The organism is Bradyrhizobium sp. HKCCYLS3077 (assembly GCF_051167555.1).
In the GTDB taxonomy this organism is placed as follows: Bacteria; Pseudomonadota; Alphaproteobacteria; order Rhizobiales; family Xanthobacteraceae; genus Bradyrhizobium.
On sequence record NZ_JBNPTH010000001.1, the window covers coordinates 1,019,457 to 1,075,760 of the forward strand.

Below are 56,304 nucleotides of genomic sequence, written 5' to 3' on the forward strand. Positions count from 1 at the left end.
CAACCGGAGGGCGCAGGGAAGACCGGGAGCTCGCCGCCCCCATGGCCCCCGTGCGGACAAGAATGCACGGGGCAGGAACCACAGGTTTGGCTGGGACATCCCGGCCTTCCCTGCACGATGGTCTTACGGCTTATACGTGATCTCCCCGGGGACCGGCTGTCTTGCCCCCGTTTCCGCCACAATGCATTCACGCACTGGACACGACATCAGCATCGGGATGCCAGGACCACACGATTTCGCCGTACGCGCCGCGTTGTTCGTCTGCGTGTCTACTTCTGAGCATGATCTCGTCAGAAAGCTGTGGCGCAATGAGCGTCAACAGTCTCCCGGTTCCGAATCATGCTCCACGCTGCAACATCGTCGCGTCCACCGCATCCCGCTCCCCACGTTCGTGACGACCGCGAAACGTCCCTCTCGATCGGGAACAGGACGGGCATAAAAGAGCATGAATTCTGGAAAAAAGAAAGAAGAGTTTTTTAACGGGAAGGACTGGACAAGGGTGATCGACTTGAAAGTCTTCACGAAAAAAGATCCTCCGCGCGATGGTTCGGTGCGTGCGTCGAAGCGGTCAAGGGTGGCTTCCACGCCGCGCGCGAGCCGTTCCCCGGTGGCTGATTCGCCCGTCGGGCCGCGTGGTCGTGTCCCGTCTTGGACGACTCCTGTCCTGGTAGCGTAAAGTCTCAGAGCCTCGGTAGAATCGATATGCGCGGTCACGTCATCAGCCAGCGAATCACATCCTTCTCGTTGAACACGGCGCTGCCGCGCGGCGTGCTGCGCGCGCGCCGCGCGTTGCTTCTGTCCTGCGTCGTTCTCGGGCTCGCAACGAATGCTTGTGTGCTGGCCGCCGAGGGTCCGGAGACGAAGTCGCCCGCGGTGGAACCGGTCGCGCGCGACGTCGCGCCGCCTTCACCATCGCCGCAGGCGCAAAAGCCAGAGGTGCCGAAGACGGAGGTTCAAAAGGCGGAGCCGCAGAAGGTCGAGCCGCAGAAGGCCGAAACCGGGACGGTCGGACGTCCGGCGGAGCCGCAGGCGCCCGCTCCGAAGGTCGTGGTCGCCCCGGCCGAGCCTCAGAAGCAGGGCGGCAAGGGCGATGCGCGAACGGCCAAGGACGCGAAGAATCTCTCCGTGCCGCAACGCGTGTTGCCGGCCGATGTCGCGCAGATGATCGGGCGCAAGATCTGGCTCAACGAGGCCGGCGGTCGGCGCGATGCGATCACGTCGTGGAATGCCGGCGAGGAATTTGCCTCATTGGGCATCGGGCACTTCATTTGGTACCCGACCACCGCGAAGCCGCCCTATGAAGAAGGCTTCCCCGGGCTGGTCGCGTTCCTGCGCAAGGGCAAGACGCCGCTGCCGGCATGGCTGGACAAGACTCCGATCCCGGCCTGTCCGTGGACCAGCCGTGCGGACTTCAAGCGCAATTTCAATTCGCCGCAAATGAAGCAGTTGCGTCAGTTCCTGCTCGACACGATGGCGGAGCAGACCCAGTTCCTGGTGGCGCGCGCGCAGGGCGCGATGGACAAGATCCTGGCCAATACGCCCGACAGCGCCGAGCGCGAGCACATCGTCGCGCAATATGCGCGCGTCGTGCGCGCCTCGGAGGATCTCTATCCGCTGATCGACTACATCAACTTCAAGGGCGAGGGCACCAATCCCTCCGAGACCGCCGTCGACAAGGAGACGGGCCAGCGCCAGGGCTGGGGCCTGAAACAGGTGCTGCTGAAGATGAACGGCTCCACCACCGAGCCGAAGGCCGTACTCGCCGAATATTCCGAAGCCGTGCAGGTCGTGCTGCAGCAGCGCGTGCGCAACCTGCCGTCCAACCGCATCTGGGAGGCGGGCTGGCTGCGCCGCGCGGAAACCTACCGCCGGCCGATCGCACAGCTGGAGCCGATGCCCGAACGTGCGCCGCGCAAGTCGTCTCGCTACAGAGCGGACAATTCGGCCTATTGACGGTTGTGGCGCGCGCGTCCGGGCGACGCTGTTTCAACAACTGCCGGGAGCTGAGCTGCAGCTTCCGCGCCGTCATTCCGGGGCAATCGTCGATGCGCAGGCGCGGAGCGCCGAGCAGCGGCGATTGAACCCGGAATCTCGAGATTGCTGAAATGAACGCCAGACCAGATCGAGATTCCGGGTTCAAGGCCTGCGGCCTTGCCCCGGAATGACTGTGTCTGTGGCGCCAGCAAGGACACACGGAGATCGACGAGCAGGGATCACTTGCCCGCTACAGCTTTCCTCTCGGCAACCACCTTCTGATAAGCCGCCTGCAATCGCTCGCCGACGCTTGGGCCCGGCTTCTTGCGCTTCTTCACGCCGAGATGGATCTCGCGGAGCTCGTCCATGAACTCGGCCCACATCTTCGGGCCGCCCTCCATCAGAAGCTTGGCGCGGATGCCGAGCTCGTCTGACACCGGCAGATATTTGTAACCCCAGCTGGCCATCTGCGCGAGGATCGGCAACAGCTCGATACCCTGCTCAGTCAGCGAATAGATTCCCTTCTGCTTGTGGCTGGGATCGTCCTCGCGGCTGATGATGCCCGCGGCGAGCAATGTCTTGAGCCGGTCGGCCAGAATGTTCGACGAGATTCCTTCCTGCGATCCGCCGAGCAGCTCGCGATAGTGGCGGCGGTTGCCGAACATCATGTCGCGGATGACGAGGAGGCTCCATTTGTCGCCGACGACCTCGAGCGTGAGGTTGATCGGGCAGCCGGAGCGTTGCAGGTCGGACATCAGGAGCTCATGGACAGTCGTCGCGAATAACTGCTTGCAATATTGCACCGGTCCCGGCATCCTCCAACTGCTTGCAAAATAAAAGCAGTCGGGAGGCGCGTGCATGGCACGGCTGGTATTGTGGAACATGATGACGCTCGACGGCATGGTCGCGGGCGCGAACGGCGACCTGTCCTGGCATGAGGAGGTCTGGGGGCCTGAGCTCGAGCAGTTCTCGGAAGCTCAACTGAAGGAGGCCGGAGGGCTGCTGTTCGGGCGGGTGACCTACGACCTGATGGCCGGCTATTGGCCGGCGCAGCAGGGCGTGATCGCCGAATTCATGAACGCGATCCCGAAGCATGTCGCCTCGCGCAAACTGTCGGAACTGGCCTGGTCGAATGCGCATCTGATGGGTCAGCAGATTGCGACCGAGGTCGAGACGCTCAAGAAGGACAGCGCCAAGGATCTGTTCCTGTTCGGCAGCGCGGACTTCGCCGCGACGCTGATGGCGCATGATCTGATCGACGAATACCGGATCGCGATCAATCCGCGCGTGCTCGGCAACGGCGCGCCGCTGTTCAAGCCGGGGCATACGATGAAGCTGCGGCTGATCGACAGCCGCGCCCTGTCGACCGGTGTTGTGATCGTGCGTTATGTGCCGGTGCGGGATGCGTGAGCGGACGGCCGCGTGCTCCGCCTTTGGCTTGTGAGGAGGCGCACGATTGTACAGCGTGCTCGGTGTACCTCGCCCCGCTTGCGGGGAGAGGTCGGATTGCATCGCCAGATGCAATCCGGGTGAGGGGGTACAGGTTCATCCACGAACACTCCCCGTGCGGCCGCCCCTCACCCCAACCCTCTCCCGTGAAGAACGGGGAGAGGGAGCGCACCGGCGTCGCCGCGCGAGCATCGACTCGAACTAACTCTCTTCACGTCAGCCCTGAGGAGCGACCCATGTCCCTCACCCTCTACTATCATCCGCTGTCGTCGTTCTGCTGGAAGGTGCTGATCGCACTCTACGAGAACGACATTCCGTTCACGCCGAAGCTGATCAATCTGGGTGACGTCGACGATCGTGCCGCATTTCTGAAGCTGTGGCCGGTCGGCAAGTTTCCGGTGCTGCGCGACGAGCAGCGGCAGCGCACGATCCCGGAGTCGAGCATCATCATCGAGTATCTCGATGAGCACTTTCCAGGTGCGACGCGCTTCATTCCGGGCGAGCCCGATCTCGGCTTACGGACACGCCTGCGTGATCGGTTTCTCGATCTCTATCTGCACATGCCGACGCAGACCGTGGTGTTCGACCGGCTGCGGCCGAGCGATGCGCGCGATCCGTTCGGTGTCACCGAGGCGAGGGCGCGGCTGCAGACGTCCTACGCGATGCTCGAGGCGGAGCTGCCGTCCGCGGGCTGGGCGATGGGCGAGCCATTCACGCTGGCGGATTGCGCCGCGCTACCGGCGCTGTTCTATGCGCAAAAAGTGGAGCCGTTCGGTGCCGAATTGAAAACGGTTCCAGCCTATCTCGAGCGTCTCAAGGCGCGACCGTCCGTCGCGCGCGTTCTCGCCGAGGCCGAGCCCTATTTCCACATGTTCCCGGGCGAGCCTGGCTGAGCGGGCCTTTCCGCGAAAATAATCGCACAGCCGTGTCGGATTGCATGGTTGCCGATCGTCTTTCTGAAGAGAGCAGGGAGACCTGCCGCAGGATCAGGGAGAGGGACCATGCGGTTCATGGTGATCGTGAAGGCAACGCAGGACTCGGAAGCGGGCGTGCTGCCGACCTCCGAGGAATTCGCCAAGATGGGCCGGTTCAACGAGGGACTGATCAAAGCCGGCATGATGGAGACGGGGGAGGGCCTGCATCCGACCGCCCGGGGCGCGCGGATCGATTTCTCGGACGGCGAGCCTCGCGTGGCGCGCGGCCCGTTCGAGAACAGCGGCGATCTCGTCGGAGGCTTCTGGATCGTCAAGGCGGATTCGCTCGATCAGGTGATCGAGGCCATGAAACGCGCGCCGTTTCCGAGCGGCCAGGTGGAGATCCGGCGCATCTATGCCGCGGAGGATTTCGGCGAGGCCCTCGCGCCTGAACTGCGCGCGCAGGAAGATCGCCTGCATGCGCTGGCGGCGAAGAGCTGACATCTCAGCCCATCAGACCGGGAGCAGACACGATGCGATTCATGATGCTGATGATTCCGCTCGGCTATGAGAGCGCCCCGCCGGACGTGAAGCTCGATCCCGAACGGGTCGCGGCGATGATGCGCTACAACGAAGCGCTCAAGGAGGCCGGCGTGTTGATCACCTTGGAAGGGCTGCATCCGCCGTCGATGGGTGCACGGGTGTCGTTCCCTGGCGGCAAACCCGTCGTCACCGATGGTCCCTTCGCCGAGGCCAAGGAGGTGCTCGGCGGCTTCTGGATGATCGAGGTCGGATCGCGCGACGAGGCGGTCGCCTGGGCCAAGCAATGCCCGGCCTCCGAGAATGAGATCATCGAGATCCGCCAGGTGCAGGAGATGGCGGATTTTTCCGACGATGTGCAGCAGGCGCTGGCCGGCTTCGCCGATCTACCGCATGCCGGCCGTGCCTGATCGGTTCAATTCAACAGGGAGGGAAGTGCAATGAGCGACAACAGCAACACCTATCTCGCCGTGTTCCTCGGCAGCAGGACCAGCCCCGCCTGGAAGGAATGGGAGGCGCTGCCGGAGGCCGACCGCAACGCCAGGGGACGGCAGGGCATGGAGGCTTGGCAAGGCTGGGTCGAGACGCACAAGGACGCGATCGTCGCGCTGGGCGGGCCGCTCGGCAAGACCAAGCGGGTCGACAAGGCCGGCATCAACGACATTGCCAACGAGATGGGCGCGTTCACGGTGGTCCGCGCGGCCTCGCACGAGGACGCGGCGAAGATGTTCGAGGGGCACCCGCATTTTGCGATCTTCCCCGGCGAGCGGGTCGAGATCATGCCGGTGCTGCCGATCCCGGGTGGTTAGCGCCCGTACCTAGCGGCGAGCCGCGGTGCCACCCTCCCCTGAAGCGGGAGGGTCGGCTCGAATCCGCGCAGCGGATGCGAGCCGGGGTGGGGTGACAGACTGTCGGCGTGTGCGATGCCGACGTTCGGCTGGGCACCTTGTGCACTCGTCCGTTGACCCCGCGCTGACCTCGCCCGGGGCTCACCCCACCCCGCTCGCCCGCTGCGCGGGCGATCGACCCTCCCCCTCAAGGGGAGGGTGGCAGCCGTGGCTGCCGGTCGAGCGCTCAAAAGTCTCTGGTGTGTTTCACCCCCGCTCATGTAAAAGCCCTTCACATGAGCTGGCGCAAGGAGCAGCGCCGCGCTGAGCGCGGCTATCATCACGGCAACCTCAAGGAGGCGCTGCTGCAGGCGGCGCTCGACCTGATCGCGCAGAAGGGAGCTGCCGGGTTCACCTTCGCCGATGCCGCGCGCATGGCCGGCGTCAGCCCGGCTGCCCCCTACCGCCACTTCCGCGATCGTGATGAGCTTCTGTCCAGCATCGCGCAGCGCGGCTTCGAGCAGTTCGAGGCGCGGCTTTCGGCCGCGTGGGACGACGGCCGGCCGGAGACCGTCACGGCATTCGAACGTGTCGGCAAGGCCTATCTCGCCTTCGCCCGCGAGGAGCCCGCGTTCTACTCGGCAATGTTCGAATCCGGCGTGCCGGCCGACTCGACCCCAGGTCTGCTCGCCGCTGGCGAGCGTGCGTTCGGCGTGATCCGCGCCGCCGCGGAGCGGCTCGCCGCGCTGGCTCCTCCTGGTGTGCCGCGGCCGCCGGCGATGATGATGGCGCTGCACATCTGGTCGATGGCGCATGGCATTGCGTCCTTGTTCGCGCGCGGCGACGCCGCCCGGCGCAAGCTGCCGATGTCGCCGGAGGAGCTGCTGGAAGCCGAGGTGCTGATCTATCTGCGCGGTCTCGGGTTCAGCACCGATCGTGCACCGACCGCCAAGCCCGGCGGCGAGCCGCCGCCACTGCCCGACGACGACAAGCCGGCTGGGACGCCAGCGGGGCCCTGGGGCCGGCCCAAGTAAAGGTTCAACGCCGGACGAAAAATATTCCGGGCGGCGCGTCAGGCGGCAGCCTTGACAAAATCACGGGTTGAGCTAGCTATGTAAATGTTATTTACATTCACACGGCATGGCGCCGCGAATGGAGAGGGAGATGGCCTACACCGCAGATGTCAATCGATGGCGCGGTTCGGAGGAGGAGCAGAGGTACCGGCCCCACATGATGGAGTCGCCCTGGCATCCCGGCTGGATCGCGGTGACCGTGCTCGGCTTCATCATCTGGTGGCCGATCGGACTTGCCCTTCTCTTTTTCACACTCGGGAGCAGAAAGATGGCGTGCTGGAACGGTAGCGATCGCTGGTCGAACAAGATGGAACGGATGCAGTGGAAGATGGACCGCATGCGCGACAGGATGGAGCGCCGCGGCTTTGGTTTCGGCTTCTCGCAGCCGTCGTCGAGCGGCAATCGCGCCTTCGATGAGTACCGCATGGAAACGCTGCGCCGGCTCGAGGAGGAGCAGCAGGAGTTCCGCGACTTCCTGACCCGCCTGCGTCACGCCAAGGACAAGGAAGAGTTCGACGCCTTCATGGCGCAGCACAAGCAGCGGCCGCCGACGCCGCCGAACGACCAGCCCCAGAGCTGATCGACCGATCCTGACGCCGCAGGGCTTTCAGCCCCCGCCCTGACGGCACAAGACGCCCGCCCGCGGTTCCCCGCCGGCGGGCGTTTTGCGTTCCTAATTACCTTTCCCTGCGGCGCCTCGCCGCTGGCTGCAGGCGGCCAGAACGGCCGCGACGTCACAATGGCCTGATTACAAAGGCTCTATCTGGCTGTCCCGGCAGGGCCTTTGACCTCCGCAAAACTCCGCGGTAACCCCGCCTTAACTCCGGAGGGGGTTTGGTTAAGGGGCGCTTACGGGCGCCGAGCCCTTGTTTTGACACGTTGGCGGAGGAAGCAGGCCACTTATGGCTTCGGCGGGCCTCTTAAAGCGATCAGTTCAGGGCTTTCTTGCGTAGGCGCTTTGCGCCGCGATGGCATCCGGCGTGGAACGGCGGATGCATGGACCCGGGTGTCCCGGGCTGTTGGTTGAGAGGATACTTCGGATGGAAGGCGACTTCTCCCTGATCGCGCTGTTCTGGCAGGCGCATTGGGTCGTGAAGGGCGTGATGCTCGGCCTCATCACCTGCTCGGTCTGGGTGTGGGCGATCGCGATCGACAAGCTGTTCCTGTATTCCCGGACGCGCCGCTCGATGGACCGGTTCGAGCAGGCGTTCTGGTCCGGCGAGTCGATCGAGGAGCTCTATCGGGTGCTGTCGGCCAAGCCGACGCAGTCGATGGCGGCGTGCTTCGTGGCGGCGATGCGCGAATGGAAACGCTCCTTCGAGGGCCATGCGCGGTCGTTCGCCGGCCTGCAGATGCGGATCGAGAAGGTGATGAACGTCTCGATCGCGCGCGAGGTCGAGCGGCTGGAACGCCGGCTGCTCGTGCTGGCCACGGTCGGTTCCGCCGGCCCCTTCGTCGGCCTGTTCGGCACCGTCTGGGGCATCATGACGAGCTTCCAGGCGATTGCAGGCTCCAAGAACACCTCGCTCGCGGTGGTCGCGCCCGGCATCGCGGAGGCGCTGTTCGCCACCGCGATCGGCCTGATCGCGGCCATTCCGGCGACGATTTTCTACAACAAGTTCTCCTCGGAGGTGAACCGGCAGGCCCAGCGCCTGGAGGGCTTCGCAGATGAATTTTCGGCCATCCTGTCCCGTCAGATCGACGAGCGGGGATGAGGACGGGTATAATGGCGACCGGATCGTGAGTATCGCAGCATGGGCATGAGCATGGGTAGCGCGTCCGGCGGCGGTGGTCGCCGCGGTCGGCGCAAGGCACCGGTGATGTCGGAGATCAACGTCACGCCGATGGTCGACGTCATGCTGGTGCTGCTGATCATCTTCATGGTCGCAGCGCCACTGCTCACTGTGAACATCCAGGTCGATCTGCCGCAGGCGCAGGGTGGTGCGGCCTCAACGGCCGATGCCAAGCCGCCGCTCGAGGTGACCGTGAAGAAGACCGGCGGCGGCTGCGCGTCGAAGGTCGATGTCTACATCGGGGACTCCCCGATCGGGATCAACGAACTCGGGCCGAAGATCAAGGCGATGAAGGAGGCGGGTGCCGGCGGCGGCGACAACGTCGTCAAGATCCGCGGCGATCGTGACGCCTGCTACTCCGACATGATGAAGGTGCTGGGCATGGCGCGCGACGCCGGCTATCGCGCCAGCATCGTCGTGCTGCCGGAACAGGGCTCATGACGGCAAAGGACCTCATCCAGTTCGCACGTCAGCGCAAAGGCACGGTGCTCTCCGTGGCTCTGCACGTGCTCGTGCTGGGATGGGGTCTGTTCAGCTTCTCCGCCCGCTCGATGGTGGCGCCGCCGGAGGATCTGGTGCCGGTCGACGTGATCTCGGAGGACAACACGTCGAAGGCCAAGGCCGGCGCGCTCGCCGGCAAGAAGGAGTCGCAGAAGCTGCTCGCCGACAGGATCGGCGAGAAGAAGCCGACCGAGGACATCGTCGGCAAGGTCGACACCAAGCAGGTGACCGAGACCGACGCCGCGCCGGAGCCGAAGCCCAAGCCGGAGAAGCCGCTCGAGAAGAAGCCCGACCCGCCCAAGCCGGTCGAGAAGCAGCCGGATACGCCCAAGCCCGTGGCCGAGAAGAAGCCGGATCCGCCGAAGCCTCTGCCTGCTGAAAAGCCGAAGCCGGAGGAGAAGAAGCCCGATCCGTTCAATCCGGACCAGATCGCGAGCGTGCTCAACAAGGACAAGCCGAAGCAGCCGCCGAAGCCGCAGCAGACGGCGGTCGCCACGCCCGAGCCGCCGAAGCACAAGAGCGAGCGCAAGTTCGACGCCGAAAAGATGGCGAGCCTGATCAATCAGAAGGATCCGACGCGGCAGGCCGTGACGGGAGCGGAGCTGAACGCGAATGCGGCGCTCGGCACGGTCCAGGGAACAGCCGAGGCCAACGTGGCGAGTTGGCAGGGCGCGTTCCAGGAGGCTGTGACGCGCTGCTTCAACGCGCCCTACAGTGGTGTCGACGAAGACAAGATCTCGGTCGACCTCGACATTCAGTTGCGTTCCGACGGCTCCCTGCTCGCAACGCCCGTCGTCTCCGGCGTGACGGGCCCGAATCGGGCGGTCAGCCTCGCCGTGGCGGAGAACGCGAAGCGGGCGGTCGAGAACTGTGCGCCTTATGCGTTTCTACCGAAGAATCGTTACAACGAGTGGAAGCTCATCCTGACGCGATTCAATCTCAAAACGATGAATTCGATGCGAGGCCGAACTTGACGAATCCTCCCGACCGCACGACCGGATCTTTCACGCGGCGCCAGCTGTTGGCGACGGGAGGCGCTGCCGTCGCGGCGCTGGGCGCCGGTCCCGCGTTGGCCCAGCAGAAAGACCGCCTGGAGATCGTGCCGACGAGCTTCAAGCCGCTCCCGATCGCGATTCCGCCGTTCGTTCCGGGGGGCGCCGGCGATGCCGATGTCGGCAACGGCATCTCGCAGGTGATCACCAACAATCTGAAGCGGAGCGGCTTGTTCGCGCCCGTCGACCCCGCTGCATTTCCCGAGCGCATCAGCAATTTCGAGGCGCCGCCGCAATTCGCAAGCTGGAAGCCGTTCGATCTGCGCGGCATCGTCACCGGCCGCGCCACGCGCCAGCCCGACGGCCGCCTGAAGGCCGAGTTCCGGCTGTGGGAGCCGAATACGGGCCAGCAGCTCGCCGGCCAGCAATATGTGACGGCGCCGGAATATTGGCGGCGCATCGCCCACATCATCTCGGACCAGATCTATACGAAGCTCACGGGCGAGAAGGGCTATTTCGACAGCCGCGTCGTGTTCGTCGACGAGAGCGGGCCATCGGAGCGCCGCGTCAAGCGGCTCGCGCTGATGGACCAGGACGGCGCCAATGTCCGCTATCTCACCCGCGGCGCCGACCTCGTGCTGACGCCGCGGTTCTCGCCGTCGAGCCAGGAAATCACCTACATGGAGTTCGGGCAGGGCGACCCGAAGGTCTATCTGTTCAATATCGAGACCGGCCAGCGCGAGATCGTCGGCAACTTTCCGGGCATGTCGTTCTCGCCGCGCTTCTCGCCCGACGGCCAGCGTATCATCCTGAGCCTGCAGCAGGGCGGCAACTCCAATCTGTTCGTGATGGATCTGCGCTCGCGCGCGACCACGCGGCTGACCGACACGCCGGCGATCGATACCTCGCCGTGCTACTCGCCGGACGGCAGCCAGATCTGCTTCGAGAGCGATCGCGGCGGCAAGCCGCAGATCTACGTGATGTCGGCGAGCGGCGGCGCCGCGCAGCGCATCTCGTTCGGCGAGGGCAGCTACTCGACGCCGGTGTGGTCGCCGCGCGGCGACTACATCGCCTTCACCAAGCAGGGCGGCGGCCAGTTCGCGATCGGCATCATGAAGACCGACGGCTCCGGCGAGCGCATCCTCACCTCCGGCTTCCACAACGAAGGCCCGACCTTCGCTCCGAACGGCCGCGTGCTGATGTTCTTCCGCGATCCCGGCGGCAATGCCGGTCCTTCGCTCTATACGATCGACGTCTCCGGCCGCTTCGAGCAGAAGGTGCAAACGCCGGGCTTCGCCTCGGACCCGGCCTGGTCGCCGCTGCTGTCGTGAGGAGTAGATGGCCCGTCGATGCTCGCTCACACTTGAGTGGACGCGTCGCCGGCGGGTCGCGCAATGCGTGTCTTCGGTCGAAATGGAACCATTCGTTGCAAGGTCGGAGTAGTGTTTCCCTAGTTTGCTGAAATCTCGGGGAAATCCGCCCGTTTCGCGGCTGCGGCAACGCTCCGCTAACGATGTTCGCTCAGAAAGACTTCACTTGCGAACGGTATTGTTGCGCACAGAACAGGACGCGTGCGCACGAATGCAGCTTGCCAGCCAAAGCGGAGAAGACGATCGAAAGCTGTCGCCCGGTATCCAGGCGGCGCTCGTCGACTCCCTCTTCCAGGATCCCGGCCCGATGTTTGCCGGCGCACTCTGCGCCGCCGTCGCGGCCGTCATGACCGCGATCAAGAGCGGCGACACCAGTCTCTGGCCCTGCGCGATCCTGCTGATCGTGGCCGGCGCGTTTCGCTCGCTCGACATGCGCTACTACCGGCATCTCCGTGACGGCGGGCGCTTGACCCCCGAGGCGGTGGCGCGCTGGGAGATCCGCTACCAGGTCGGCGCGATGATCTACGCGCTGGTGCTCGGCATCTGGTGCGTCGTCGCCGTGTCCGGCAACAGCGATCCGGTCGTGCACCTGATCGCGATCACGGTGACGCTCTGCTACATGTCGGCGGGCGCCGGGCGCACCTATGGACGCCCCTGGATCTTCCACGTCCAGATCCTGCTCGCCTGCGGGCCGCTCGCACTCTCGCTCGCGCTGAATGGCAGTCCCTATTACATGGGGATGGCGGCGTTCTGCGTGCTGTTCTTCATGTCGTTGAAGCACATCTCGACGAACCTGCAGCGGATCTTCGTCCAGGCCTTCGTGGCGCGCGAAGGCGAGTCGGCGCTGGCCAAGCAGTTCGATACGGCGCTCAACAACATGCCGCACGGCCTGTGCATGTTCCGCGCCGACGGGCACCTGGCGGTGATGAACCACCGCTTCGGCGAGATGATGAGCCTGCCGGAGGATATCCTGCAGCGCGGCGGCAAGGCCGCCGACATCATCAATGCCTGTGTGGTCGCCGGGTCGATCTCGGCGGCGAGCGGCCGGCTGATCCTGGCGGAGATCGAGCACACCAAGACCCACAACGTGATCACCAGCGATCCCGACGTGGTGCGCGACCGCTCGCTATCCTGGACGTTCCAGCCGATGGCCGATGGCGGTGCCGTGGTCCTGCTCGAGGACATCACCGAGCGGCGCCATGCGGAGGCGCGCATCTCGCATCTGGCGCGTTACGACGAACTCACGACCTTGCCGAACCGCGTCAGCTTCCGGGACGAGATCGAGCGGCTGCTCAGGATCCCGCAACGAAACGGCGAATTGTCCGCGCTGCTGTTCGTCGATCTCGACCGCTTCAAGCAGGTCAACGACACCCTCGGCCACCCCTGCGGCGACCAGTTGCTCTGCGCCGTGTCCGAGCGGCTGCGCGACATGCTGCGGCCGGAGGATTTCGTCGCCCGCTTCGGCGGCGACGAGTTCGTCGTGTTCCAGCGCAACATTCGCTCCAACGACGACGCTGCCGTGCTCGCGCGCCGGATCGTCGATCAGCTGAGCGAACGCTACAAGATCGACAATCATCTGGTCGAGATCGGCGCCAGCGTCGGAATCGCGATGACCGCGCCGGGCATCAGCGCCGACACGCTGCTGAAGAATGCCGACATGGCATTGTATCGCGCCAAGGCCGAGGGCAGGGGCACCTTCTGCTTCTTCCGCGACGAGCTTGCCCAGACCGTAGAGGCGCGGCGCATCCTCGAGCTCGATCTGCGCAAGGCACTCGCCAACGAGGAGTTCGAGCTGTTCTACCAGCCGCTGGTCAATCTGAAGTCCGGCAAGATCTCGACCTGCGAGGCCTTGCTGCGCTGGAACCATCCGGTGCGCGGCACCGTCTCTCCGGTGGACATCATTCCCGTCGCCGAGGACATGGGCCTGATCGTCGATCTCGGCCGCTGGATCCTGCGCAAGGCCTGCCTCGAATGCATGAAGTGGCCTGAGGCGGTGAGCGTCGCCGTCAATTTCTCGCCGCAGCAGTTCCACCAGCGCGACGTGCTGAGCGAGGTGCGCTACGCCCTCGAAGTCTCCGGCCTGCCGCCGCACCGGCTCGAGATCGAAATCACCGAATCCTCGCTGTTGCGCAACACGCAGCTGACGCACGACGTTCTTTCGCAACTCCATATGCTCGGGGTGCGCATCTCGCTGGACGATTTCGGCACCGGCTATTCGAGCCTCAGCTACCTGCACAATTTCCCGCTCGAGAAGGTCAAGATCGACCGCTCCTTCCTGGAGGGCATCGACAGCGACCGGCCGCTGACATTGCTGCGCGGCGTCGCGCGGCTGTCGGCCGATCTCGGCATGTCGGTGGTCGTCGAGGGCATCGAGACCAACGAGCAGCTGGAGCTGGTCAGTGCCGATGGCACGGTCACCGAAGCCCAGGGCTATCTGTTCAGCCGACCGGTCCCCGCCGTGCGCATCCGTCAGCTTCTGAATGCCTCGCACGGCCGACGGCCGGCGGAAGAGGCGATTGCGGTCGCCGGAGGCAATCGGTCGATCGCCTGATCGCCGTCTCGCCCGCGTCTCCGACGGTCCGGCAGCATCGCTGGGGCTCGTGCGGACACGCACGCCCATGTGAACGCTAAAGTGACAACCCCACGTCGCATCATCCGGGCTGAGAACACGCGTATGCCACGCGCACAGGTTTCGGATAGGCACGGAAGTGATCCGTAGCGATACCTGAGTCACTCCGTTTCATTTCTGTAAGTCGCAGTCATGACGCCCGATTTCCCGCACCGTTAACTCTGTACCGCCGAAAGCTTTGCGTCTGAATTAACGCACTGTTAAGCTCATTAGGTACTCGTAAGGGTTGTGTGTGAAAAGGGGTTGCGAATGAAGTCGGCGGCTCGAGTTACTGCCGTTGCTGACCAGAAGTCGGATGCGCTCGAAAATGTCGATTATCGGCTGGCGCTGACTGCGGAAGACAAGGACGAGATTTACCGGCTGCGCTACCGCGCCTATCTGCGCGAAGGAGCCATCCTCCCCTCGGCGAGCGAACGCGTCACCGACGAGTATGACGATCTTCCCAACAGTTTCATCTTCGGCGTCTATGTGCATGGCGAACTGTACAGCTCGATCCGCATCAGCGTGCTGAACTCGCAATGGCGGCGGTCGCTGTCGGCGGACATGTTTTCCGATCTGCTGCATCCCGAGCTCGACCGCGGCCAGGTGATCGTCGATCCGACGCGTTTCGTGGCCGATTACGAGAAAGCCCGGCTGTTTCCAGCGCTTCCCTACGTCACCGTCCGGCTCGGCTATGTTGCCTGCGCGCATTTCAACGCCAATATTGGCCTTGCCAACGTCCGGCCGGAACACCGCGCTTTCTACAAGAAGGTCTTCCTCCAGGAGCCGTGGGGCGAGCCGCGGCTCTACTCCGGCCTGACCAAGCCGGTCGGCCTCGTCGCCGCGCATTACCCCAAGATCCGCGAGCGGGTGTTCCAGCGCTTCCCCTTCATGCGCTCGAGCGCCTTCGAGCGGCGGATGCTGTTCGACCGTCGCGCGCCCGACGCCTTCTCTGATTCGTTTCGGCTTCAGCCTGTCGCGAAGGCCGGCTGAGCAAAGTCGGTCTTGTTCCCGGATTCAAGCCGGCGCAGCCCCCTGCGCCGGCTCAATTTCGTAGCCTTGGCGCAAATATCGGCGAAAAGCGCCGTGCTCCCGGCGGGCCGCTGCTTGCCTTCACCCTGGCGCCACATTTACAACCCATTAACCATCGCGGTCGCTTTTTCGGGTTTCGTTAGCATTTGACGGGGTTCGGCAAGACCCCATCAAGGTTGACGGAACGTTCGCTTAACCATCGACCTGTAGACCGGATGGCAGTCTAAGAACGTGAGCGTGGAGGCTCCGGGAATGAAATATTACGTGCGTATCCTCCAGGGATTGAAGTTGGCTGCCGTGCTCTCGGTCGCGCTGTCGATGGGCGCCTGCGCCAACAAGAATCTCACCGGGGCCGACGGAGCGATGGCGAGCGCTGCAACTCCAGGCAGCCAGCAGGACTTCGTGGTCAATGTCGGCGATCGCGTCTTCTTCGAGAGCGACCAGACCGATCTGACGCCGCAGGCGATCGCGACGTTGGAAAAGCAGGCGCAGTGGCTGCAGACCTATCCGCGCTATCAGTTCACCATCGAGGGCCACGCCGACGAGCGCGGCACCCGCGAGTACAACATCGCGCTCGGCGCCCGCCGCGCCCAGTCGGTCCGAAACTTCCTGGCCTCGCGCGGCATCGACCAGAGCCGCATGCGCACCATCTCCTACGGCAAGGAGCGCCCCGTCGCGGTGTGTAACGACATCTCGTGCTGGTCGCAGAACCGCCGCGCGGTCACCGTGCTGAACGCCAGTTCATGAAGCTGAACGACGTCGTCTCATGACGGGTCGTTGATGAAGCCGGCGTCGCCATCGACGCCGGCTTCATCATTTCGTCTTCGCTTGAACGTCATTTGTCTCCATCTCAATTCTACTTTACAGCCTCGCTCATCAGGCTTTTTCAACCTCTCGCCGATCCGGTCGTCAGGGCAGCATGTCGTTCATGTCTCTTCCTCGGAGCGCCGCAGCGATGCTCGCAGCGCTCGTCGTTTTGTCGTGCCAGTCATTGTCGTCGCGGGCGTTCGCCCAGGTCGATGAGGATCCCGAGATCAGGATCGAGCGGCTGGAGAATCAGCTGCGTCAACTGACCGGGCAGAACGAGGAGCTGCAGTACCGCAATCGCCAGCTCCAGGAGCAGCTGAGGCAGTTGCAGAGCGGGGCGCAGACGGCCGCGCCGGCTGCCCAGCCGGGCGTTTCGCCGGCACCGGCGCAGGTCAATCCGGGTTACGCCCAGCCCGCACAGCCCGCCTATGGCCAGCAGCCTTATGGACAGCCGCAGCAGCAGGCCTATCCCACGCCGCAGCAGCCTCCCGTCTACGCCCAGCCGCAGGCCGGCGCGCCCGCGCCGATCGCGCTGGATCCGCCGGCGCCGGGCGGGCGGACCCGTCGCGGCGACGCCTTCGATCCGAGCCAGAACCCGACCGCGCCCGGCGCGCCGCAGGCGCTCGGCGGAGGGCCGCTGCCGATCCAGCCCGGTGGCGGCCAGCCGGTTGCCCGCGCGCCGGATCCCGTCAATCCCGCGAGCCCGCCGCCCGGCCGCTATCCCCAGGCGGCGGCCCCTGCCGCCGCCGGCGGGCTGGATACGGCGCCGCCGCGGCAGACGCCGCGCGATGAATACGACCTCGGCATCGGCTACATGCAGCGGCGCGACTATGCGCTGGCCGAGCAGACGATGCGCAACTTCACCCAGAAATATCCCAACGATCCGATGATCGGCGATGCGCAATACTGGCTCGGCGAAAGCCTGTACCAGCGCCAGCAATACCGCGATGCCGCCGAAATTTTCCTGGCGGTGACCACCAAGCACGAGAAATCGTCGAAGGCGGCCGACGCGCTGCTGCGGCTCGGCCAGTCGCTGGCGGCCTTGAAGGAGAAGGAGGCGGCCTGCGCCGCGTTCGGCGAGGTGACGCGGAAGTATCCGCGCGCCTCCGCGGGTGTGAAGGCGACGGTCGACAAAGAGCAGAAGCGGGTGAAGTGCTGAGCCGCGCGGCGTGAGATCGTAGGGCTCTCGCCCCCGGGCAGCGAGGCGGGTAGGCTGCCGCGCCATGGCGAACGCACGCTCCGAAGCCGATCTCCCGGTGTCCGCCGCCGAGGCCGAGCGCCTGTTCGCGCCGCTTGCGGCGGCGCCGGCGCTCGTGCTCGCGGTCTCCGGCGGTCCCGACTCTATGGCGCTGATGTGGCTGGTGGCCCAGTGGCGGGCGTCTCTCGTGACGGGCCCGCGGCTGCTTGCCGTGACCGTCGATCACGGTCTGAGGCGTGCCTCGGCGGGCGAAGCCCGGTTGGTCAAGCAGATCGCGCGCAGCCTGGGTGTTCAGCACCGCACCTTGCGCTGGACCGACGACAAACCGGGCGCCGGAATTCCCGAAGCGGCGCGGCTGGCGCGCTACCGGCTGCTGGCGCGCGCGGCGCGGCAACTGCATGCCGGCCATATCCTCACCGCTCATACGCGGGATGACCAGGCCGAGACGGTGCTGATGCGGCTGTTGCGCGGCAGCGGTATCGCCGGGCTTGCGGCCATGACGCTGGTCAGTTCGCGAGATGGGCTGCTGCTGGCGCGGCCGCTGCTCGACATCCCCAAGGCCAGGCTGCTGGCGACGCTTCGCGCCGCGGGGCTTCCTCACGCCGATGATCCGACCAATCGCGATCCGTCCTTCACCCGGCCGCGCCTGCGCGCGCTGATGCCGGCGCTGGCGGAGGAGGGCGGCGATGCGCGCACGCTGGCGACGTTGGCGCGCCGGCTTGGACGGGCCAATGCCGCGATCGAGCGCATGGTGGACGGCGCCGAGCGCTATCTCGCCCTCCAGGCCGATGGCGGCAGTGGCGAACAGCCGGCCCAGGGCCACAGCTTCGACCCGCGCGCGTTTGTCGCACTTCCAGCAGAAATCAGGCTGCGGCTGTTGATGCGCGCCATCGATCGCGTGGGAACCGAAGGACCCGTGGAACTTGGCAAGGCCGAAGCGCTGCTCGACCGGCTGGACCGGACTCTTGCGGGGATCGTAGATAGTGGTAGGTCTGCTCCAGGCAGGCTAAAACAAACCCTGGCTGGTGCGCTGGTAAGCATGACGAAAGAGTCGATCCGCATCACGCCCGCGCCGCCACGGCGATCGCGCGGGACTTGAGCGGGCGGCAGCTTCGCGGACGCTTAACCACCTGCATGGTCGGCGCTTTCCCGCGCCATTTTTTAAGCGGGAATCGGGCTAGGATGCGTTAAATAGTCCTGTCTGGTTCCCTTGGCATTGCGGCGAGTGGTACCTAGATTACGAGACGGTCGACCGGGGGATTCCCTCGTGGCTACCCAGGGATAAGTCTGAGGACAGACGGCCGCGATCCGCGCGACCACGAAGGAAAATCGATGAACGCCAATCTGCGCAATTTCGCCCTTTGGGTCATTATTGTCCTATTGCTGTTGGCACTGTTCACCCTCTTCCAAAATCCCGGGCAACGCGCGTCGTCGCAAGACATCACCTTCTCGCAGCTGCTGACGGAGGTCGATCAGGGCAATGTGCGCGACGTCGTGATCCAGGGCCCCGAGATTCACGGCACCTTCAAGAACGGCTCCTCGTTCCAGACCTACGCGCCGAGCGATCCGACGCTCGTGACTCGTCTGTACAACGGCAAGGTCTCGATCACCGCGAAGCCGCCGGGCGACAACGTGCCGTGGTTCGTGTCGCTGCTCGTCTCCTGGTTGCCGTTCATCGCGCTGATCGGCGTCTGGATCTTCCTGTCGCGACAGATGCAGGGCGGCGCCGGCAAGGCGATGGGCTTCGGCAAGTCGCGTGCGAAGATGCTGACGGAAGCGCATGGCCGCGTCACCTTCGAAGACGTCGCCGGCGTCGACGAGGCCAAGCAGGACCTGCAGGAGATCGTCGAATTCCTCCGCGACCCCGGCAAATTCCAGCGCCTCGGCGGCCGCATTCCGCGCGGCGTGCTGTTGGTCGGCCCTCCCGGCACCGGCAAGACGCTGATCGCCCGCGCCGTGGCCGGCGAAGCCAACGTGCCGTTCTTCACCATCTCCGGTTCTGACTTCGTCGAGATGTTCGTCGGCGTCGGCGCCAGCCGCGTCCGCGACATGTTCGAGCAGGCCAAGAAGAACGCGCCCTGCATCATCTTCATCGACGAAATCGACGCTGTCGGCCGTCATCGTGGCGCCGGCCTCGGCGGCGGCAATGACGAGCGCGAGCAGACCCTCAACCAGCTGCTGGTCGAGATGGACGGCTTCGAGGCCAATGAGGGCGTGATCCTGATCGCCGCCACCAACCGCCCCGACGTGCTCGATCCCGCCTTGATGCGTCCGGGCCGCTTCGACCGCCAGGTCGTCGTCTCCAACCCCGACATCATCGGCCGCGAGCAGATCCTCAAGGTTCACGTCCGCAAGGTGCCGCTGGCGCCGGACGTCAACCTCAAGACCATCGCCCGCGGCACGCCCGGCTTCTCCGGCGCCGACCTGATGAACCTCGTCAACGAGGCCGCGCTGACCGCCGCCCGCCGCAACAAGCGGATGGTCACGCAGTCCGAGTTCGAAGAGGCCAAGGACAAGGTGCTGATGGGCGCCGAGCGCCGCTCGATGGTGATGACCGAGGAAGAAAAGATGCTGACCGCCTATCACGAGGCGGGCCACGCGATCGTCGGCCTCAATGTCCCGAGCCACGATCCCATCCACAAGGCGACCATCATTCCGCGCGGCCGTGCGCTGGGCATGGTGCAGTCGCTGCCCGAGGCCGACCGTCACTCGCATACCCGCGAATGGTGCGTCTCCAAGCTCGCGATGATGTTCGGCGGCCGCGAGGCCGAGGTGCAGAAGTTCGGTCCGGAGAAGGTGACCAACGGCGCCACCGGCGACATCCAGCAGGCGACCAACCTCGCCCGTGCGATGGTGATGGAGTGGGGCATGTCCGACAAGCTCGGCCGCGTCCGCTACCAGAGCAATGAGCAGGAGGTGTTCCTGGGTCATTCGGTGGCGCGCTCGACCAACATCTCGGACGACACCGCACGCCTGATCGACTCGGAAATTCGCGGACTGATCGAGGCCGGTGAGCAGGAAGCCCGTCGCATCATCACCGAGAAGCGCGAGGACTGGGAGACGATCGCCCAGGCGCTGCTCGAATACGAGACGCTGACCGGCGAGGAGATCCTCGACCTGCTCAAGGGCAAGAAGCCGAACCGCGAATCCGCGATCGAGCCGTCGACGCCGCGCGCCTCGGCGGTGCCGCCTGCCGGCAAGCCGCGTCCGCGGCCCGATCCGGGCCTGGAGCCGCAGCCGCAGGCCTGACCGGGAGTCTTAAGCGCAGACGAAAGATGGTTGCGGCGTCTGATGCAACGAACCGAATAAAGCAAAGGCCCGGCTGTCAGCCGGGCCTTTTGTTTGTTTGGATGGCCGGGTCGCCCTGGGGCACGACGTGTTTCTATGGGATCGATCATCGCGACCCAGCGCAGGTTCCCGATCGCGCAACGTACGGCTTAAAGATCAGCCCCGCTAACTACCCTCGCCTGGAGGGGGAGGGTCGGCTCACATGGAGCGCAGCGCAATGTGAGCCGGGGTGGGGTGATCTCTCCGCGCACGCCGGCGTCAGCTGAGATCACCCCACCCCGCTCGCCCGCTTCGCGCGCGATCGACCCAGGCTATCGCATATGACGACGCAGCTTTGTGCACGTCTCTCTCCACGTCGTCATGGCCGGGCTTGTCCCGGCCATCCACGTCGTCCGGCATGCTGAGAACCACGTGGATGCCCGGGACAAGCCCGGGCATGACGGAGTAACTCATGTACCGGATTGCTCGCCGCGACAGCCCTGCATGTCCATATGCGTTAGCCCTGACCGTCCAGGGGAGGGTGAAACCGGGATTGCGGCGCCTGTTGTCGTCCTCCTCGGGAGGTTGGCGATGACGGCGGCATGCGTTTCTACGCGATCGCATCATTCTCAAGACGCTCGTCGGCGTCATCGCACCGAAGCGCCGTGTAGTCGTCTCGGATCAGGGCCTGTCGAACCAGGTCTTCCACTGCGGTACGGCAGTGGCGAAGGTGCCGCGATGGCTGGTCGGACCGGTCGAGACGGCTTCCACCTTGGGGTTGCCGGCGCCGATCGCCTGCTGATAGGTCATCGCCAGCCGGCCGAGGCCCGTCGAGATCGCCTCGTCGGTCTCGCCGTAATAGTTGCGCACCGGGCTCTTGATGATCCAGCGATAGGCCTGCGCCTGCGCCACCAGCCGGCCGTAGGCCGATGCCGCGAAATACTGCGCGTCGAAATAGTCCGGCTTCAGCAGCTTGTGCAGATCGGTCGGGACGTCGGCGACGTTGAACGGCTCGCGCAGATAGGCCTTGCGCGCGACATCGTAATAGCTGTCGCTGATCACCGAACGCGCCAGTCCGGGCACGCCATAATAGTTCTCGAACGCGAAGGCGGAGAGGATGAACAGCGAGTTGACCCAGGCCGCGTCGTTCTTGCGCGGGAAGCTGAGGAAGCCGTTCAGAGCCACGAAGACGTCGACCGGCGCACTGGCGGTCGCCGCGGCGGCCACCGTCTCGCCAGCGCTTTCGAGCTTTTCCAGAAACGCCATCGTGACGAAGCCGCCCTGCGACCAGCCGGCGATCGACAGCCTGGTCGCGGTGAGATGCAGGTCGTTGAGCACGGCGCGGCTGGCGAGCAGCATGTCATAGGTTGCCTGCTGGTGGCTCGCCTTCACCATATAGCCCTCCGGCTCGGTCGAAGTCCCCATGCCGAAATAGTCGGCGCCGATCAGCAGATGGCCTTGCCCGGCAAACTGCGCGATCATCAGCTGCGTCTCCGGCGACTGCTCGGGGAACGACGGCACCTCCTGTTTTCCGTAGACGGTGCCGTGCTGATAGGACACCAGCGGCAGGCTGGTCTCGCTGATGTCAGGCACCGCCAGCAGTCCCGTGGCGCGGATCGGTTTGTTGCCGCGCTCGGGGACCACGGACGAATAGGTCACGCGGTACAGCCGCACGGCGTTCACGGCCGGCGTATAGGTGACCTGGACGCCGGCGAATTTCGGCGTGTCGACGGTCAGGATCTTGTTGAGCCGCTCCACGTCCCAGCGCGCCAGAAATTCATAGGAGACGTCCGACGTGACGCGCACGACGCCCTTGTCCTGAGCGCGGCTCGCTGCGGGCACGATCAGGAGGAGAGCAAGAAGGATGAGACGAATGGCCATGAGGACTCCCGTGGATCGGCCGCCAGTTGCATCGGAGTCCTGTGCTACAGATTGCGTGTAAACATTCGGTGCGATCCGCCGCATCTCGGGGCTGGCGGGGCGCTTAAGCCTTCTTCAAGCCTCCCGGCCTATCTCTCGACCAGGAGTGCGCCCCGCGTGGCGCCGGGCGAGGTCCTGATGGCCGACAATTCCGCTGCCGCGATTCCCTTACAGCGCCGTGGCGTACCGTTCGGCCTGTTCGCCGTCTGCTTCGCGCTCGCCTGCATCAATGCCGCGTTCTTCCCCGCCGGCCTGTTTTCCGGGATCTGGATCTGGGGCGCGGATGGGCTGGGCATCCCGACCGACTTCGTCAACGTCTGGGCCGCCGGCAAGCTCGCGCTGCAGGGCCATCCTGCGCTCGCCTGGGACTGGGACGTGCAGCGGAGGATCGAGCTCGACCTGCTCGGGCAGGATTTTCCCGGCTACTTCGCCTGGCACTATCCGCCGCCATTCCTGTTCGTCGCGGCGTTCCTGGCGCAGTTTCCCTACGTCACGGCCTTCGCCGGCTGGGCCTATGCAAGCTTCATCCCCTATGCGCTCGCGATGCGCGCCATCGTCGGCCGCGGCTTCGGCCTGCTGCTGGCGGCCGGCTTTCCGGCGCTGTTTTCCAACATGCTGGTCGGGCAGAACGGATGCCTGACTGCCGCGCTCGTCGGCGGCACGCTTTATCTGCTGCCGGTGCGGCCGGTGCTGGCCGGAATCTGCCTCGGCCTGCTGACCTACAAGCCGCAATATGGTCTGCTTTTCCCGATCGTGCTGATCGCCACGCAGCGCTGGACGGCATTCATCTCTGCGAGCGTCACCGCGATCCTGCTCGCGCTCGTCTCCCTGCTGGCGTTCGGCATCGACAGCTGGCAGGCTTTCGTCCACTGGCTGCCGATGTTCTCACAGGCGTTCCTGACCGAGGGCAAGGCGACCTGGTGGAAACTGCAGAGCCTGTTCTCGATGGTGCGCTATTTCGGCGGCTCCGAATCGCTCGGCTGGGCCTTCCAATGGGTGCTGACCGCCGGCGTCGCCGTCGTGCTGGTGACGCTGTGGCGCAGCCCGGTGCGCTATTCGCTCAAGGCGGCCGCGCTCGCCGTCGGTCTCCTGCTGACGACGCCTTATCTGTTCATGTACGACATGATGGTTCAGGCCATCGCGGTGGCCTGGCTGGTGCGGATCGGGCTCGCCGAGGGTTTCCGCCGCTACGAACTGCCGGCGCTCGGGGTCATCGCAGCCCTTCAGATCACCTTCATGATGACCGGCATCCCGCTCGGTCTTGCCGCCAATCTGATCATGGCCGCGCTGGTGCTGGCGCGGGCCGGATCGTGGTGGCGGCGGCAGCCGGCCACCGCCGAAATTGCTCTCGCGCCCGCCTGATCAGGTCCGCAGCCGAAGCCGCGGAACCACTTCCCGCTTGCGTTCTTATCTGAACAAGTGTTCAGTTCTTCCGAGCGTTTGCGAGGACTTTCCTCCAAAAACACTGAACCAGCGTTCGCCGGGAGACCTGGACGAGCGCGTCCAGGGACTGGAAACGTCATGGTCTATCGGCGAACCCATCAAGTCGTGAAACGGCTGGCGGCCCGCCGCAGCGCGATTCTGGCCGCCGCGCGCGAAGCCGCAGCCGAAGGCGGCATGTCGGCCGTGCAGATCGCCCCGGTCGCCGTCCGCGCCAACGTCGCGGCCGGCACGGTCTATCGCTACTTCCCGTCCAAGGCCGACCTGATCTCCGAATTGATTGCGGAAGTGTCGCGCGACGAACTGGCCGCCGTCCGGCGCGCGGCCGATGCCGCGCCGGGACCGTCCTCTGCGCTCGCCGCTGCCGTCTCGACGGTGGCCGTTCACGTCCTGTCGCAGCGCAAGCTCGCCTGGGGCATCCTGGCCGAGCCGGTCGACGTCGATGTCAGCGCCTCGCGGATCGCGAGCCGCCGCGAGATCGTCGGCGAGATCGCCTCCCGGATCGATGCCGCGGTTCGCGCCGGTCATCTCCCGGCGCAAGACACGCAGCTCGCCGCCACGGCTCTGCTCGGCGCGCTGCACGAGGCGCTGGTGGGGCCGCTGGCGCCCGACACTCTCGACGATGCCGCCAAGCTCCGCGACACTGTCCAGGCGGTGACCCTGCTGGCGCTGCGCGCGGTCGGCGTCATGGACGCGCGCGCCCGCGGCCTCGTCGTCCAGGCCGTGCTGCCGGTCCGGAGCTTGGTCGGGGCCTGACCCAACGCTTGGGCTTAAGCAAGGATTCACCCGCTGCGGCGATGGTAAGGACGGCGCGCGCAGCAGCGCGCCTTGCCTCAATCCGGGTGCTTCCTCAGCCGATGCCGATCGCACGCAAGCCTCTGGCGACGCCGCTGGTCATCGCCGGATCGGTAGTGGCCGGCGCCCTCTATGCCTATTTCATTGGCGAAGATATCAACTGGGACTGGCAGAACTACCACGACTATGCTGGCTTCGCGCTGGTCAACGACCGCTTCGATGTCGACGTCGCGCCCGGTGGTTTCCAGAGCTTCCTCAATCCGCTGATCTATCTGTTGCCCTACGTCGTCAGGCATTCATTGCCTGCGCCGTGGTGGGGCATCGCGCTCGGCGCGCTGCATGGGCTTAATCTCGCTGCGGTGTATTGGGTCACACGGGTCCTGCTGCAGCGGAGCGCCGATGCGGTCACGCTCGGCGCGGCACTGCTCATCGCTGCGCTCAGTCCGATGGCGCTGTCCGAAGTCGGCACGAGCTTTGCGGACATCGTCACGACGATCCCGATCCTGGCCGCGCTCGCGCTGATGTTCGAGCGCGACGACAACGAGGTGCGCGCACGCCATCTTCTCCTCGCGGGCCTTCTCATCGGCGCGGCCACCGGATTGAAGCTCACCAATGCGACGTTCCTGATCGGCGCCGGCGTCTCGCTGCTGCTCGTGGCACAGCCGCTGCGCGCACTCGTCACGTTCGGCGCTGCCAGCGCGGCCGGCGTGATCGTGACCGCGGGGCCTTGGGCATGGAAGATGGCGCGCGATTTCGGCAGTCCGCTGTTTCCGTTCTACAATACGATCTTCCGCTCGCCGGAAGCGCCGCTGGTCTCGATCGTCGACACGCGCTTCATGCCGCAGGGGCTGCTCGATGCGCTGGCCTACCCGTTCTACTGGGTGGTCGGCATCCATCCGTCGTCGGAATGGTCGTTCCGCGATCCGCGCTTCGCGATCGTCATCGTGCTGCTGATCGCGCTGGTGGCGACAGGCGTCGTTCAGAGGCGCGAGGTGCTGGCGCTGCGCGAGCGGCGCCTGATCATCTTCTTCTGGGTCAGCTATGTCCTGTGGATGCTGGCCTTCTCGATCCAGCGCTATCTGATGCCGCTTGAACTGCTGTCGGCGCCGCTGATCGTGCTGCTGCTCATTCGGCTCGTCGAGGCGTGGCGCGGGCGAACGGGTGCATTCCCATCGCCGCGAATGATGCGGGCCGTGACGGTCGCGACCGCGCTCGCGATCGCATTGGCCTCGCAGCCGACCGACTGGATGCGGCGGCCGTGGTCGGATCCCTATCGGCCGCAACTGGCCGAGCCGCTGCAACAGCCGGCGACATTCCTGCTGCTGCAGAAGCCGCTCGGCTACGTCACCTCGTTCGTGCCCCGAGGCTCGCGCGTCTATCAGTTGTCCGAACTGGTGGTGCCGATTGTCCCGGGGGGAATCCTCGACCGCCGTGTCCGCGATGGCCTCGCCGCGCCGCTCCCGGGCGGCATATGGGCGCTGTATTATGCGGACAGCCCAGCCGACAATCCGCCGCGGCTCGACCTGCTCGGCGACTACGGCCTCAAGCTCGACGGTTCAAGAACCTGCGAACGCATTCAAGCTGCAGACGGTACCGACATCATGGCCTGTCCGGTGATCTCGGCCGCGGGACCCGCGGCATCCACCGCGGGCCTCAAGCCGGATCACGGCGCCAACTGATCGTCAGATCTGGGCGTCGCTCGACGGCCCGACATAGGCGATGCGCACCATGTTGGTGGTGCCGGGCGTGCCGAGCGGAACGCCGGCGACGACGATGACGCGCTGGCCGGCGCGCACGAAGCCGTCGCGGAAGGCGATCGAGCCGGCGCGCTCGACCATGTCGTCCTGGTCGCGTGCATCCTCGGCCACCACGCAATGTACGCCCCACACCACCGAGAGCCTGCGTCCCGTGGCGAGGTTCGGCGTGATCGCGACCACCGGCGGCTTGGCCCGTTCGCGGGCGACGCGCACGGCGGTCGATCCGGACGAGGTCCAGCAGATGATCGCGGGAAGGTCGAGATTCTCGGCGATCCGACGGGCTGCTTCGGCAATCGCATCGCCGGCGGTCGATTCCGGCTCGGGACGCTGGGCCGCGATCACCGAGCGATAGACGGCATCGCGTTCGACCTCCTCGCCGATGCGGTTCATGGTCGATACCGCCTCGACCGGAAATTTTCCGGCCGCGGATTCGGCCGACAGCATGATCGCGTCGGCGCCTTCATACACCGCGGTGGCGACGTCGGAGACCTCGGCGCGGGTCGGCACCGGCGATTGGATCATCGACTCCAGCATCTGCGTGGCGACCACCACGGGCTTGCCGGCCCGGCGCGCCAGCCGCGTCATCTGCTTCTGCAGGCCGGGCACGCGCTCGAGCGGCAGCTCGACGCCGAGGTCGCCGCGCGCCACCATCAGCGCGTCCGAGACGTCGACGATGTCGTTGAGCCGCTCGATCGCCTGCGGCTTCTCGATCTTGGACATCACGGCGGCGCGGCCGCGGATGATCTTCTTGGCCTCCAGCACGTCGTCGGCGCGCTGCACGAAGGACAGCGCGATCCAGTCGACGCCGGTGTTCAGGGCGGCATCGAGGTCGGCGCGGTCCTTCGGCGTCATCGCCGAGACCGGCAGGTCGGTGTCCGGCAGGCTGACGCCCTTGCGGTCCGACATCTTGCCGCCGATGACGACGCGTGTGACGGCCCGGGTGGGGGTGGTCTCCTCGGCGATCAGGCGGACCTTGCCGTCATCCAGCAGCAGCGCGTGGCCGGGTTGCAGCGCGGCGAGAATCTCCGGGTGCGGCAGATACACCCGCGTCGCATCGCCCGGCGTCTTGTCGGAATCGAGCACGAAGCTCTGGCCGTTGTTCAACTGAACCGGGCCTGCGGCGAAGGTGCCGAGCCTGAGCTTCGGTCCCTGCAGGTCGACCAGGATGCCGATCGGACGGCCGTAGCTGGACTCGACGGCGCGGATCGTCGCCACCATCTCCCGCAGCTTGTCGTGCGGGGTGTGGCTCATGTTGATGCGGAAAATGTCGGCCCCGGCCTCGAACAGCTTGCGGATCATCGCGCTGTCCGAAGAGGCCGGGCCGAGCGTGGCGAGGATCTTGATGCGGCGCAGTCGCCTCATGGCTTCGGCGCTTGCCCCGGCGGCAGCGCCGGTACCGCCGCGGGCGGCGCTCCTTGTGGTCCGTTGGGCAGGCCCGGCATGTTGCCGCCAGGCCCTAATGTTCCGGGAATGCCGGGCACGCGCTGCTGCGCCGGCTGCTCATTGGCCTCGGTCAGCTGCACCGTCCAGGCGCGCTGGTCGCCGGTGTCGACCTCGAAGAAGCCGGTGCGGTCGAAGCCGCGGGCGAGGCAGTTGTCGGTGCCCTTGATGGTGAATTCCTTGTCGCGCGAGCACATGAAGGCCTGACCGGACCATTCGCCGCCACGGTCATAATCGAGCGCGTAGATGTAATAATAGCGCGCCACCAGGGTGCCCTTGAGCAGGGTCTCGCAGCTGCGTGACGACACGTTCCACCAGCCCTCGGTGGTCCAGCCTTCCGCGTCCTTGTAGCCGAGCGCGATCCCGACCCGGCTCGAGGTGTTGTTGCACAGCCGGAAGTCGGCCGCCGCCGGGCTGGATGACAGACAGAGCGCGGCCAAACCAAGCAGCGAAAGCAGTCCGAGACCGGGACGGCGGGGAATGCGATGCAGGAGAGGGAAGGTTTTGGGGATCATTGCGCGAGGCTATATCCAACATTGATTGATGTCGCGTGACTTGGCTGCGACCGTCCGCGGCGATGGATGGTGAAGACACGCTGCGATCGCGCGCCTCGTCCTCCCGACGGTGCTGCGATATGGCCAAACCCGCGACGAAGCCGCATTATATAGCAGACATCCGTCACAGCGCGGAACAGGGAACAGAGGATGACCATGGACAGCACCACCCGGACCGAGCTCGAAGCCGCCGCCTTCCGCCGGCTGGTCGAGCATTTGAGGACCAGAACCGACGTTCAGAACATCGATCTGATGAATCTGGCCGGTTTCTGCCGCAACTGCCTGTCGAACTGGCTCAAGGATGCCGCCGACGCCAAGGGGGCGCCGATGACCAAGGATGAGAGCCGCGAGGCCGTCTATGGCATGCCCTACGAGGAGTGGAAGACGAAGTACCAGCGCGAGGCCAGCGCCGAGCAGATCGAGACCATGAAGAAGGTGCATCCCGGACATTGAGCCTGCCGGCTTGCCCGCGAATCGGCGGCTGTGCGCGCGCGCCGAAAAACGCAAGCGACGTGGCCGATGTGGGGGTCTTCCGGCGTATCGAGCCCAACAACATGTGAGCGCGCTGTGGATGAGGCCGATGTTGCCTTGACGCAGGGCACGCCAGATTTGAGGGTCGCGCCCAACACGCGCGCTCGGGTTTGACGGGCGCTCTCACCGAAACCGGACACCGAGTTCCACTCAGGAGTATCAGATGGCCACCTCCGCTGCCGCGAAGGACGACGACTCGCCCGCGACCCGCTTTGCCGTAGACCAGCTCAAGTCGATCATCGAGCGCATCGAGCGGCTGGAGGAGGAGAAGAAGGCGATCTCCGAGGACATCAAGGACGTCTATGCGGAAAGCAAGGGCAACGGCTTCGACGTCAAGGCGCTGCGCACGATCATCCGCCTGCGCAAGCAGGATCCGAACGAGCGCCAGGAAGAGGAGAGCATCCTCGAGACCTACATGCAGGCGCTCGGCATGCTCTGAGCGTCCTCCTATCGGCTCGGACGATGCCCCCTCACGGGGGCATTTGTTTTTGGGATGATGTCTTGAAAGAACCGCCGGGCCAGGCCACGCTTTCGCATGGGGCAGCGGTGCCTGCGGCTTCAGCGCAGCGCCGCAGCCTTCATCGTGAGCGATTTGGTTTCGAGCTTGATGATCGCGGGTCCGGTGAACTGGTCGTAGCTCAGCCCGGGCGTCGGGTCGGCGGTGAAGCTCATCGCCAGCGTGGTCTGCGGCTTGAGGAAGTAGCTGCGCATCACCGTGAGATCGGCGTCGCCCATCTTGGTCACCGACATCGACGACGACGCGCTGGGCGTCAGCATGATCGCCCGCATCCAGGTCGAATCGGGGCCCTTCGCGGCCGACATGCGCGTCGCGACCGTCACAAGGCCGTCCTGGCTCGAACCGCTCTTGGCTGTGGTCTCAGGTGCAGGCGCAACGCTGCGGGTCGCCGGGCGCGAATTCTTCACCGGGATCGCCGTCGTCGCCGCGCCATTGCCACGCTCGGCCGGCGCGGGCGCAAAGGCCATCGCCTGCATCAGGCTCGCATTCTCCGGCCGGTCGATCGCCGACAGCGCGCGCCGCGCCGTGATGGCGGCGACCTGCTCGGGCGTCGCCTGCTTCGGCTGGCTCGGATTGTCACCCCAGAAGCCGCGCGAATTGATGATGTCGGCCACGCTCTGCGGGCCGCCCTCGCGCGGCGCGGGATTGATCGCGCTGGTGGTCTCCGGCTTCTGCTCGACCTTGGCGGCGACCGGCTGGGCAGCCGATTGCGCGTCGGCCGAGGCGAGCTGCAGGGCGTTGGCGATCTTGCCGCGGGTGGTGGCAGCCTTGCCGTCCGCCGACTTCTCGGCGTTGCGGCCGTCCTTGTCGGCCGACTTGTCTGTTGCCTTGGCAGAGAGCGCGGCGGTCTGGACCGGCTTGGCGTCGGCCTTGCTCTCGCTCTCACCGGACTCCTCGTCATCCTCCGCGGGGCGGCCACGGAACAGCCGCGCGAACAGGTTGGAGCCGCCCGAGGACGCCGAGTCACCGTTGCCGCGCTTCTCGATCTCGGCCTTGGCGAGCTCATAGCCCTTCAGCGGCACGCCATTGCTCGGGACATGGACGGTCTTGCCGTCCGGGAAGACGCGGGCGAGCTGGTCGGCGGTCATGCGCGGCCAGTGGCGGATATTGCCGGTGTCCAGATGGACGAAGGGTGAGCCGGAGGTCGGGTAGAAGCCGACGCCGCCGCGCTGCAGGCGCAGGCCAGCGAAGCGGATCTGCTCCAGCGGCACGCCGGGAATGTAGAAATCCATCGCGTGGCCGAGCATGTGCTGGCTGTGACGGGCCACCCCCGAATGCGCCGAGCGCCGGCGCAGCATCGAATTGGTGGCGGGCGAGCGATACGACGAGATGATCTGGATCGGCTGCTTGGCGTCGACGTCGCGATAGACTTCCCAGAGGATGTCGAACAGGCGGCGGTCCATGACCGTCTCGTCCTGGGTGCGCCAGTCGCGCAGGAAGTGGTTGAGCTTCTTCAGCGCGTCTTCGTCGTAACGGCCTTCGCGCTTGAAGGTGACGGTCAGGTCTTCGCCGGAATGGGTGTGGTGGAAGGACAGTGTCTTGGTTTCATTGAGCGCGGCCGCGTCATGCACGGATCCGGCGCCCACCAGCAGCAGCAGAGCCGCCAGCCCGTATTGGCATCCAGCCTTCCAGCTCGCCCGCGAGAGCGAAACAGATTGGCGCGCGAAAACAGACAGCAAGATGCAGCCCACCCCGTCGACGAGCGTTTACTCAGATACCCTCTTGCGGCCCGTCCGGCGGAAGAGAGAGGAAACGCTTACCTAAGGCGGGATGGTTAAGGGATACTGACCGGCCCGCCCCCCAATTACCCTTAACATATACTCTTGAGTGTGGCGAAAAAGAGCCATCGAATCGTGGTTGATCATTGTGGTTAACCAAAAGCAAAAAACCTCGCCGGTGGCGTCTCCACCGGCGAGGTCTTTGATTTGGAAACCGAATTCAGCTCGCTTCGAGCGCCGGGATCACCGCGTGAAGACGCGACGGGCAGGGCGTCCGACCGGGGCCGGCGGCGTCGGCTGGCTGCCGCCGCCGAACAGCCGCTCGAAGAAGTTCGGACCGGACGAGCCCGACGAGAAGCTGTTGTCGCTGACGTTCACGTTGCTGGGCAGCGGGCCGCGCGGCCGCGCATAGCTCGGCTGGGCGTGGGCGACCACGTTCTCGAGATCCTTGCCGCGGCCGTTCTTCAGGATCGCGATCATCGCCGCGTCACGGCCATAGATGTCCTTGCGGAACTGCAGCTTGCCGGAGTCGTCCACGAATGCGGTCTGGTAGGTGATGTTGACCGGGATCGGCGTCGGGAATTTCAGGTCGATTTCGCTGCGGCCGTACATGCCGCGGATCCGCTCGGGCGTGTAGCGCTCGCCGGGCATGGTGATGTTGAGCAGCACCGAGGCGTACTGATCCGGATACTGCACGCGCATGCAGCCATGGCTGAAGGCGCGCTCGTCCCGGGCGAACAGGTTCTTGTCCGGCGTGTCGTGCTGATAGACCAGGAACTTGTTCGGGAAGTTGAAGCGGATGCGGCCGAGCGCATTGGCCTCGCCCGGCGGCTGCGAAATGTGGATCGAGCCGTCGCGGGCGCGCTCCAGCTTCAGGCCCATGCGATCGAGCACGGTCGGGTCCTGCTGCAGGGCCGGCAGATACTCGTTGTAGATGATGGACGGCGGCACGTTCCAGGTCGGGTTGACCGTGATGAACTTCATCGTCTCGCTGAGCAGCGGCGTGGCGTGCTGGCCCGGCTTGCCGGTGACGACGCGGGTGGTCCACACCTGCGCGCCGTTCTGCATCACCTTCAGCGTGTAGTCGGGGATGTTGAGGATGACATAGGCGTTGCCGATCGCGGGGGCGCCGAGCTCGCGCGGCAGCCAGCGCCAGCGCTCCATGTTCACCAGGATGGTGTCGATCTGCTTGTCGCGCTTCGGCGTGTTGAGGGCCTTGACGGTGCGGTCGTCGAGCACGCCGGTCGGCTTGAGGTCGACGCTTTCCTGGAACTTGCGGACGGCGGCGGCGACCTTGGCGTCATAACGGATGTCGTCGGCGTTCTCGGTCAGGCCGAGCTTGGCGCGCAGCTTCGGCACGCGCGGATCGGACATCTGGGCCTCGGCCTCCGGCGCGTTCTTGCCGCGGGCCGGGGTGTACTTCAGCGGCTCGCCGTCCTCGATGATGACAGGCGCGCCGTCATGGCCGCCGCGCAGCTCGGCGAGCTTGGCCTTCAGCAGCTTGTAGAGCTTGTGCGGCGGGTTGTAGCTGTCCAGCGCCGCGGAGGCATCCTTGGCGGAGGTGACATTGGCCAGCACCTCGTTGGGGTCGATCGGGTGCTCGGGATATTGAATGTCGGCCGAGACCTGCGACCAGTGCATGCGGCCGCTCTGCGCCTGCCGCGCATAGTCCATCATGCTCTCGGTGAGCCGCAGGTCGGCTTCCGCCAGCGCGTCCGGTGCGGACCCGGCGGCCGCGAAATCCGGCACGGGATAGTCGGCAGGGTTGAGTCCGTCGGAGGCCGCATCCTTCAGCCGGGCGATCACGCCCTTGGCGGCGGCCGTCAGATTGCCGCTCTGGGTCCAGATCGGCGCATAGTCGCGGGCGGTATAGAACTTCTCCACCGCGGCCCGTTCGGCTTTCCGGTCGAAATACTTCGTGCCCTTGGTGGCCATCAGGTCGCGCAGCCGGTCGGCGACGGGCTGGTCCGCGGCGGGAACGCTGCTGGCCGCCTTGACCGGTTCCGACGTCACTGCGGGCGCAGGCGCCGTGGCCGTCGCGGGGGCCGCCGTCGGCGGAGAGGCCATCGTCCTGGTGGGCTCGGTGGCCGGCGCCGCGGCCGAATCGACGGGCTTCGTCACAGTCGCGTCGGCGGGTTTGGTCTGGCTGGGCGAAACGGTTGCGGTCGTATCAGCCTTGAAGTCGGCGGCCGTGGGCGGCGGCACATTCGCCGGCTCGGGAAGCGGAACCGCCGCATCGATCGCCAGCTCGGCCGCATTGGCGCGAGGCGTATCGCCCTGAGCGAGAGCCGAGGTCGCGGACACCGCGAGGAAGGTTGCCGCGACAGCCATCAGCACGCGGTCATATCCGCCACGGGTGGTCACACAATCTCGCATCGTCAATCCCTCGGATGATCTGTCCCGTCAGAGACAGGGTCGGTAACAAGGTCGATCTCTGCCCGTCTGTTCCGGCTCGAGCATCGTCGCTGAGAATGGATCACGCCTGCACGCCACGATTCACGCCCAAACGATACTCACGCCCCACTTCTGCGGCCAGCGCCACACGGGACAACTCACGACAAACTGACTCTTGGGAAACCCCGGCCAAACCGATCGTGCGTTTGTGCCATGCGCTTTTTCCTTTGTCTGTCACCGCAAGGCAACGGTTCAGATGTTCCCGTCTTGCCCCGCCGATGCGGCGTTTTTCGGACCGCAGCGGAGCACCAGAATGGTCGTTCAGCCGAGCGGCGGACTCTCTGTCGCAGGTGTCTCGGCATTGGCCTCGTCGAGCTTGCGGTACAAGGTCGAGCGTCCGATTTTGAGACGGCGCGCGACCTCCGACATCTGGCCGCGGTAATGGGCGATGGCAAAGCGGATGATCTCGTGCTCCATCTCCTCGAGCGGACGAACCTCGCCGCTGGCGGTAAGCATGGGAAGAAGACCATGTGAGGGCAGGGGGGCGATGGGCACTTCGCTCGCCGGCACCATCGCGGGCAGCCCGGCTGGGAGCGCGCGCTCGACGGTCAGCGCGGGGGCCGGCTCGACCGGCGGCGCATGTGTCGGAATCAACGGGAAGTCGGCGACGCCGAGCAGGTCGGTCTCGCTCATGACGACAGCGCGATAGACCGCATTTTCGAGCTGGCGGATGTTGCCGGGCCAATCGAGCTTGGTCAGGTAGGCGACCGCGTCGCCGCTGATGCCCGAAACCGGGCGATTCTCCTCGGCGGCGAAACGCGCCAGAAAGTGCCGCAGCAGATGCGGAATGTCCTCGCGGCGCGCGCGCAAGGGCGGAATCGTCAGCGGCAGCACGTGCAGCCGGTAGAACAGGTCCTCGCGGAAATGGCCTTCCTTCACCCGGTCGAGCAGGCGGCGGTTGGTCGCCGAAATGATGCGGACGTCGACCTTGACCGGCTTGCGGCCGCCGACCGCCTCGACGGCGCCCTCCTGCAGCGCGCGCAGGAGCTTCACCTGCGCGGTGAGCGGCAGTTCCGAGACCTCGTCCAGGAAGAGCGTGCCGCCATGGGCCTCGACGAACTTGCCGGTGTGACGCTCGGTCGCGCCGGTGAATGCGCCCTTCTCGTGGCCGAACAGGATCGACTCGACGAGGTTGTCCGGGATCGCGCCGCAATTGACCGCGACGAACGGTTTGGTCTTGCGCTCGCTGGTGCCGTGGATGGCGCGGGCGAACAGCTCCTTGCCGACGCCCGATTCGCCCTCGATCAGCACGGGAATGGACGAGGCCGCGGCCTTCTCGGCGATGCGCAGGATCGGCGCCATCGCCTCGGCGCGGGTGATGATGTCGGCGAATGTCAGCCGTCCCTCGCGGCTATGCCGGATGCGCTGCAATTCGCCCTTCAGCGCCGAGGTGTTGAGCGCATTGCGCAGCGACACCTGCAGCCGCTCGATGCCGACCGGCTTGACGACGAAATCCTGTGCGCCCGCGCGCATGGCCGAGACGACGTTGTCGATGCCGCCATGCGCGGTCTGCACGATCACCGGAATCGAGATGCCCGCCTCGCGCATTTTCGAGAGCACCCCCATGCCGTCGAGGCCGGGCATCACGAGGTCGAGCACGATGGCGTCGATGGGGCCGGCATCGGGATTGGTCAGCTTCTCGATGACGGCGTCGCCGGACTCGACGACGACCGCCTCGTAGCCGCATTTCTGCACCATGTTCTCCACCAGCCGGCGCTGGACCGGATCATCATCGGCAATCAAAATGCTGGCAGCCATGGCTTTCCTTGCACGCTACGACTATCTGTCTCGAATCGGGGCACTCTCGCCGACGCCGATTAACGCAACCTTAAACCTCGCTGATCGGGATAAACGTTCGAACAACAGGTTACCCATCCGATGACCTCGCGCGCCTCTTCCGCTCTTCGCAAGCCGACCAAAGCTGCTCCTCCCTCCAAAGCCGTCAAGGCCAAACTGGCTAACAAGCCGGCCAAGAAGCCTGCTGCAAAAACCTCGAAGCCCGCCGCCGCCAAATCCTTGCGTGGCGCTGCGGCCAAATCGTCTGCCAAGCCGGCGAAGAAGACGGTCGCGGCCAAGACGGGAATCGGGGCGCTGCCCGAATGGAATCTCGGCGATCTCTATATGGGCATCGACGCGCCGGAGATCGCTCACGATCTCGCGAAGATGGATGCCGAATGCGTCGCGTTTGAGACCGACTACAAGGGCAAGATCGCCGAGCATGTCGCGCGCGAAGATGGCGGCGAATGGCTCGCAGAAGCGGTGTGGCGTTACGAGGCGATCGACGATCTCGCCGGGCGGCTCGGCTCGTTCGCGGGTCTCGCGCACGCCGGCGACAGCGTCGATCCGGCGATTTCCAAATTTTACGGCGACATCTCGGAGCGGCTGACGGCTGCGTCGACTCATCTGCTGTTCTTCGCGCTCGAACTCAACCGCATCGATGACGCCGTGATCGCACGCGCGATGGAGACGCCTGCGCTCGGCCACTACCGTCCCTGGATCGAGGATCTGCGCAAGGACAAGCCGTATCAGCTCGAAGACCGTGTCGAGCAGCTGTTCCACGAGAAGTCGCAGACCGGCTATTCCGCCTGGAACCGGCTGTTCGACCAGACCATCGCAGGTCTGCGCTTCCAGGTCGGGGGCAAGGAGCTCGCGATCGAGCCGACCTTGAACTTCCTGCAGGACCGTGACGGTGCCAAGCGCAAGGCGGCCGCCGAAGCGCTGGCCAAGACCTTCAAGGCCAATGAGCGCACTTTCGCGCTGATCACCAACACGCTCGCCAAGGACAAGGACATCTCCGACCGCTGGCGCGGCTTCCAGGACGTCGCCGACTCACGCCATCTCAACAACCGCGTCGAGCGCGAGGTCGTCGACGCACTGGTGGCCTCGGTCCGCGCGGCCTACCCGAAGCTGTCGCATCGTTATTACAAGCTCAAGGCGCGCTGGTTCAAAAAGAAGAAGCTCGCGCATTGGGACCGCAACGCGCCGCTGCCCTTCGCCGCCAATGCCACGATCGCCTGGCCGGAAGCCAAGAACATGGTGCTGACGGCCTATCGCGGCTTCTCGCCGGAGATGGCCGACATCGCGCAGCGCTTCTTCGATCAGAGCTGGATCGACGCACCGGTGCGTCCTGGCAAGGCGCCGGGCGCGTTCTCGCATCCGACCACGCCGTCGGCGCATCCCTATGTGCTGATGAACTACCAGGGCAAGCCGCGCGACGTGATGACGCTCGCGCACGAGCTCGGTCATGGCGTGCACCAGGTGCTCGCCGCCAAGAACGGCGCGCTGATGGCGCCGACGCCGCTGACGCTCGCCGAGACCGCGAGCGTGTTCGGCGAGATGCTGACCTTCAAGCGGCTGCTGTCGGAGACGAAAGACGCCAGGCAGCGCCAGGCGCTGCTCGCCGGCAAGGTCGAGGACATGATCAACACCGTGGTGCGGCAGATCGCGTTCTATTCCTTCGAGCGCGCGGTGCATACCGAGCGCAAGAACGGCGAGTTGACCGCCGAGCGGCTCGGCCAGCTCTGGCTGTCGGTGCAGACCGAGAGCCTCGGCGAGGCGATCGAGATCAAGCCGGGCTACGAGAACTTCTGGATGTACATCCCGCACTTCATCCATTCGCCGTTCTACGTCTACGCCTATGCGTTCGGCGACTGCCTCGTGAACTCGCTCTACGCCGTCTATGAGCACGCCGCCGAAGGGTTTGCGGAGCGCTATCTCGCGATGCTCTCGGCCGGTGGCACCAAGCACTATTCCGAGTTGCTGAAGCCGTTCGGCCTCGATGCCAAGGATCCCAAATTCTGGGACGGCGGCCTGTCGGTCATCGCCGGCATGATCGACGAGCTGGAGGCGATGGGGTAACGACGTAAAACATCTGTTGAACGGAATGAAGAGGTGCGTTATACATTTGTATAACGCGCCTCTTTCCGTGGTCGACCCATGAAGATCGAAATCAAGAAGATCGGCAATTCCGACGGCCTGCTGCTGCCGCGCGAGCTGATGCAGCGGCTCGATCTCAAACGCGGTCAGCAGCTGCACATCGTCGAGTTGCCCGGTGGCGGGTTCCAGGCGCTGCCCTACGATCCGGATTTCGAGCGGACGATGGAGATCGCCGACGAGCTCATGGACGAGTATCGCGACACCCTGGCGGCGCTCGCCAAATGAGCGAGCAACGGGAGCCGCTGTGGATCACGTATGAGCAGGCCATCGCGATCCACGCGCGTCAGCTTCGCCGCTTTGGCGGCGCGCCGGGGCTGCGCGACGAAGGCATGCTGCGCTCGGCTTTGGAGCGGCCCATCAACAAATGGAGCTACGAACAGGCGACGCTGCCCGAGCTTGCCGCGGCTTACGCATTCGGTCTCGCCAAGAACCACGCTTTCGTCGATGGCAACAAGCGCATCGCCTTCATGGCGATGATGACGTTTCTACGCAGAAACGACATCGCGTTTGCGCCCGACCCGGCTCAGGCCACGGCCGTCATCCTCGCCCTCGCCGCCGGCGAGGTCAGCGAGGCCAGCCTGACGCGCTGGATCCGCGATCATTGGCCCGCCCAATAGGGCGATCGGAAAAGTCGATCATGGCGTGTTCCACGGCCGCCGTTGCCCTTGCATCGGCTTTGAGGTATGCGACCTTAACAAAGCATACTTACTCTGGGGGACCCCGATGGCAAACCATGGCGAGATCGCCTACTCGACGGCGGCCGGCAACGACTATCCGGCGCATGAGGCCACCTACGAAGGCTTCATCAAGCTGGTGAAGTACGGCACGATCGGCGTCGCGCTGATCGTCATCTTGATGGCTATTTTCCTCGTTTAAAGTCGCACTGGGCCCGCCGGCATCCCGCCGGCGGGCCTTCAGCTGACTGCCGCAGCCGATCGCTGACCCGGCGTCGCTGGAGCCCATGGACGTCCCGCCCGTTTTTAAGCTCGCGCGCGCATCCGCGCCGGAGGCCTCATGAAGATTGCCGTCGCCAAGGAAATCGACCCGTTGGAGCCGCGGGTCGCGGCCTCTCCCGACACGGTGAAGAAGTTCAAGGCGTTGGGTGCCGAGATCGCGGTCGAGCCCGGCGCAGGCATCAAGTCCGGCCTGCCGGATTCGGAATTCACGGCGGCGGGCGCGACCGTCAGCGCCGATGCGCTCAAGGACGCCGACATCATCATCAAGGTGAAGCGGCCGGAAGCCTCCGAGCTCGCCAGCTACCGCCGCGGTGCCTTGGTGTTCGCGATCATGGACCCCTACGGCAACGACGCCGCGCTGAAGGCGATGGCCGACGCCGGCATCGCGTCCTTCGCCATGGAACTGATGCCGCGCATCACCCGCGCCCAGGTCATGGACGTGCTGTCGAGCCAGGCCAACCTCGCCGGCTACCGTGCCGTCATCGAGGGCGCCGAGGCGTTCGGTCGCGCCTTCCCGATGATGATGACCGCGGCCGGCACGGTGCCGGCGACCAAGGTCTTCGTGATGGGCGTCGGCGTCGCCGGCCTGCAGGCGATCGCCACCGCGCGCCGTCTCGGCGCCATCGTCTCGGCGACCGACGTGCGCCCCGCCACCAAGGAGCAGGTGGAGAGCTTGGGCGCCAAGTTCCTCGCCGTCGAGGACGAGGAGTTCAAGAACGCCCAGACCGCCGGCGGCTATGCCAAGGAGATGTCCAAGGAGTACCAGGCCAAGCAGGCGGCGCTCACGGCGGACCACATCAAGAAGCAGGACGTCATCATCACGACCGCGCTGATCCCCGGCCGTCCGGCGCCGCGTCTCGTCACCATGGAGATGGTGAAGTCGATGCGCCCCGGCTCGGTGCTGGTCGACCTCGCGGTCGAGCGCGGCGGCAACGTCGAAGGCGTCAAGCTCGGCGAGACCGTCGAGATCGACGGCGTCAAGATCATCGGCTTCCCGAACCTTGCCGGCCGCGTGGCGGCCTCGGCGTCCGGACTCTACGCCCGCAACCTTCTCGCCTTCATCGAGACGATGATCGACAAGAAAGAGAAGACGCTGGCGGTGAACTGGGACGACGAGCTGGTCAAGGCCACGGCTTTGACAAAGGACGGCGCCATCATCCACCCGAATTTTCAGCCGAAGGCATAGTTGAAGGTCTGAGGAGCAAAGCCATGGAACATGTCGTCCAAGCCGTCGATCCCTTCGTCTTCCGGCTCTCGATCTTCGTCCTCGCCGTTTTCGTCGGCTATTTCGTGGTGTGGTCGGTGACCCCCGCGCTGCATACGCCGCTGATGTCGGTGACCAACGCGATCTCCTCGGTGATCGTGGTCGGCGCGCTGCTCGCGGTCGGCGTGTCGATGGTGTCGAGCGGCAGCGGTCTGGCGCGTGCGTTCGGCTTTATCGCGCTGATCTTCGCCTGCGTGAACATCTTCGGCGGCTTCCTCGTCACCCAGCGCATGCTGGCGATGTACAAGAAGAAGTCCAAATAACAACGCCGCATAACAACGCCGCGCGACGCGGGATGACAGGCACAACGGGGCATCTGCAATGAACGCCAATCTGTCGGCACTCCTCTATCTCGTGGCGGGTGTGCTGTTCATCCTGTCGCTGCGCGGGCTGTCGAGCCCGGCCACCAGCCGCCAGGGCAATCTGTTCGGCATGATCGGCATGGGGATCGCGGTCCTCACGACGCTGGCCAGCCATCCGCCGGCCGATGCTGTCGCCTGGATCCTGGTGATCCTCGGCGTCGCGATCGGTGGCGGCATCGGCGCGGTCATCGCGCGCCGTGTGCCGATGACGGCGATGCCAGAGCTCGTCGCGGCTTTCCACTCGCTGGTCGGCATGGCCGCCGTGCTGGTCGCCGCAGGCGCGTTCTTCGCGCCGGAAGCCTTCGACATCGGCACGCCCGGCAACATTCATCCGCAGAGCCTGGTCGAGATGTCGCTCGGCGTCGCCATCGGCGCGCTGACCTTCACCGGCTCCGTGATCGCGTTCCTGAAGTTGTCCGCGCGGATGAGCGGCGCCCCGATCATCCTGCCGGCACGCCACCTCATCAACATCGGCCTCGCCGTCGCGCTCGTGTTCTTCGTCGTGCGCCTGGTGCTGACCGGCGGCGGCTTCGACTTCCTGATGGTCACGATCCTGGCGCTGGCGCTCGGCGTGCTGATGATCATCCCGATCGGCGGCGCCGACATGCCGGTCGTGATCTCGATGCTGAACTCGTATTCGGGCTGGGCGGCCGCGGGCATCGGCTTCACGCTCGGCAACTCCGCGCTGATCATCACGGGCGCGCTGGTCGGTTCGTCCGGTGCGATCCTGTCCTACATCATGTGCCACGCGATGAACCGGTCCTTCATCTCGGTCATCCTCGGCGGCTTCGGCGGAGAAACCGCCGCGGCCGGCGGCGCGACGGGCGAGCAGAAGCCGGCCAAGCTCGGCTCGGCCGACGACGCCGCCTTCATCATGAAGAACGCCTCCAAGGTCATCATCGTCCCCGGATACGGCATGGCGGTGGCCCAGGCCCAGCATGCGCTGCGCGAGCTGGCCGACACCTTGAAGAAGGAAGGCGTCGAGGTGAAGTACGCCATTCATCCGGTCGCGGGCCGCATGCCCGGCCACATGAACGTGCTGCTCGCCGAGGCCAACGTCCCCTATGACGAGGTGTTCGAACTCGAGGACATCAACTCCGAGTTCGCCCAGACCGACGTTGCCTTCGTCATCGGCGCCAACGACGTCACCAATCCGGCCGCCGAGGAAGACAAGTCCTCTCCGATCTACGGCATGCCCGTGCTGCAGGTCTGGAAGGCGGGCACCGTGATGTTCATCAAGCGCTCGCTCGCCTCGGGCTATGCCGGCATCGACAATCCGCTGTTCTACCGCGACAACACCATGATGCTGCTCGGCGACGCCAAGAAGATGACCGAGAACATCGTCAAGGGCATGTAGCGCGCCTTGTCAGGAGCCATCACCGGTTTGAAATGGCTCCTGATCGTCCTGGTGGCGATCTACGCCACCGTGCTCGCGGTGCTGTTCGTGCGCCAGCGCGCGATGCTGTTTCCGATCCCGCCGGTCGGCCGCACCGCGCCTGCCGAGGCTGGTTTTCCCCAGGCCGAAGAGCACGTGCTGACCTCCGCCGATGGCGAGAAGGTCATCGTCTGGCACGTGCCTGCGAAGCCCGGCCGCAAGGCCGTGCTCTATTTCCCCGGCAATGGCGATTTCCTCGCCGGCGTGGTCTCGCGCTTCAAGGCGCTGACGGCCGATGGCACGGGCCTCGTTGCACTGTCCTATCGCGGCTATGCGGGCTCGACCGGCAGTCCGAGCGAGCAGGGTCTGCTTCAGGATGCCGCATCCGCCTATGCTTTCACGCGCGAGCGCTACGAGGCAAAACGAATTGTCGTCTGGGGTTTCTCGCTGGGCAGCGGCGTAGCCACGGCGATCGCCGCGGAGCATCCGATCGAGAAGCTCGTTCTCGAAGCGCCATATACGTCCACCGTCGATGTCGCGTCCGAGATGCTGAAAGTGGTTCCGGTCAGTCTGCTGATGCTCGACCGATTCCACTCCGATCAGCGCATCGCCAAGGTCCATGTGCCGCTCCTGATCATGCACGGCGCCAGGGATCCGGGCATTTCGATCCGCTTCGGGGAACGGTTGTTCGCGCTTGCGCATGACCCCAAGCGGTTCGTACGGTTTCCTGATGGCGGCCATAACGATTTGGATCTTTTTGGTGCGACAGAAACGGCAAAAGGCTTCATCGACAGCCCCTAGCTTTCTCCGCGTGAGCAGGCCTGTGCCGCTCCTCGTCATGCTGCTCTGTGCAGTTCTGCCGGTCGATGCGCATGCCGCCGGGTTGAACGGTGCCGCGATGACCTGGCCGTTCGCGCTGCCCTTCGCGGGCTTGCTGCTGTCGATCGCGCTCGGTCCGCTGCTGTTCGCCAAGTTCTGGCATCACCACTACGGCAAGGTCGCCGCGGCATGGGCGCTGACGACCTTGGCGGCCCTGACCTGGCAGGCCGGCCTCGGCGCGGCATTCGCGTCGTTCGTCCACGCCATCCTCGCCGAGTATCTCAGCTTCATCGTGCTGCTGTTCACGCTCTATACCGTCGCAGGCGGCATCCTGGTGACCGGCGACATCAGGGGCACGCCGACCACCAATACGGCCATCCTGGCGCTCGGCACGATCATCGCGAGCTTGGTCGGAACCACCGGCGCCGCGATGATCCTGGTGCGTCCTCTGATCCGCGCCAATCTGGGCCGGCCGCACAATGTGCATGTGCTGGTGTTCTTCATCATCCTCGCGGCCAATGTCGGCGGTGCACTGAGCCCGCTCGGCGATCCGCCGCTGTTCGTCGGCTTCCTGCGCGGCGTCGACTTCTTCTGGACAATGCGCAACATCTGGCTGCAGACCGCGATCGTCGCCGGCCTGCTGCTCGTGATCTTTGCCGCTATCGACATTTGGCGTTTCCGCTCGGAAAAGCCGGTCGCGGACGCATCAGGAAAGAAGGAGCCGGTGCGCGTTCGCGGGCTCGTCAACATCGTTCTGATCGGCGCCATCGTCGTCAACACGCTGGTCTCGGCGAGCTGGAAGCCGGGCATTTCGTTCGACATCGTCGGCACGCATATCGAGTTGCAGAACCTGGTTCGCGACGCGATCCTGGTGGCGATCGCCGGCCTCTCGCTTTGGCTCACGCCGGACGAGCATCGCGAGGCCAACGGCTTCAACTGGGAGCCAATCCGCGAGGTCGCCAAACTGTTCGCGGCGATCTTCACGGCCATCGTTCCAGTCATCGCCATGCTGAATGCCGGCCACGAAGGGGCTTTCGGCTGGCTCCTGAATGCGGTGACCACGCCGTCAGGCGCGCCGCGCGAGGTCGCCTATTTCTGGTTCACCGGGCTGATGTCGGCCTTCCTCGACAATGCGCCGACCTATCTGCTGTTCTTCGAGCTCGCCGGCGGTGACCCCAAGGTGCTGATGGGCGAGCTCTCCGGCACGCTGGCTGCGATCTCGATGGGCGCGGTCTACATGGGCGCGCTGACCTACATCGGCAATGCGCCGAATTTCATGGTCGCGGCGATCGCCAACGAGCGCGGCATCAAGATGCCGAGCTTCTTCGGCTACATGCTGTTTGCGGCCGCCGTCCTGATTCCGCTGTTCGTGTTGTTGACATTGCTGCCGATTCATCCGCTGCTCAGCGCGCACTGACCCGCTCGATGCCGTCGATGACCCGACGATCCGGCGGGCGGGTGCGCAAGCGACGGAGGACGTCATGAGCGTCAAGGGCGCAACACCCGCATCATCGGTGATCTTTCCAGGCCTGGCGGTGGCGCTGGTCGCGGGCGTGACCCTGGCGCATTACGACTTCACGCCCTCGGCGGCGGGTCTGGTGTTCGCGGCCGCGCTGCTCGTCATCCTGTTCGGGACGGTGTTCGCGGCCGTGCATCACGCCGAGGTCATCGCGCATGAGATCGGCGAGCCGTTCGGCACGCTGCTGCTGACGCTCGCGGTCACCGTGATCGAGGTGGCGCTGATCGCGACCATCATGCTCGGCGACAAGGCCGCGCCGGCACTGGCGCGCGACACCGTCTTTGCCGTCGTCATGATCGTCTGCAATGGCCTGGTCGGCGTCTGCGTGTTCATCGGCAGCCTGCGCTATCGCGAGCAGGACGTGCTCGTCTCCGGCGCCAACCTCTATCTCAGCGTCCTGTTCACGATGGCGACCATCACGCTGGTGCTGCCGAATTATACGCTGACCGCGCCCGGCCCGGTGTATTCCGCAGCGCAGCTCGCCTTCGTCAGTGTGGTCACGATCCTGCTCTATGCGATGTTCCTGTACACGCAGACCACGCGCCATCGGGACTATTTCGTCGGCGGCTCGACCGGCTTCAGCGATGACGATGTCCGGCTGCCGCGGTCGAAGCTGATGGTCAGCATCGGGTTGCTGCTGGTGGCGCTGCTCGCGGTCGTGCTGCTCGCCAAGAAATTCTCGCTGGTGGTCGACGCCGGGGTGGCCGCGACCGGCGCGCCACCGGCCGTTGCCGGTGTCCTGGTGGCGCTGCTGATCCTGCTGCCGGAGAGCGTGGCGGCGATCTCGGCTGCGCGCGCCAACGATCTGCAGAAGAGCATCAACCTGGCGCTGGGGTCCTCGCTCGCGACGATCGGCCTGACCATCCCGGCCGTGGCAGTCGCGGCCTATGCGCTCGACAAGCAGCTCGTGCTCGGACTGGACGCGCAGGGGATGGTGCTGCTGGTGCTGACCTTCGTCTTGAGCATGCTGACATTCGGCACTGGACGGACCAACATCCTGTTCGGGCTGGTGCATGTGGTGGTGTTCGCGATATTCCTCTTTCTCCTCTTCGTGCCCTGATTCAGAGAAACACCCGCATGCTCAGCGCCCAGTCCGATGTCCAGGTCGATACGCCCGAAGTCCGCGTCACGGAGTGGCGGCTCGCGCCGGGAAGCGCGACGGGACGCCATGTCCATGGAATGGATTACGTGATCGTTCCTGTCACGGCCGGCGAGATGACGATCGTGGCGCCCTCGGGTGAGCGTTCGAAGGCGCAGCTTGCAGTGGGCAAGTCCTACTTCCGCAAGGCCGGTGTGGAACACGACGTGCTGAACGAGACCAGCTCCGAGATCGTTTTCCTCGAAGTTGAATTGAAGCCGTAACCATTTGTTTACCGGGATGCCGCTGATTGTGGTACCGTAAACCGGCGATCCGGAAGGCTGTGGCTGTCCCAGCGTGGTCTCGGATTGCCGCACGGCTCTGGTCTCAAAGGTTTTCGGGGAAACGACTTTTCGGCGCGTGCCGCCCGCTGTGACGGCGTTAGGCGTGGGCCGGGAGGTATGGGAATGGTCCCTTAATTGTGCCTCAAAGTTCCCGCAAATACCGCGCGGGAGTGGTCAGCATGCTGAAATATCTCACAAAGTTCGCATTGGAGATCATCCCGTCGGTGGTTGCCACCATCATCGGGGCCTACATCGTCAACCACTACATCAACACCAAGCCCGACGCGCCGCCTTCGACCGTGGCGGCCGTGGCGTCGGCCGCCTATGCCAAGCTGACCGGCTCCAAGCCTGATGCCCACAAGGGCGAGGTTCCCAAATCCGTAGAGAAGTCGGCAGATGGCACCAAGCCCGATGCCAAGCCGGCCGAGACCTCGGCCGCGCTGTCCAACGCTCCCGTGCCGGGGATCAAGGCGAAGGGCGTGTCGGAGAAGTCGCTGGCCGACAAGGCCGCCGAGAAGGCGGTCGAGGTGAAGCCGACGGAGACCGCGAGCCTCCCGACCGAAACGCCGGCTGCCCGCCACCCGACCTCGCCGCGCGAAAAGCTGATTGCGCGGGGGACGCCGGCCGAGACGCCTGCTGCCCAGCCCGAGGAGCGTCGTGATGCGGCTGACCTCGCGCGCGCTGCGATCGAGAGGCTGCGTGCGAGCGAGGGCGCCGGAAAGGGATCGGCGGACAAGGCGACGGCAGAGAAGCCGTCCAACAACGATCAGGCCCGCGACACGCCGCGCGTCGTGACGGCCGCGCCGCAGGTGTCGCCGGTGCGTCCGCTGCCGCCGCCGGTGACGGTGTCTGCGCCGCCGGCCGAGCAGGGCTTCGCCATGCCGTCGGCCTCGAACCCGGCCTATACGGGATCGGTGCAGCCGGACGGCCGGCTGACGCCGCCGGCGGAGATTCCCGCGCAGCAGCTGCGTCCGCTCGATTTGCGTGCGGAGAAGGATCCGTCGATCAAGGATCAGATGTCCAACGTGGCGCAGGACATGATGTCAGCCGCCAAGTCGGTGTTCCACTCGGTGTTGCCGAAGTAGTCGGCCGGATCGATCCGCGAACTGATCCGTGAAGCGGTAGACCTGCCGGTCTGCCGCTTTTTCTTTTGTGGAGAGCAGGCGTTGCGGGAGGCGTGGCGACGATACGGGATGCGCGACCGCTCCTGCCTTCCAGCGCGGCCGGGGCATGGTGGCGAAAACAAAAACGCGAGCCCATTGGCTCGCGCTTTCACATCAGCAGATCGCTTGAACAGATGGTCTGGCGGCTCAGCGCGCAGCCGGACGGGGCCCAGCGCCCGGACCACGCGCGCCACGGTCACCACCGGGGCCAGCGCCGAACACCGGCTTCGGCTTCATCGGCAGCAGGCCTTCACGCTGCAGCTTCTTGCGGGCCAGCTTGCGCGCGCGGCGCACGGCTTCGGCCTTCTCGCGGGCTTTCTTCTCAGAGGGCTTCTCGTAATGGCCGCGGAGCTTCATCTCGCGGAAAATGCCCTCGCGCTGCATCTTCTTCTTCAGCGCCTTGAGGGCTTGATCGACATTGTTATCGCGAACGAGAACCTGCACGCGGCATCCTCTTTCTCAGTCTATCGGTTTGAAATCTGGTGAAGCCAGGGCTGGCAAATGGCCGCGCCCTTAACCTTGAGCGCGCCCATGTATCAGAGGAGTCCCCCGCTGTCCACCCGGTGGCGGGCCCATGACGGCAAGTTTAACGCCGCGGGGCAGGTTTATTTCAGCCCTGCCGTGGCGGAAGCGGCAAGACCTGGGTGACGTGGCCCATCTTCCGGCCCGGGCGGGCGGCGCCCTTGCCGTAGAGGTGAACGGTTGCGCCGGGAACGGTCAGCCATTGCTCGTAGGTGTCGATCTCATCCCCGATCAGGTTGGTCATGATGACCTGGCCGTGGCGCAGCGGCTTGCCCAGCGGCCAGCCGGCGATCGCCCGGATATGCTGCTCGAACTGCGAGATCGAGGCGCCATCGAGGGTCCAGTGACCGGAATTATGCACCCGCGGGGCGATCTCGTTGACCAGCACGCCGGGATGGGGTCCGCTGGTCACGACGAACATCTCGACGGCGAGCACGCCGACATAGTCGAGCGCGGTGGCGATCCGGCTGGCGATGTCGCGGGCCTCGTCGGCGAGCGCGTCGGGAATCCGCGCCGGGGCGCGCGAGACCTTCAGAATATGGTCGCGGTGCTCGTTCTCGGTGACGTCGAAACACTCCACCTGGCCGTCCGCCGAGCGGGCCGCCACCACGGAGATTTCGCGCTCGAACGGCACGAAGGCCTCCAGGATCGCCGATTTGGTGCCGAGTTCGGCCCAGATCCGCTCGAAATCGTCGCCCTGGCGGACCTTGACCTGGCCCTTGCCGTCGTAGCCGAACCGGCGGGTCTTCAGCACCGCCGGCAGGCCGAGCCGGAACGCGGCCTCGCGCAGGGTCGCGACCGACGATACGTCGGCATAATTGGCGGTCCGGATGCCGAGCGAGGTGACGAAATCCTTTTCGGTCAGGCGGTCCTGCGTGGTCTCCAAAGCCGAGCGGCTCGGCAGCACCGGCCGCCGCGCCGCGAGCACCATGGCCGCAGCGGAGGGCACATTCTCGAATTCATAGGTCACGACGTCGACGTCGTTGGCGAACAGCTCCAGCGCCTCGACGTCGGCATATTCGGCGCAGGTCGCGTTCAGCACGACATCGAACGCCGGCGAGTCCGGATCGGGCGAGAACACCTGGCAGCGCAGCCCGAGCCGCGCCGCGGCCAGCGCCAGCATGCGGCCGAGCTGGCCGCCGCCGAGAATGCCGATGGTGTCGCCGGGCTTCAGCTTCACCCGATGGGAGCCGGTCACGCCGCGCCCTCCGGACGTTCGGCGATCGCATTGGTCTGGGCCTGGCGCCAGGCGGCGAGGCGGCTGGCCAGTGCCGGGTCCGACAGCGCCAGCACGCTCGCGGCGAGCAGGGCCGCGTTGATGGCGCCGGCTTTGCCGATGGCGAGTGTCCCGACGGGAATGCCGGCCGGCATCTGGACGATGGAATACAGCGAATCGACCCCCGACAGCGCCTTGGACTCGACGGGGACGCCGAACACCGGCAGCTCCGTCAGCGACGCCGTCATGCCCGGCAGGTGGGCGGCCCCGCCCGCGCCGGCGATCACCACCTTGGTGCCGGCCGCCTTCGCGCCTTTGGCGAAGGCGTACAGCCGGTCCGGGGTGCGGTGCGCCGACACGATGCGGGCGTCATAGCTCACGCCGAGCGCGCCGAGTGTATCGGCGGCATGGCGCATGGTATCCCAGTCCGACTGGCTTCCCATGATGATGGCGATCGGGGCGGTCATGACCTCAATTCTTCTCGGGAATCCATCAGCATGGGCCGGAGTATAGGATCGGTCCCGACAGCGGCAAGCCATGGCATGGAGGTCCGGATGGACTATCCTGACTTGGTAAAGGCCGGCAAGCCCCAAACGACGGCGCGGCAAGGTGTCGAATGAAAAAGAAGCGCATGACGACTGCGGGACGAGGCGGGAAACGGGGAACCCGCTACCGCCGCAGGAGCGCGCGCGCTGCAAGGCCGGTGGAGAGAGGGGCCGGCCCGGCCGGTGCGCGGCAGACGATCCGGCGGCTCAAGGCCGAGCTCGCGGCGGCCCAGGAGAGGATCAGCGAGCTCACGATCCTGTCCGAGCGTGACGTCCTGCTCGACATCTTCAACCGGCGAGGCTTCGCCCGCGAACTCCATCGCTCGATCGCGTTCATCAAGCGTTACGACGCCACCGGCGCGCTCATCGTGCTCGATGTCGACCGTCTGAAGCCGATCAACGACGCGTTTGGTCATGCCGCCGGTGACGAGGTGCTCAAGGCCGTCGCCCGGGTTCTCAGCCAGCAGGTTCGCGCGTCCGACGTCATCGGGCGGCTCGGCGGTGACGAATTCGGCGTGCTGATGTGGCACCTCAGCGAGACCGATGCGCGCGCCAAGGCCGCCGCGCTGGAGGCGGCTATCGACAACCTGACCGTCACGTTTGGCGATCAGACCGTGCGCGCCGGCGCCTCAGCCGGAGTTGCGCTGCTGGACAAGCGGGTCAATCCCGTGCGGGCGCTCGAGGAGGCCGACCGCGCGATGTACATCCGCAAGGCGCAGCGCCGGCACGAGGTGTTTCAGTGACCTGACCTGATCGCTCGTTCGAAGCCTATCGAACGGCCTCGCTGGCTTCACAACGTCTGAGCCTCGGAGGCAAGCATTCGACCATCGGGCAGATCAGTAACAGGTCAGTACAAAGTCCCGCTGCCCGTTCTCCCCCGGCGTTCGTACCGACTACAACTCGCCGAGATCGTCAGGCAGGTCGCCAAATCTGTGCAACAGTTGGGCATCGCTGAACTCGCCCATCAAGGGATCGCCGCTGCGGCTGAAAGCGAGGGCGCCGATATTGTCCGGCAGGCGTGACATCGCCTCGGCGCGCCGGAGGGCCGCCGCCGAACTCCGACACTCCTCGGCCGTTCCCGCGACCAGCGCCCCGGATTCATCGCGTCTGAACGGCATCGCGACGTAGTAGGTGACATCAGGCATTGCATGCTCCTTCGGCCGGCAGAGAGCAGCGCAAACGCGGCGGTGATCTTTTGGAGATTGAGGTGATTGCTCAGGCTGCGTTGCTCTGCGCGTCCGATGCCGTGTTCGGCATGCAGCCGCAGGAGATCGTGGCGCGCAGTTCCTGCAGCTCCAGCTCGAGATATTCATTCGCCATGATCAGCGCCTTGATGGTGGAGCGCAGATTGCCGTCGCACATCGCGATCGCTTGATCGCAGGCTTGTTCGTAAAGGCGATCACCGGAAGCGGGGGAAGCGGGCATTGGACCATCCTCTTTGTTCGGCCAGCGCGCCGGCTGGATGGTCGAATGTTCTCTCTTTGTTCCTATTCTGTCAATATGCCGCGAGGCGAACTCACAGCCGCGCCCCGTGAAAAAAGATCGGTCAGCCAGGCTGGCCCATTCTCACGCAATGATGTCGGGCGTGATCTGGTCTTCGATGAACGCGATCCGGTCGCGCAACTGCAGCTTTCGCTTCTTCAGCCGTTGCAGACGCAACAGATCGGGCGCGGGCGAATGATGCAAGGCATCGATCGCCGCGTCGAGGTCGCGGTGCTCCTGCTGCAGGCGTGCGAGTTCGGCCTGCAGTTCGCGCTCGTCTTGGTCAGCCATGATCTATGATAGCAAAAAAGCGGAAGGAAGTGGGAAGCCCCGGGGCGAGGAGCGCGAATATTGCGCTTGCGAAGCCCAGGCGCAAGCCGCTGATGTCATGAAGTCTGCGGCTGTCCCGTGAATTTCAGGTTGGCGTCGACCCGAGATTCGTCCGGATCTTCTCACGCTTCATTACGTACGGCGGTCAAATCTCCATGTGCGGTCTTTTGGCCCCATCGACAGGTCAAGCGACTTGTGTACACTCATTGGCCCTGGTCGAATCTCAGGTTCACCTACCAAGGAGGTTTCGAATGGCCCTTCAGGCGCATCTCGTTGAACTGGAGCGTAAGCATAAAGTTCTTGAAAACGAATTGCATGAAGCTCTCCTTCACCCATCGACAGACGATCTGCGCATTGCCGAACTGAAGCGACGCAAACTGATGGTGAAGGATGAGATCGAGCGCTTGAGACAGGTGACGACCGAAACGCTTCACTGAGTTGTGACTACGACCGACTGAGTTTGCTACATCAAGGTCATTCGCGCTGGGATGGTGATGACTCCATCCCAGTCGCTGATGGAGATCCGCCCGAAGGATCTTCGACCGTCCGCCTGCTCGGCGACCGGTTAACGCGATCTTCATACCCGGATCCTGCGCCTCGTCAGCTCGTGATGAGTTCGCCCACATGAGCGGCGATCGCGAGCGATGAGGTCAGGCCCGGTGATTCGATTCCGAACAAATTGATCAATCCATCGACGCCGTGATCGCGTGGCCCCTGGATCACGAAGTCCTGCGATGCGATCGCCGGCGGAACGATCTTCGGCCGGATTCCGGAATAGCTCGGCATCAGGGCGCCGTCCGGCAGTGCCGGCCAGTACCTTCGGATCGCCGGATAGAAACGGTCGGCGCGCGCGGGATCGACGGTGTAGTCGATCCTATCGACCCACTCCACATCAGGTCCGAAGCGCGCCTGTCCGGCCATGTCGAGCGTGAGATGGACACCGAGCCCGCCCGGCTCCGGCACCGGATAGATCAGCCGCGTGAACGGCGCCTTGGCGCTGCAGCTGAAGTAGTTGCCTTTGGCGAGATAGGCCGTCGGCACGTGTGACGGCGGCATGCCCTCGATCCGCCGCGCCACGGCGGGAGCGTCGAGGCCGGCCGCGTTGATCAGAAGCCGGCAGGCGAGCGTCATCGGCTGCTCGCCTCCGGCCTCGATCTCGATGACGCCGCCCGCGGCCTTGGCGCGCAGCAGCGGGGTATGGAACGCGAGCGCGCCGCCGGCATCCTCGATCTCGCCGCGCAGCGACAGCATGTAGGCGTGACTGTCGAGAATGCCGGTCGAGGGGGACAGCAGCGCCGCCTCGCAGGCCAGCGCCGGCTCCAGGGCCAGCGCTTCGGACGCGGTCAGCAGCCGCATGCCCTCGACGCCGTTGGCCTCGGCATGCGCGCGGATGCCCTGCAGCTTCTCGGTCTCGGCCGCGCTGGTCGCGACGATCAGCTTGCCGCAATTGCGGTAGGGAACGCCATGCTCGTCGCAATAGCGGTAGAGCATGCGTTTGCCGCTGACGCAGAACCGCGCCATCAGGCTGCCGGCCTTGTAATAGATGCCGGCATGGATCACTTCGCTGTTGCGAGATGAGGTCACGGTGCCGATGTCCTCGGCGGCCTCGAGAACGATCACCTCACGGCCTGTCACGGCCAACTGGCGGGCGATCGCAAGTCCTACGACACCAGCACCGACGACGACGCAGTCAACCTTTTCCATACGCCTTCCTGAAACAATCCCGAGAGCTCATGATCCCCTGCAATCGCTGGTGGGCGAAATCCGCCGCTAGGCATGCCACTGCTTAGCAAACCATTCATCATAGAAGGTCATCGCCAGAATTTGCTTCGTGTTTTTCGAAGTTTGTGGAAACCGTTTACCCGATCCCAACCGGTCGAGCCAGAGAATGCCATCCGAATACCGCGGGTGATTGATGGCTGGCAAGAATTGGCAGGCGAGCGACCGAAGCGCGTTTACGGCGCGTGTCGTTGCGGCCTCGATGGCCGTCACGGCGGCGGCGTCGACGTGCGCCTCGGCGGCATCGCCCGGTTTTCTTCCGTCCGGCTATATCGGCAGTGTCGAACCCGAGGTGCTCTGGGAGGTGCTGATCGCAGGCGTCGTCGTCTGCGCCTTCCTCGCGTCCATCGTGATCTGGGTCCATTCCGCGCTGCGGCGGACCAAACGGACGCAGCTACGGCGCAACGCCTTCGTCAGCTCCGCGCTGAACAATCTGAGCCAGGGGCTGATACTCGTCGACGCCGCCAATCGCGTCGTGTTCTACAATCATCGCTTCCTCGAGATCTGGGGTCTGAGCCGGGCGGACATTCCGCCGGGCTGCACCGGCCGGGAACTGGTCGAACTGCGGCGGGCGCGCGGTCTGCTCAATTTGACTGCCGAAGAATTTGCGCGCCAGGCGAACGAGCCCGGCGGATGTTTGACCGAGCTTCCGGATGGACGGGCCATTCGCGTCACGATCTTCCAACTCCCCACCGGAGGATCGATCGGCATTCACGAGGACTGCACCACCCAGCGCCGGCTCGAAGGTGAGCTCGCCTCGACCAAGCAGTTCCTGGAATCGGTGCTGAACCATGTTCCGGTCTGCGTCGCGGCCAGGGACTTGCAAAACGGCCGCTACGTGTTCGCCAACCGGGCCTTCGAGGAGTTTTCACGCATTCCGCGCGAACGCATCGTCGGCAGCCGGCCTGCCGAGCTATTCTCAGCCGAGACTGCGGCCAATATCGAAGCCGCGGATCAGGCCGCCTTGCGCATGCCCGGATCGTGCTACCGCAACGAGCTGGTGGTGCATCGGAAGGGACAGCAGCGCATCCTGGACTCCAACCGTGTGCTCGCCACCAACGACAAGGGCGAGCCGCAATTCCTCATCTCGGTGTTCGAGGACGCGACCGAGCGGCGCTCGCTTGGGCTCGAGCTCGAGAACACCAAGAAGTTCCTGGAGCTCATCGTTGACAACATCCCGGTCTCGCTGATCGTCGAGAGCGTCGAAGACGGCCGCTATCTGCTCGCCAACCGCAGCGCCGAGATCATCCTGAACCGCAAGCGCGAGGACGCGACCGGACTCACCGCCACCGACATCTTCAATCCGCGCGAGGCGCGGCTGATCATCGCGCGCGACGAGGCCGCCATCAAGAAGCGCACGCTCCTGACCGAGGAGCACCCGATCTCGACCAAGGACGGGCTGCGGCTGTTCCTGACCCGGCGGGTGACGGTGCTCGGCGATGCCGGTGAGCCGCAATATCTGATCAAGACCTATGAGGACGTCACCGACCGGCGCCAGACCGAATCGCGGATGGCGCACATGGCCTATCATGACGGCCTCACCGATCTGCCGAACCGCGCCGCCTTCCTGCAGGCGCTGAGCCAGATGATCGAGGCCTGCCGGGACACCGACGAGGAATTCGCCGTCCTGAACGTCGACTTGAAGGCCCTGAAGGACGTCAACGACGTCTTCGGACACGCCGTCGGCGACAAGCTCCTGATCGAGGTCGCGCGGCGCGTTCAAGCTGTCGCCCGCGGCGGCGTCGTCGCGCGCCTGTCGGGCGACGAGTTCGGATTGATCATCGACGGCAAGCAGCCGGAGGCGGGCAGGGCGCTCGCCGAACAATTGGCCGCGGCCATCGCCGTGGACTTCCATATCGACGGCAAGTCCATCCGCACCGCACTGACCACCGGCATCTCGGTGTTCCCGCACAACGGGCACGAACCGGCCTCGCTGCTCGCCAATGCCGGCGCGGCCCTGTTCCGCGCCAAGGCCAAGGCGCGCGGCAGCATCACCTTTTACGAGGCGGAGATGGACCAGCAGATTCGCGATCGCCGCGTTCTGCACCAGGAGCTGTCGGTCGCGATCAAGAATGGCGAGCTGTCACTGTACTTTCAGCCGCAGGCCAGTTCGGGGCGCACCGTCGATGCCAGCGAGATCATTGGCTTCGAGGCGCTGGCGCGCTGGCAGCACCCGGTCCGCGGTTTCGTGCCGCCGAGCGACTTCATTCCGCTCGCAGAGGAAAGCGGCATGATCGTCGAGATGGGCGAGTGGATCCTGCGCGAAGCCTGCCGCGAGGCGGCGTCCTGGCCGAAGCCGCTGCAGGTCGCCGTCAACCTGTCGCCGGCCCAGTTCGTCCATGGCGATCTGGTGGCGCTGGTGCATTCGATCCTGCTCGAGACCGGGCTGTCGCCCGGCCGGCTCGAACTCGAGATCACCGAGGGCGTCCTGATCGAGGATTTCGATCGCGGCGTCTCGCTGCTGCGCCGGCTGAAGGCGCTCGGCGTCCGCGTGTCGATGGACGATTTCGGCAGCGGCTACTCCTCGCTGAGCTATCTGCAGGCGTTCCCGTTCGACAAGATCAAGATCGATCGCGCCTTCGTCATGAATCTCGGCCGCAACCCGCAATCGGCGGCGATCATTCGTGCGGTCATCGGCCTCGGTCACGGCATGAACATGTCGATCGTGGCCGAAGGCGTCGAGACGCCGGAGCAGCTCGGCTTCCTCGCCGAACAGGGCTGCGACTCCGTCCAGGGCTATCTGCTCGGCAAGCCCTTGCCGATCGACAAGTATGACGGCGTGGTGGGCCGCGCTTCCGACGACATCGTTACGACCGTGCGCAAGACGGGCTGACCGTAAGATTGCGGTCAGAGGCCGGCACGCAACAGCATCGATTTATCAGCTGATCCGTCGCGCCGGACACTACGAGAATCACAAACGCAGGTTTACGATCGCACGTCCTGACACGCTCGAAGACGTTGCGTATGGCGGACTACGATCTTGCGATCATTGGTGGAGGCCTGAACGGCGTCAGTCTGGCGCGCGATGCGGCTGGCCGCGGCTTGCGCGTGCTCCTGGTGGAGCAGGGGGATCTCGGCGGCGCGGCGTCCTCGGCGACGTCCCGCCTCGTCCACGGAGATCTCGCAGCCCTGGAGCGCCGCAACCTCTGGCGCGTGCGCGCGACGCTCGCGGAGCGGGCCGTCTGGCTCGGGATCGCGCCGCATCTGGTTCGCCCGGTTCGCTTTGCCATTCCTGCGCACGCGAATGAGCGTCCGTCCTGGCAGCTGCGCGCCGGGCTCTGGCTCTACGACCGGCTCGGCCCGGGACGACGATTGCCGGCGGCGCAGGCGCTCGACGTCACCCACCATCCGATCGGCGACGCCCTGAGACGTCCGTTCGGCACGGCCTTCGAATACTCCGACTGCGTCGTCGATGATTCGCGTCTTGTCGTGTTGACCGCGCTGGATGCCGCCGAGCGTGGCGCTGCGATCCGGACCGGTGCCCGCTGCATCCGGGCCGATCGCGATCGCATCTGGCGGCTCGCGATCATCGATCGCGGCCATCGCCGCATCGTCACCGCCTCCGCTCTGGCGAACGCCACCGGCGCCTGGAGCGTCTCGACCGCAGAGACCGTGCTGCGTCAGCCGCCGCCGCGTGTCACGGCGCGGCAAGTGAGCCAGATCGTCGTGCCCCGGCTGTTCGACGTCGACGCGGTCTACGTGTTTCAGAATTCGGACGGACGGCTGATCTTCGCTCAGCCTTATGACCGCGAGCATACCCTGATCGGCTCGGTGGCGCACGGCTTCAAGGGGGATCCGGCCGTCGTGTCCATGCCCGCGGCCGATGTGGCGTATCTCTGCAAGGCGGCGAACCGCTATTTCCGTTCGGACATCCAGCCCGTGGATGTGGTGAGGACCGTCTCCGGCGCCAACGCGACGTTGCTCCGTGACGCCGGCGCAGAGACACTCGAGTCCGTCGTGAGCCTGCATGCCAGCCGCCGTCTGGCGCCGCTGCTGACGATGTGCGGTGGTGACGTGACGACCGCGCGGCGCCGTGCCGAGCAGGCGGTCTCCAGCCTGGCGAAATTCTATGAGTTGCGGCCGCGCTGGACCGCGCGGGCTCCGCTGCCGGGCGGCGATTTCGGCTGGGAGCGGTTCGAGGAC

53 protein-coding genes (1 of these 53 cut by a window edge) are annotated in these 56,304 nt (G+C 65.4%); 39 read left to right on the plus strand and 14 right to left on the minus strand.

Translation table 11 applies throughout. The annotated features are described in order from the left end of the window. Nucleotides 1-702: 702 nt before the first annotated feature. Nucleotides 703-1,953: a hypothetical protein gene (locus tag ACQR0Z_RS04500; protein ID WP_434918024.1), complete on the plus strand. Its 1,251-nt coding sequence runs from the start codon at nt 703-705 to the stop codon at nt 1,951-1,953. Between the two features lie 260 nt (nt 1,954-2,213). Here ACQR0Z_RS04500 and ACQR0Z_RS04505 read toward each other — a convergent pair whose 3' ends face one another. Then, nucleotides 2,214-2,729, minus strand: a complete 516-nt coding sequence (locus ACQR0Z_RS04505; RefSeq protein ID WP_434917801.1) for a winged helix-turn-helix transcriptional regulator — start codon at nt 2,727-2,729, stop codon at nt 2,214-2,216. A 103-nt stretch (nt 2,730-2,832) separates the two neighbouring features. On the opposite strand from ACQR0Z_RS04505, the gene ACQR0Z_RS04510 reads away from it, so the two are divergent. The 17 genes from ACQR0Z_RS04510 (at nt 2,833) to ftsH (ending at nt 20,327) form a co-directional block, all read left to right on the plus strand. Then, a complete protein-coding gene (locus ACQR0Z_RS04510; protein WP_434917802.1) occupies nt 2,833-3,384 on the plus strand; it encodes a dihydrofolate reductase family protein in 552 nt (183 codons plus the stop codon). 275 nt (nt 3,385-3,659) lie between these two features. After that, a complete protein-coding gene (locus ACQR0Z_RS04515) occupies nt 3,660-4,316 on the plus strand; it encodes a glutathione S-transferase family protein (RefSeq protein WP_434917803.1) in 657 nt (218 codons plus the stop codon). Nucleotides 4,317-4,424: 108 nt separating this feature from the next. Beyond that, a complete protein-coding gene (locus tag ACQR0Z_RS04520; RefSeq protein ID WP_434856202.1) occupies nt 4,425-4,838 on the plus strand; it encodes a YciI family protein in 414 nt (137 codons plus the stop codon). Nucleotides 4,839-4,870: 32 nt separating this feature from the next. Continuing rightward, nucleotides 4,871-5,287 (plus strand): YciI family protein, encoded by a 417-nt coding sequence (locus tag ACQR0Z_RS04525; protein WP_434917804.1) that lies wholly within the window; start codon nt 4,871-4,873, stop codon nt 5,285-5,287. Between the two features lie 30 nt (nt 5,288-5,317). Then, on the plus strand, nt 5,318-5,686 hold the full coding sequence (locus ACQR0Z_RS04530; protein WP_434917805.1) for a hypothetical protein: 369 nt from the start codon (nt 5,318-5,320) through the stop codon (nt 5,684-5,686). 314 nt (nt 5,687-6,000) lie between these two features. After that, on the plus strand, nt 6,001-6,738 hold the full coding sequence (locus ACQR0Z_RS04535) for a TetR/AcrR family transcriptional regulator (RefSeq protein ID WP_434917806.1): 738 nt from the start codon (nt 6,001-6,003) through the stop codon (nt 6,736-6,738). A gap of 130 nt (nt 6,739-6,868) precedes the next feature. Then, complete coding sequence (locus tag ACQR0Z_RS04540; RefSeq protein ID WP_434917807.1) at nt 6,869-7,357, plus strand: DUF2852 domain-containing protein; 489 nt, start codon at nt 6,869-6,871, stop codon at nt 7,355-7,357. A gap of 460 nt (nt 7,358-7,817) precedes the next feature. Next, nucleotides 7,818-8,492, plus strand: a complete 675-nt coding sequence (gene tolQ, locus ACQR0Z_RS04545; RefSeq protein WP_050886856.1) for a protein TolQ — start codon at nt 7,818-7,820, stop codon at nt 8,490-8,492. 39 nt (nt 8,493-8,531) lie between these two features. Beyond that, the gene (locus tag ACQR0Z_RS04550; protein ID WP_434917808.1) at nt 8,532-9,011 is read left to right on the plus strand and encodes an ExbD/TolR family protein; all 480 of its coding nucleotides are present in this window, start codon (nt 8,532-8,534) and stop codon (nt 9,009-9,011) included. Next, nucleotides 9,008-10,045: a protein TolA gene (locus ACQR0Z_RS04555; RefSeq protein WP_434917809.1), complete on the plus strand. Its 1,038-nt coding sequence runs from the start codon at nt 9,008-9,010 to the stop codon at nt 10,043-10,045. Before ACQR0Z_RS04550 ends, ACQR0Z_RS04555 begins: the two co-directional genes overlap by 4 nt. A gap of 44 nt (nt 10,046-10,089) precedes the next feature. Beyond that, nucleotides 10,090-11,394 (plus strand): Tol-Pal system beta propeller repeat protein TolB, encoded by a 1,305-nt coding sequence (gene tolB, locus ACQR0Z_RS04560; RefSeq protein ID WP_434879959.1) that lies wholly within the window; start codon nt 10,090-10,092, stop codon nt 11,392-11,394. A gap of 250 nt (nt 11,395-11,644) precedes the next feature. Further along, nucleotides 11,645-13,984 (plus strand): putative bifunctional diguanylate cyclase/phosphodiesterase, encoded by a 2,340-nt coding sequence (locus ACQR0Z_RS04565; protein WP_434917810.1) that lies wholly within the window; start codon nt 11,645-11,647, stop codon nt 13,982-13,984. 327 nt (nt 13,985-14,311) lie between these two features. Then, nucleotides 14,312-15,034, plus strand: coding sequence for an N-acyl amino acid synthase FeeM domain-containing protein (locus ACQR0Z_RS04570; RefSeq protein WP_434856194.1), 723 nt, complete (start codon nt 14,312-14,314; stop codon nt 15,032-15,034). 291 nt (nt 15,035-15,325) lie between these two features. Beyond that, on the plus strand, nt 15,326-15,820 hold the full coding sequence (gene pal, locus ACQR0Z_RS04575) for a peptidoglycan-associated lipoprotein Pal (protein ID WP_434917811.1): 495 nt from the start codon (nt 15,326-15,328) through the stop codon (nt 15,818-15,820). A 181-nt stretch (nt 15,821-16,001) separates the two neighbouring features. Further along, a complete protein-coding gene (gene ybgF, locus ACQR0Z_RS04580; RefSeq protein ID WP_434917812.1) occupies nt 16,002-17,039 on the plus strand; it encodes a tol-pal system protein YbgF in 1,038 nt (345 codons plus the stop codon). Nucleotides 17,040-17,103: 64 nt separating this feature from the next. Continuing rightward, nucleotides 17,104-18,177: a tRNA lysidine(34) synthetase TilS gene (gene tilS, locus ACQR0Z_RS04585; RefSeq protein ID WP_434917813.1), complete on the plus strand. Its 1,074-nt coding sequence runs from the start codon at nt 17,104-17,106 to the stop codon at nt 18,175-18,177. Nucleotides 18,178-18,410: 233 nt separating this feature from the next. Further along, the gene (ftsH, locus tag ACQR0Z_RS04590; RefSeq protein WP_434856190.1) at nt 18,411-20,327 is read left to right on the plus strand and encodes an ATP-dependent zinc metalloprotease FtsH; all 1,917 of its coding nucleotides are present in this window, start codon (nt 18,411-18,413) and stop codon (nt 20,325-20,327) included. A 699-nt stretch (nt 20,328-21,026) separates the two neighbouring features. Here the strand turns inward: ftsH and ACQR0Z_RS04595 are convergent. Then, on the minus strand, nt 21,027-22,226 hold the full coding sequence (locus ACQR0Z_RS04595; RefSeq protein WP_434917814.1) for an acetylxylan esterase: 1,200 nt from the start codon (nt 22,224-22,226) through the stop codon (nt 21,027-21,029). A gap of 177 nt (nt 22,227-22,403) precedes the next feature. Here ACQR0Z_RS04595 and ACQR0Z_RS04600 point away from each other — a divergent pair, with 177 nt between their 5' ends. From ACQR0Z_RS04600 to ACQR0Z_RS04610, 3 genes are all read left to right on the plus strand, one after another. Further along, the gene (locus tag ACQR0Z_RS04600) at nt 22,404-23,627 is read left to right on the plus strand and encodes a glycosyltransferase family 87 protein (RefSeq protein ID WP_434917815.1); all 1,224 of its coding nucleotides are present in this window, start codon (nt 22,404-22,406) and stop codon (nt 23,625-23,627) included. A 159-nt stretch (nt 23,628-23,786) separates the two neighbouring features. Then, nucleotides 23,787-24,461, plus strand: coding sequence for a helix-turn-helix domain-containing protein (locus tag ACQR0Z_RS04605; protein WP_434856186.1), 675 nt, complete (start codon nt 23,787-23,789; stop codon nt 24,459-24,461). 101 nt (nt 24,462-24,562) lie between these two features. Next, the gene (locus tag ACQR0Z_RS04610) at nt 24,563-26,179 is read left to right on the plus strand and encodes a glycosyltransferase 87 family protein (protein WP_434917816.1); all 1,617 of its coding nucleotides are present in this window, start codon (nt 24,563-24,565) and stop codon (nt 26,177-26,179) included. A 3-nt stretch (nt 26,180-26,182) separates the two neighbouring features. Here ACQR0Z_RS04610 and pyk read toward each other — a convergent pair whose 3' ends face one another. Then, nucleotides 26,183-27,619: a pyruvate kinase gene (gene pyk / locus ACQR0Z_RS04615; RefSeq protein ID WP_434917817.1), complete on the minus strand. Its 1,437-nt coding sequence runs from the start codon at nt 27,617-27,619 to the stop codon at nt 26,183-26,185. After that, a complete protein-coding gene (locus ACQR0Z_RS04620) occupies nt 27,616-28,212 on the minus strand; it encodes a DUF1036 domain-containing protein (protein WP_434861195.1) in 597 nt (198 codons plus the stop codon). The genes pyk and ACQR0Z_RS04620 overlap by 4 nt, the downstream gene beginning before the upstream one ends. A 189-nt stretch (nt 28,213-28,401) precedes the next feature. On the opposite strand from ACQR0Z_RS04620, the gene ACQR0Z_RS04625 reads away from it, so the two are divergent. Then, entirely contained in the window at nt 28,402-28,704 is a 303-nt protein-coding gene (locus tag ACQR0Z_RS04625) for a DUF1244 domain-containing protein (RefSeq protein WP_434880028.1), read from the plus strand. Nucleotides 28,705-28,945: 241 nt separating this feature from the next. Further along, a complete protein-coding gene (locus ACQR0Z_RS04630) occupies nt 28,946-29,221 on the plus strand; it encodes a DUF2312 domain-containing protein (protein WP_434861193.1) in 276 nt (91 codons plus the stop codon). 119 nt (nt 29,222-29,340) lie between these two features. On the opposite strand, the gene ACQR0Z_RS04635 is transcribed toward ACQR0Z_RS04630, so the two are convergent. From ACQR0Z_RS04635 to ACQR0Z_RS04645, 3 genes are all read right to left on the minus strand, one after another. Then, entirely contained in the window at nt 29,341-30,978 is a 1,638-nt protein-coding gene (locus ACQR0Z_RS04635) for a DUF882 domain-containing protein (protein ID WP_434917818.1), read from the minus strand. A gap of 282 nt (nt 30,979-31,260) precedes the next feature. After that, nucleotides 31,261-33,348, minus strand: coding sequence for a L,D-transpeptidase family protein (locus ACQR0Z_RS04640; protein ID WP_434918025.1), 2,088 nt, complete (start codon nt 33,346-33,348; stop codon nt 31,261-31,263). Nucleotides 33,349-33,732: 384 nt separating this feature from the next. Next, a complete protein-coding gene (locus ACQR0Z_RS04645; RefSeq protein WP_434917819.1) occupies nt 33,733-35,229 on the minus strand; it encodes a sigma-54-dependent transcriptional regulator in 1,497 nt (498 codons plus the stop codon). Nucleotides 35,230-35,349: 120 nt separating this feature from the next. Between ACQR0Z_RS04645 and ACQR0Z_RS04650 the strand changes: the two genes are divergently transcribed. From ACQR0Z_RS04650 to ACQR0Z_RS04705, 12 genes are all read left to right on the plus strand, one after another. After that, nucleotides 35,350-37,329, plus strand: coding sequence for a M3 family oligoendopeptidase (locus tag ACQR0Z_RS04650; protein WP_434917820.1), 1,980 nt, complete (start codon nt 35,350-35,352; stop codon nt 37,327-37,329). A gap of 78 nt (nt 37,330-37,407) precedes the next feature. After that, the gene (locus ACQR0Z_RS04655; protein ID WP_006612211.1) at nt 37,408-37,632 is read left to right on the plus strand and encodes an AbrB/MazE/SpoVT family DNA-binding domain-containing protein; all 225 of its coding nucleotides are present in this window, start codon (nt 37,408-37,410) and stop codon (nt 37,630-37,632) included. After that, a complete protein-coding gene (locus ACQR0Z_RS04660; RefSeq protein ID WP_434861189.1) occupies nt 37,629-38,024 on the plus strand; it encodes a type II toxin-antitoxin system death-on-curing family toxin in 396 nt (131 codons plus the stop codon). Before ACQR0Z_RS04655 ends, ACQR0Z_RS04660 begins: the two co-directional genes overlap by 4 nt. Before the next feature lie 106 nt (nt 38,025-38,130). Next, on the plus strand, nt 38,131-38,283 hold the full coding sequence (locus ACQR0Z_RS04665; RefSeq protein WP_009028256.1) for an aa3-type cytochrome c oxidase subunit IV: 153 nt from the start codon (nt 38,131-38,133) through the stop codon (nt 38,281-38,283). Between the two features lie 138 nt (nt 38,284-38,421). After that, nucleotides 38,422-39,549, plus strand: coding sequence for a Re/Si-specific NAD(P)(+) transhydrogenase subunit alpha (locus tag ACQR0Z_RS04670; protein ID WP_434861188.1), 1,128 nt, complete (start codon nt 38,422-38,424; stop codon nt 39,547-39,549). A gap of 23 nt (nt 39,550-39,572) precedes the next feature. Further along, nucleotides 39,573-39,890: a proton-translocating transhydrogenase family protein gene (locus tag ACQR0Z_RS04675; protein WP_006612207.1), complete on the plus strand. Its 318-nt coding sequence runs from the start codon at nt 39,573-39,575 to the stop codon at nt 39,888-39,890. Nucleotides 39,891-39,948: 58 nt separating this feature from the next. After that, on the plus strand, nt 39,949-41,346 hold the full coding sequence (locus ACQR0Z_RS04680; RefSeq protein ID WP_434861187.1) for an NAD(P)(+) transhydrogenase (Re/Si-specific) subunit beta: 1,398 nt from the start codon (nt 39,949-39,951) through the stop codon (nt 41,344-41,346). A gap of 18 nt (nt 41,347-41,364) precedes the next feature. Beyond that, nucleotides 41,365-42,165, plus strand: coding sequence for an alpha/beta hydrolase (locus ACQR0Z_RS04685; RefSeq protein ID WP_434918026.1), 801 nt, complete (start codon nt 41,365-41,367; stop codon nt 42,163-42,165). 97 nt (nt 42,166-42,262) lie between these two features. After that, a complete protein-coding gene (locus ACQR0Z_RS04690; protein ID WP_434918027.1) occupies nt 42,263-43,600 on the plus strand; it encodes a sodium:proton antiporter in 1,338 nt (445 codons plus the stop codon). Between the two features lie 64 nt (nt 43,601-43,664). Beyond that, the gene (locus ACQR0Z_RS04695; protein WP_434861185.1) at nt 43,665-44,762 is read left to right on the plus strand and encodes a calcium:proton antiporter; all 1,098 of its coding nucleotides are present in this window, start codon (nt 43,665-43,667) and stop codon (nt 44,760-44,762) included. Between the two features lie 17 nt (nt 44,763-44,779). Then, nucleotides 44,780-45,064, plus strand: a complete 285-nt coding sequence (locus tag ACQR0Z_RS04700; RefSeq protein ID WP_434861184.1) for a cupin domain-containing protein — start codon at nt 44,780-44,782, stop codon at nt 45,062-45,064. 239 nt (nt 45,065-45,303) lie between these two features. Continuing rightward, nucleotides 45,304-46,209, plus strand: a complete 906-nt coding sequence (locus ACQR0Z_RS04705) for a hypothetical protein (RefSeq protein WP_434880021.1) — start codon at nt 45,304-45,306, stop codon at nt 46,207-46,209. Between the two features lie 225 nt (nt 46,210-46,434). Here the strand turns inward: ACQR0Z_RS04705 and rpsU are convergent, their stop codons facing one another. The 3 genes from rpsU to purE all read right to left on the minus strand — a co-directional run bounded on the left by rpsU (nt 46,435) and on the right by purE (nt 48,492). Further along, nucleotides 46,435-46,731 carry a 30S ribosomal protein S21 gene (rpsU, locus tag ACQR0Z_RS04710; RefSeq protein WP_434861182.1) on the minus strand — a complete coding sequence of 99 codons (297 nt, stop codon included), beginning with the start codon at nt 46,729-46,731 and terminating at the stop codon, nt 46,435-46,437. A 166-nt stretch (nt 46,732-46,897) separates the two neighbouring features. Next, nucleotides 46,898-48,007 (minus strand): 5-(carboxyamino)imidazole ribonucleotide synthase, encoded by a 1,110-nt coding sequence (locus ACQR0Z_RS04715; RefSeq protein WP_434917821.1) that lies wholly within the window; start codon nt 48,005-48,007, stop codon nt 46,898-46,900. After that, on the minus strand, nt 48,004-48,492 hold the full coding sequence (gene purE, locus ACQR0Z_RS04720; RefSeq protein ID WP_434917822.1) for a 5-(carboxyamino)imidazole ribonucleotide mutase: 489 nt from the start codon (nt 48,490-48,492) through the stop codon (nt 48,004-48,006). The genes ACQR0Z_RS04715 and purE overlap by 4 nt, the downstream gene beginning before the upstream one ends. Before the next feature lie 164 nt (nt 48,493-48,656). Here purE and ACQR0Z_RS04725 point away from each other — a divergent pair, with 164 nt between their 5' ends. Next, nucleotides 48,657-49,313: a GGDEF domain-containing protein gene (locus tag ACQR0Z_RS04725; RefSeq protein ID WP_434917823.1), complete on the plus strand. Its 657-nt coding sequence runs from the start codon at nt 48,657-48,659 to the stop codon at nt 49,311-49,313. Nucleotides 49,314-49,463: 150 nt separating this feature from the next. Here the strand turns inward: ACQR0Z_RS04725 and ACQR0Z_RS04730 are convergent, their stop codons facing one another. The 3 genes from ACQR0Z_RS04730 to ACQR0Z_RS04740 form a co-directional block, all read right to left on the minus strand. Then, nucleotides 49,464-49,715, minus strand: coding sequence for a hypothetical protein (locus ACQR0Z_RS04730; protein WP_434861178.1), 252 nt, complete (start codon nt 49,713-49,715; stop codon nt 49,464-49,466). A gap of 70 nt (nt 49,716-49,785) precedes the next feature. Further along, nucleotides 49,786-49,995: a hypothetical protein gene (locus ACQR0Z_RS04735; protein WP_434880019.1), complete on the minus strand. Its 210-nt coding sequence runs from the start codon at nt 49,993-49,995 to the stop codon at nt 49,786-49,788. Nucleotides 49,996-50,136: 141 nt separating this feature from the next. Then, nucleotides 50,137-50,343, minus strand: a complete 207-nt coding sequence (locus tag ACQR0Z_RS04740; RefSeq protein ID WP_434861176.1) for a YdcH family protein — start codon at nt 50,341-50,343, stop codon at nt 50,137-50,139. A 290-nt stretch (nt 50,344-50,633) separates the two neighbouring features. On the opposite strand from ACQR0Z_RS04740, the gene ACQR0Z_RS04745 reads away from it, so the two are divergent. After that, nucleotides 50,634-50,819, plus strand: coding sequence for a YdcH family protein (locus ACQR0Z_RS04745; RefSeq protein ID WP_434861175.1), 186 nt, complete (start codon nt 50,634-50,636; stop codon nt 50,817-50,819). 163 nt (nt 50,820-50,982) lie between these two features. Here the strand turns inward: ACQR0Z_RS04745 and ACQR0Z_RS04750 are convergent, their stop codons facing one another. After that, nucleotides 50,983-52,086: an NAD(P)/FAD-dependent oxidoreductase gene (locus ACQR0Z_RS04750; protein ID WP_434880018.1), complete on the minus strand. Its 1,104-nt coding sequence runs from the start codon at nt 52,084-52,086 to the stop codon at nt 50,983-50,985. A 211-nt stretch (nt 52,087-52,297) separates the two neighbouring features. Here ACQR0Z_RS04750 and ACQR0Z_RS04755 point away from each other — a divergent pair, with 211 nt between their 5' ends. Together ACQR0Z_RS04755 and ACQR0Z_RS04760 are read left to right on the plus strand one after the other, a co-directional pair. After that, nucleotides 52,298-54,994: a sensor domain-containing protein gene (locus tag ACQR0Z_RS04755; RefSeq protein ID WP_434917824.1), complete on the plus strand. Its 2,697-nt coding sequence runs from the start codon at nt 52,298-52,300 to the stop codon at nt 54,992-54,994. A gap of 131 nt (nt 54,995-55,125) precedes the next feature. After that, nucleotides 55,126-56,304: the 5' portion of a glycerol-3-phosphate dehydrogenase gene (locus ACQR0Z_RS04760; protein WP_434917825.1), read on the plus strand. It continues 369 nt past the right edge of the window; only the first 1,179 of its 1,548 coding nucleotides appear in the window; its start codon is at nt 55,126-55,128; the stop codon falls past the right edge of the window.

Coding starts and splice junctions, on each gene's coding strand:
- ACQR0Z_RS04665 (WP_009028256.1), top strand. CDS start 38,131: ATGGCAAACCATGGCGAGATCGCCTACTCGACGGCGGCCGGCAACGAC.
- ACQR0Z_RS04650 (WP_434917820.1), top strand. CDS start 35,350: ATGACCTCGCGCGCCTCTTCCGCTCTTCGCAAGCCGACCAAAGCTGCT.
- ACQR0Z_RS04540 (WP_434917807.1), top strand. CDS start 6,869: ATGGCCTACACCGCAGATGTCAATCGATGGCGCGGTTCGGAGGAGGAG.
- ACQR0Z_RS04625 (WP_434880028.1), top strand. CDS start 28,402: ATGACCATGGACAGCACCACCCGGACCGAGCTCGAAGCCGCCGCCTTC.
- purE (WP_434917822.1), bottom strand. CDS start 48,492: ATGACCGCCCCGATCGCCATCATCATGGGAAGCCAGTCGGACTGGGAT.
- ACQR0Z_RS04550 (WP_434917808.1), top strand. CDS start 8,532: ATGGGCATGAGCATGGGTAGCGCGTCCGGCGGCGGTGGTCGCCGCGGT.
- ACQR0Z_RS04735 (WP_434880019.1), bottom strand. CDS start 49,995: ATGCCCGCTTCCCCCGCTTCCGGTGATCGCCTTTACGAACAAGCCTGC.
- ACQR0Z_RS04555 (WP_434917809.1), top strand. CDS start 9,008: ATGACGGCAAAGGACCTCATCCAGTTCGCACGTCAGCGCAAAGGCACG.
- ACQR0Z_RS04675 (WP_006612207.1), top strand. CDS start 39,573: ATGGAACATGTCGTCCAAGCCGTCGATCCCTTCGTCTTCCGGCTCTCG.
- ACQR0Z_RS04725 (WP_434917823.1), top strand. CDS start 48,657: ATGACGACTGCGGGACGAGGCGGGAAACGGGGAACCCGCTACCGCCGC.
- ACQR0Z_RS04750 (WP_434880018.1), bottom strand. CDS start 52,086: ATGGAAAAGGTTGACTGCGTCGTCGTCGGTGCTGGTGTCGTAGGACTT.
- ACQR0Z_RS04730 (WP_434861178.1), bottom strand. CDS start 49,715: ATGCCTGATGTCACCTACTACGTCGCGATGCCGTTCAGACGCGATGAA.
- ACQR0Z_RS04740 (WP_434861176.1), bottom strand. CDS start 50,343: ATGGCTGACCAAGACGAGCGCGAACTGCAGGCCGAACTCGCACGCCTG.
- ACQR0Z_RS04510 (WP_434917802.1), top strand. CDS start 2,833: ATGGCACGGCTGGTATTGTGGAACATGATGACGCTCGACGGCATGGTC.
- ACQR0Z_RS04640 (WP_434918025.1), bottom strand. CDS start 33,348: ATGGCTGTCGCGGCAACCTTCCTCGCGGTGTCCGCGACCTCGGCTCTC.
- ACQR0Z_RS04530 (WP_434917805.1), top strand. CDS start 5,318: ATGAGCGACAACAGCAACACCTATCTCGCCGTGTTCCTCGGCAGCAGG.
- ACQR0Z_RS04600 (WP_434917815.1), top strand. CDS start 22,404: ATGGCCGACAATTCCGCTGCCGCGATTCCCTTACAGCGCCGTGGCGTA.
- ACQR0Z_RS04690 (WP_434918027.1), top strand. CDS start 42,263: ATGACCTGGCCGTTCGCGCTGCCCTTCGCGGGCTTGCTGCTGTCGATC.
- pal (WP_434917811.1), top strand. CDS start 15,326: ATGAAATATTACGTGCGTATCCTCCAGGGATTGAAGTTGGCTGCCGTG.
- ACQR0Z_RS04620 (WP_434861195.1), bottom strand. CDS start 28,212: ATGATCCCCAAAACCTTCCCTCTCCTGCATCGCATTCCCCGCCGTCCC.
- tilS (WP_434917813.1), top strand. CDS start 17,104: ATGGCGAACGCACGCTCCGAAGCCGATCTCCCGGTGTCCGCCGCCGAG.
- ACQR0Z_RS04660 (WP_434861189.1), top strand. CDS start 37,629: ATGAGCGAGCAACGGGAGCCGCTGTGGATCACGTATGAGCAGGCCATC.
- ACQR0Z_RS04515 (WP_434917803.1), top strand. CDS start 3,660: ATGTCCCTCACCCTCTACTATCATCCGCTGTCGTCGTTCTGCTGGAAG.
- ACQR0Z_RS04680 (WP_434861187.1), top strand. CDS start 39,949: ATGAACGCCAATCTGTCGGCACTCCTCTATCTCGTGGCGGGTGTGCTG.
- ACQR0Z_RS04695 (WP_434861185.1), top strand. CDS start 43,665: ATGAGCGTCAAGGGCGCAACACCCGCATCATCGGTGATCTTTCCAGGC.
- ACQR0Z_RS04670 (WP_434861188.1), top strand. CDS start 38,422: ATGAAGATTGCCGTCGCCAAGGAAATCGACCCGTTGGAGCCGCGGGTC.
- ACQR0Z_RS04535 (WP_434917806.1), top strand. CDS start 6,001: ATGAGCTGGCGCAAGGAGCAGCGCCGCGCTGAGCGCGGCTATCATCAC.
- ACQR0Z_RS04610 (WP_434917816.1), top strand. CDS start 24,563: ATGCCGATCGCACGCAAGCCTCTGGCGACGCCGCTGGTCATCGCCGGA.
- tolQ (WP_050886856.1), top strand. CDS start 7,818: ATGGAAGGCGACTTCTCCCTGATCGCGCTGTTCTGGCAGGCGCATTGG.
- ybgF (WP_434917812.1), top strand. CDS start 16,002: ATGTCTCTTCCTCGGAGCGCCGCAGCGATGCTCGCAGCGCTCGTCGTT.
- pyk (WP_434917817.1), bottom strand. CDS start 27,619: ATGAGGCGACTGCGCCGCATCAAGATCCTCGCCACGCTCGGCCCGGCC.
- ACQR0Z_RS04700 (WP_434861184.1), top strand. CDS start 44,780: ATGCTCAGCGCCCAGTCCGATGTCCAGGTCGATACGCCCGAAGTCCGC.
- ACQR0Z_RS04655 (WP_006612211.1), top strand. CDS start 37,408: ATGAAGATCGAAATCAAGAAGATCGGCAATTCCGACGGCCTGCTGCTG.
- ACQR0Z_RS04565 (WP_434917810.1), top strand. CDS start 11,645: ATGCAGCTTGCCAGCCAAAGCGGAGAAGACGATCGAAAGCTGTCGCCC.
- ACQR0Z_RS04595 (WP_434917814.1), bottom strand. CDS start 22,226: ATGGCCATTCGTCTCATCCTTCTTGCTCTCCTCCTGATCGTGCCCGCA.
- ACQR0Z_RS04605 (WP_434856186.1), top strand. CDS start 23,787: ATGGTCTATCGGCGAACCCATCAAGTCGTGAAACGGCTGGCGGCCCGC.
- ACQR0Z_RS04570 (WP_434856194.1), top strand. CDS start 14,312: ATGAAGTCGGCGGCTCGAGTTACTGCCGTTGCTGACCAGAAGTCGGAT.
- ACQR0Z_RS04755 (WP_434917824.1), top strand. CDS start 52,298: ATGGCTGGCAAGAATTGGCAGGCGAGCGACCGAAGCGCGTTTACGGCG.
- ACQR0Z_RS04525 (WP_434917804.1), top strand. CDS start 4,871: ATGCGATTCATGATGCTGATGATTCCGCTCGGCTATGAGAGCGCCCCG.
- ACQR0Z_RS04630 (WP_434861193.1), top strand. CDS start 28,946: ATGGCCACCTCCGCTGCCGCGAAGGACGACGACTCGCCCGCGACCCGC.
- ftsH (WP_434856190.1), top strand. CDS start 18,411: ATGAACGCCAATCTGCGCAATTTCGCCCTTTGGGTCATTATTGTCCTA.
- ACQR0Z_RS04505 (WP_434917801.1), bottom strand. CDS start 2,729: ATGTCCGACCTGCAACGCTCCGGCTGCCCGATCAACCTCACGCTCGAG.
- ACQR0Z_RS04645 (WP_434917819.1), bottom strand. CDS start 35,229: ATGGCTGCCAGCATTTTGATTGCCGATGATGATCCGGTCCAGCGCCGG.
- ACQR0Z_RS04500 (WP_434918024.1), top strand. CDS start 703: ATGCGCGGTCACGTCATCAGCCAGCGAATCACATCCTTCTCGTTGAAC.
- ACQR0Z_RS04520 (WP_434856202.1), top strand. CDS start 4,425: ATGCGGTTCATGGTGATCGTGAAGGCAACGCAGGACTCGGAAGCGGGC.
- ACQR0Z_RS04745 (WP_434861175.1), top strand. CDS start 50,634: ATGGCCCTTCAGGCGCATCTCGTTGAACTGGAGCGTAAGCATAAAGTT.
- ACQR0Z_RS04705 (WP_434880021.1), top strand. CDS start 45,304: ATGCTGAAATATCTCACAAAGTTCGCATTGGAGATCATCCCGTCGGTG.